General features: G+C 70.4%; 47 protein-coding genes, 8 tRNA genes, 1 other RNA gene and 1 pseudogene. 25 read left to right on the top strand and 32 right to left on the bottom strand.

What is annotated here, in order from left to right:
- The 3 genes from ACZ7HT_RS26870 to ACZ7HT_RS26880 all read right to left on the bottom strand — a co-directional run.
- Positions 1-2064 (bottom strand): DEAD/DEAH box helicase (locus ACZ7HT_RS26870; RefSeq protein WP_471170667.1); only part of this gene is annotated, 2064 nt, incomplete at its 3' end.
- 198 nt (positions 2065-2262) lie between these two features.
- Positions 2263-2946, bottom strand: a complete 684-nt coding sequence (locus tag ACZ7HT_RS26875; RefSeq protein WP_471170668.1) for a hypothetical protein — start codon at positions 2944-2946, stop codon at positions 2263-2265.
- 158 nt (positions 2947-3104) lie between these two features.
- Positions 3105-3455 carry a metallopeptidase family protein gene (locus ACZ7HT_RS26880; RefSeq protein ID WP_030496497.1) on the bottom strand — a complete coding sequence of 117 codons (351 nt, stop codon included), beginning with the start codon at positions 3453-3455 and terminating at the stop codon, positions 3105-3107.
- Positions 3456-3559: 104 nt separating this feature from the next.
- Here ACZ7HT_RS26880 and ACZ7HT_RS26885 point away from each other — a divergent pair.
- The 3 genes from ACZ7HT_RS26885 (at position 3560) to ACZ7HT_RS26895 (ending at position 3842) form a co-directional block, all read left to right on the top strand.
- Positions 3560-3632, top strand: a tRNA-Glu gene (locus ACZ7HT_RS26885).
- Positions 3633-3672: 40 nt separating this feature from the next.
- A tRNA-Asp gene (locus tag ACZ7HT_RS26890) sits at positions 3673-3746 on the top strand.
- A 22-nt stretch (positions 3747-3768) separates the two neighbouring features.
- Positions 3769-3842 (top strand) — tRNA-Phe (locus ACZ7HT_RS26895).
- Positions 3843-3939: 97 nt separating this feature from the next.
- On the opposite strand, the gene ACZ7HT_RS26900 is transcribed toward ACZ7HT_RS26895, so the two are convergent.
- Genes ACZ7HT_RS26900 through ACZ7HT_RS26910 form a run of 3 tightly spaced genes read right to left on the bottom strand, consistent with a single transcriptional unit; the run spans position 3940 to position 6034 of the window.
- Complete coding sequence (locus ACZ7HT_RS26900) at positions 3940-4764, bottom strand: cytochrome c biogenesis CcdA family protein (protein ID WP_471170669.1); 825 nt, start codon at positions 4762-4764, stop codon at positions 3940-3942.
- Complete coding sequence (locus ACZ7HT_RS26905) at positions 4761-5531, bottom strand: DsbA family protein (protein ID WP_471170671.1); 771 nt, start codon at positions 5529-5531, stop codon at positions 4761-4763. Before ACZ7HT_RS26905 ends, ACZ7HT_RS26900 begins: the two co-directional genes overlap by 4 nt.
- A gap of 56 nt (positions 5532-5587) precedes the next feature.
- The gene (locus ACZ7HT_RS26910; protein WP_471170673.1) at positions 5588-6034 is read right to left on the bottom strand and encodes a hypothetical protein; all 447 of its coding nucleotides are present in this window, start codon (positions 6032-6034) and stop codon (positions 5588-5590) included.
- A 112-nt stretch (positions 6035-6146) separates the two neighbouring features.
- On the opposite strand from ACZ7HT_RS26910, the gene hrpA reads away from it, so the two are divergent.
- The 3 genes from hrpA to ACZ7HT_RS26925 all read left to right on the top strand — a co-directional run bounded on the left by hrpA (position 6147) and on the right by ACZ7HT_RS26925 (position 10621).
- Positions 6147-10115, top strand: coding sequence for an ATP-dependent RNA helicase HrpA (gene hrpA / locus ACZ7HT_RS26915; RefSeq protein ID WP_471170674.1), 3969 nt, complete (start codon positions 6147-6149; stop codon positions 10113-10115).
- A 103-nt stretch (positions 10116-10218) separates the two neighbouring features.
- Positions 10219-10292, top strand: a tRNA-Asp gene (locus ACZ7HT_RS26920).
- 125 nt (positions 10293-10417) lie between these two features.
- Positions 10418-10621 carry a DUF6274 family protein gene (locus tag ACZ7HT_RS26925; RefSeq protein WP_471170676.1) on the top strand — a complete coding sequence of 68 codons (204 nt, stop codon included), beginning with the start codon at positions 10418-10420 and terminating at the stop codon, positions 10619-10621.
- Positions 10622-10962: 341 nt separating this feature from the next.
- Here the strand turns inward: ACZ7HT_RS26925 and bldC are convergent, their stop codons facing one another.
- Entirely contained in the window at positions 10963-11169 is a 207-nt protein-coding gene (gene bldC, locus ACZ7HT_RS26930) for a developmental transcriptional regulator BldC (protein ID WP_003949541.1), read from the bottom strand.
- A 559-nt stretch (positions 11170-11728) separates the two neighbouring features.
- Complete coding sequence (locus tag ACZ7HT_RS26935; protein ID WP_471170678.1) at positions 11729-12589, bottom strand: DUF8083 family protein; 861 nt, start codon at positions 12587-12589, stop codon at positions 11729-11731.
- Positions 12590-12744: 155 nt separating this feature from the next.
- On the opposite strand from ACZ7HT_RS26935, the gene ACZ7HT_RS26940 reads away from it, so the two are divergent.
- Positions 12745-13836 carry a Leu/Phe/Val dehydrogenase gene (locus ACZ7HT_RS26940; protein ID WP_471170680.1) on the top strand — a complete coding sequence of 364 codons (1092 nt, stop codon included), beginning with the start codon at positions 12745-12747 and terminating at the stop codon, positions 13834-13836.
- Between the two features lie 312 nt (positions 13837-14148).
- Positions 14149-14403 (top strand): DUF3073 domain-containing protein, encoded by a 255-nt coding sequence (locus tag ACZ7HT_RS26945; protein WP_030685394.1) that lies wholly within the window; start codon positions 14149-14151, stop codon positions 14401-14403.
- A 138-nt stretch (positions 14404-14541) separates the two neighbouring features.
- On the opposite strand, the gene purM is transcribed toward ACZ7HT_RS26945, so the two are convergent.
- From purM to ACZ7HT_RS26965, 4 genes are all read right to left on the bottom strand, one after another.
- Entirely contained in the window at positions 14542-15609 is a 1068-nt protein-coding gene (purM, locus tag ACZ7HT_RS26950) for a phosphoribosylformylglycinamidine cyclo-ligase (RefSeq protein ID WP_471170681.1), read from the bottom strand.
- A gap of 86 nt (positions 15610-15695) precedes the next feature.
- Positions 15696-17222, bottom strand: coding sequence for an amidophosphoribosyltransferase (gene purF / locus ACZ7HT_RS26955; protein WP_366037470.1), 1527 nt, complete (start codon positions 17220-17222; stop codon positions 15696-15698).
- A 216-nt stretch (positions 17223-17438) separates the two neighbouring features.
- Entirely contained in the window at positions 17439-18242 is an 804-nt protein-coding gene (locus tag ACZ7HT_RS26960) for an META domain-containing protein (protein ID WP_471170683.1), read from the bottom strand.
- A 39-nt stretch (positions 18243-18281) separates the two neighbouring features.
- Positions 18282-19070 (bottom strand): maleylpyruvate isomerase family mycothiol-dependent enzyme, encoded by a 789-nt coding sequence (locus ACZ7HT_RS26965; protein WP_471170685.1) that lies wholly within the window; start codon positions 19068-19070, stop codon positions 18282-18284.
- A 66-nt stretch (positions 19071-19136) separates the two neighbouring features.
- Between ACZ7HT_RS26965 and ACZ7HT_RS26970 the strand changes: the two genes are divergently transcribed.
- Positions 19137-19544: a nuclear transport factor 2 family protein gene (locus ACZ7HT_RS26970; RefSeq protein WP_471170687.1), complete on the top strand. Its 408-nt coding sequence runs from the start codon at positions 19137-19139 to the stop codon at positions 19542-19544.
- 66 nt (positions 19545-19610) lie between these two features.
- Here the strand turns inward: ACZ7HT_RS26970 and purL are convergent, their stop codons facing one another.
- From purL to purS, 3 genes are read right to left on the bottom strand one after another with little or no spacing between them, the layout of a single operon-like run.
- Positions 19611-21860, bottom strand: coding sequence for a phosphoribosylformylglycinamidine synthase subunit PurL (purL, locus tag ACZ7HT_RS26975; protein WP_471170689.1), 2250 nt, complete (start codon positions 21858-21860; stop codon positions 19611-19613).
- Complete coding sequence (gene purQ / locus ACZ7HT_RS26980; RefSeq protein WP_471170691.1) at positions 21860-22540, bottom strand: phosphoribosylformylglycinamidine synthase subunit PurQ; 681 nt, start codon at positions 22538-22540, stop codon at positions 21860-21862. The genes purL and purQ overlap by 1 nt, the downstream gene beginning before the upstream one ends.
- The gene (purS, locus tag ACZ7HT_RS26985) at positions 22537-22782 is read right to left on the bottom strand and encodes a phosphoribosylformylglycinamidine synthase subunit PurS (RefSeq protein ID WP_017240564.1); all 246 of its coding nucleotides are present in this window, start codon (positions 22780-22782) and stop codon (positions 22537-22539) included. The genes purQ and purS overlap by 4 nt, the downstream gene beginning before the upstream one ends.
- A 364-nt stretch (positions 22783-23146) precedes the next feature.
- On the opposite strand from purS, the gene ACZ7HT_RS26990 reads away from it, so the two are divergent.
- From ACZ7HT_RS26990 to ACZ7HT_RS27025, 8 genes are all read left to right on the top strand, one after another.
- Entirely contained in the window at positions 23147-23488 is a 342-nt protein-coding gene (locus ACZ7HT_RS26990) for a histone-like nucleoid-structuring protein Lsr2 (RefSeq protein ID WP_471170692.1), read from the top strand.
- A 135-nt stretch (positions 23489-23623) separates the two neighbouring features.
- Positions 23624-23695, top strand: a tRNA-Gly gene (locus tag ACZ7HT_RS26995).
- Between the two features lie 84 nt (positions 23696-23779).
- Positions 23780-23852, top strand: a tRNA-Gly gene (locus ACZ7HT_RS27000).
- Between the two features lie 138 nt (positions 23853-23990).
- Entirely contained in the window at positions 23991-25145 is a 1155-nt protein-coding gene (locus ACZ7HT_RS27005) for an ABC transporter ATP-binding protein (protein ID WP_471170694.1), read from the top strand.
- Positions 25142-25951, top strand: coding sequence for an ABC transporter permease (locus ACZ7HT_RS27010; RefSeq protein WP_471170696.1), 810 nt, complete (start codon positions 25142-25144; stop codon positions 25949-25951). Before ACZ7HT_RS27005 ends, ACZ7HT_RS27010 begins: the two co-directional genes overlap by 4 nt.
- Before the next feature lie 25 nt (positions 25952-25976).
- Complete coding sequence (locus tag ACZ7HT_RS27015) at positions 25977-27329, top strand: sensor histidine kinase (protein WP_471170698.1); 1353 nt, start codon at positions 25977-25979, stop codon at positions 27327-27329.
- Complete coding sequence (locus tag ACZ7HT_RS27020; RefSeq protein WP_352025351.1) at positions 27326-27934, top strand: response regulator transcription factor; 609 nt, start codon at positions 27326-27328, stop codon at positions 27932-27934. Before ACZ7HT_RS27015 ends, ACZ7HT_RS27020 begins: the two co-directional genes overlap by 4 nt.
- 22 nt (positions 27935-27956) lie before the next feature.
- A tRNA-Gly gene (locus ACZ7HT_RS27025) sits at positions 27957-28032 on the top strand.
- 43 nt (positions 28033-28075) lie between these two features.
- On the opposite strand, the gene ACZ7HT_RS27030 is transcribed toward ACZ7HT_RS27025, so the two are convergent.
- The 6 genes from ACZ7HT_RS27030 to ffs all read right to left on the bottom strand — a co-directional run bounded on the left by ACZ7HT_RS27030 (position 28076) and on the right by ffs (position 36709).
- Positions 28076-28975: a phosphoribosylaminoimidazolesuccinocarboxamide synthase gene (locus tag ACZ7HT_RS27030; protein ID WP_471170701.1), complete on the bottom strand. Its 900-nt coding sequence runs from the start codon at positions 28973-28975 to the stop codon at positions 28076-28078.
- Positions 28976-29094: 119 nt separating this feature from the next.
- Positions 29095-30555, bottom strand: coding sequence for a N,N-dimethylformamidase beta subunit family domain-containing protein (locus tag ACZ7HT_RS27035; protein WP_471170702.1), 1461 nt, complete (start codon positions 30553-30555; stop codon positions 29095-29097).
- Between the two features lie 203 nt (positions 30556-30758).
- Positions 30759-32765 (bottom strand): M48 family metalloprotease, encoded by a 2007-nt coding sequence (locus ACZ7HT_RS27040; protein WP_471170704.1) that lies wholly within the window; start codon positions 32763-32765, stop codon positions 30759-30761.
- 280 nt (positions 32766-33045) lie between these two features.
- Positions 33046-34299: a phosphoribosylamine--glycine ligase gene (gene purD, locus ACZ7HT_RS27045; RefSeq protein ID WP_471170706.1), complete on the bottom strand. Its 1254-nt coding sequence runs from the start codon at positions 34297-34299 to the stop codon at positions 33046-33048.
- A 61-nt stretch (positions 34300-34360) separates the two neighbouring features.
- Entirely contained in the window at positions 34361-36514 is a 2154-nt protein-coding gene (locus tag ACZ7HT_RS27050) for a DNA polymerase III subunit gamma and tau (protein WP_471170708.1), read from the bottom strand.
- Between the two features lie 96 nt (positions 36515-36610).
- Positions 36611-36709, bottom strand: an RNA gene (ffs, locus tag ACZ7HT_RS27055) — signal recognition particle sRNA small type.
- Positions 36710-36828: 119 nt separating this feature from the next.
- On the opposite strand from ffs, the gene ACZ7HT_RS27060 reads away from it, so the two are divergent.
- The 3 genes from ACZ7HT_RS27060 (at position 36829) to ACZ7HT_RS27070 (ending at position 39674) form a co-directional block, all read left to right on the top strand.
- A tRNA-Ser gene (locus ACZ7HT_RS27060) sits at positions 36829-36916 on the top strand.
- Between the two features lie 351 nt (positions 36917-37267).
- Positions 37268-38899 carry an Eco57I restriction-modification methylase domain-containing protein gene (locus tag ACZ7HT_RS27065; protein WP_471170710.1) on the top strand — a complete coding sequence of 544 codons (1632 nt, stop codon included), beginning with the start codon at positions 37268-37270 and terminating at the stop codon, positions 38897-38899.
- A 25-nt stretch (positions 38900-38924) separates the two neighbouring features.
- The gene (locus ACZ7HT_RS27070) at positions 38925-39674 is read left to right on the top strand and encodes a PaeR7I family type II restriction endonuclease (protein ID WP_471170712.1); all 750 of its coding nucleotides are present in this window, start codon (positions 38925-38927) and stop codon (positions 39672-39674) included.
- 245 nt (positions 39675-39919) lie between these two features.
- Here ACZ7HT_RS27070 and ACZ7HT_RS27075 read toward each other — a convergent pair whose 3' ends face one another.
- The 3 genes from ACZ7HT_RS27075 to ACZ7HT_RS27085 all read right to left on the bottom strand — a co-directional run bounded on the left by ACZ7HT_RS27075 (position 39920) and on the right by ACZ7HT_RS27085 (position 42643).
- On the bottom strand, positions 39920-41686 hold the full coding sequence (locus ACZ7HT_RS27075; protein ID WP_471170713.1) for a tyrosine-type recombinase/integrase: 1767 nt from the start codon (positions 41684-41686) through the stop codon (positions 39920-39922).
- On the bottom strand, positions 41683-41979 hold the full coding sequence (locus tag ACZ7HT_RS27080) for a helix-turn-helix domain-containing protein (protein ID WP_471170715.1): 297 nt from the start codon (positions 41977-41979) through the stop codon (positions 41683-41685). The genes ACZ7HT_RS27075 and ACZ7HT_RS27080 overlap by 4 nt, the downstream gene beginning before the upstream one ends.
- Positions 41980-42148: 169 nt before the next feature.
- Positions 42149-42643, bottom strand: a complete 495-nt coding sequence (locus ACZ7HT_RS27085) for a helix-turn-helix transcriptional regulator (RefSeq protein WP_403668547.1) — start codon at positions 42641-42643, stop codon at positions 42149-42151.
- A 322-nt stretch (positions 42644-42965) separates the two neighbouring features.
- On the opposite strand from ACZ7HT_RS27085, the gene ACZ7HT_RS27090 reads away from it, so the two are divergent.
- The 5 genes from ACZ7HT_RS27090 to ACZ7HT_RS27110 all read left to right on the top strand — a co-directional run bounded on the left by ACZ7HT_RS27090 (position 42966) and on the right by ACZ7HT_RS27110 (position 48969).
- Positions 42966-44486, top strand: coding sequence for a DnaB-like helicase N-terminal domain-containing protein (locus tag ACZ7HT_RS27090; protein WP_471170717.1), 1521 nt, complete (start codon positions 42966-42968; stop codon positions 44484-44486).
- Between the two features lie 250 nt (positions 44487-44736).
- The gene (locus ACZ7HT_RS27095) at positions 44737-46113 is read left to right on the top strand and encodes a hypothetical protein (RefSeq protein WP_471170719.1); all 1377 of its coding nucleotides are present in this window, start codon (positions 44737-44739) and stop codon (positions 46111-46113) included.
- 327 nt (positions 46114-46440) lie between these two features.
- A complete protein-coding gene (locus ACZ7HT_RS27100) occupies positions 46441-46782 on the top strand; it encodes a plasmid mobilization relaxosome protein MobC (protein ID WP_471170721.1) in 342 nt (113 codons plus the stop codon).
- Entirely contained in the window at positions 46779-48497 is a 1719-nt protein-coding gene (locus ACZ7HT_RS27105; RefSeq protein WP_471170723.1) for a relaxase/mobilization nuclease domain-containing protein, read from the top strand. The genes ACZ7HT_RS27100 and ACZ7HT_RS27105 overlap by 4 nt, the downstream gene beginning before the upstream one ends.
- Before the next feature lie 112 nt (positions 48498-48609).
- Positions 48610-48969 carry a hypothetical protein gene (locus ACZ7HT_RS27110; protein ID WP_471170725.1) on the top strand — a complete coding sequence of 120 codons (360 nt, stop codon included), beginning with the start codon at positions 48610-48612 and terminating at the stop codon, positions 48967-48969.
- A gap of 471 nt (positions 48970-49440) precedes the next feature.
- On the opposite strand, the gene ACZ7HT_RS27115 is transcribed toward ACZ7HT_RS27110, so the two are convergent.
- The 8 genes and pseudogenes from ACZ7HT_RS27115 to ACZ7HT_RS27150 all read right to left on the bottom strand — a co-directional run bounded on the left by ACZ7HT_RS27115 (position 49441) and on the right by ACZ7HT_RS27150 (position 56807).
- The gene (locus ACZ7HT_RS27115) at positions 49441-50664 is read right to left on the bottom strand and encodes an ABC transporter permease (protein WP_471170728.1); all 1224 of its coding nucleotides are present in this window, start codon (positions 50662-50664) and stop codon (positions 49441-49443) included.
- Positions 50661-51353 carry an ABC transporter ATP-binding protein gene (locus ACZ7HT_RS27120; protein ID WP_471170730.1) on the bottom strand — a complete coding sequence of 231 codons (693 nt, stop codon included), beginning with the start codon at positions 51351-51353 and terminating at the stop codon, positions 50661-50663. Before ACZ7HT_RS27120 ends, ACZ7HT_RS27115 begins: the two co-directional genes overlap by 4 nt.
- Positions 51350-53056, bottom strand: coding sequence for a hypothetical protein (locus ACZ7HT_RS27125; protein WP_471170732.1), 1707 nt, complete (start codon positions 53054-53056; stop codon positions 51350-51352). Before ACZ7HT_RS27125 ends, ACZ7HT_RS27120 begins: the two co-directional genes overlap by 4 nt.
- Positions 53057-53132: 76 nt before the next feature.
- Positions 53133-53639 carry a hypothetical protein gene (locus ACZ7HT_RS27130; RefSeq protein WP_471170734.1) on the bottom strand — a complete coding sequence of 169 codons (507 nt, stop codon included), beginning with the start codon at positions 53637-53639 and terminating at the stop codon, positions 53133-53135.
- Between the two features lie 271 nt (positions 53640-53910).
- Positions 53911-54845, bottom strand: a pseudogene (locus ACZ7HT_RS27135) (FAD-dependent oxidoreductase).
- Between the two features lie 19 nt (positions 54846-54864).
- Positions 54865-55317 (bottom strand): NUDIX hydrolase, encoded by a 453-nt coding sequence (locus ACZ7HT_RS27140; RefSeq protein WP_471170736.1) that lies wholly within the window; start codon positions 55315-55317, stop codon positions 54865-54867.
- A 1-nt stretch (position 55318) separates the two neighbouring features.
- Positions 55319-56233: an FAD-dependent oxidoreductase gene (locus ACZ7HT_RS27145; protein ID WP_471170738.1), complete on the bottom strand. Its 915-nt coding sequence runs from the start codon at positions 56231-56233 to the stop codon at positions 55319-55321.
- 4 nt (positions 56234-56237) lie between these two features.
- The gene (locus ACZ7HT_RS27150; protein ID WP_471170740.1) at positions 56238-56807 is read right to left on the bottom strand and encodes a cysteine hydrolase family protein; all 570 of its coding nucleotides are present in this window, start codon (positions 56805-56807) and stop codon (positions 56238-56240) included.
- Positions 56808-56820 lie beyond the last annotated feature (13 nt).

Here is a 56820-nt window from a genome sequence, read left to right on the forward strand (position 1 = left end):
GCGGAAGCCGCCGGACGGACGGTCGTTGTCACGACGCTCGAAGGAACGGCCGCCACGGTCATCGCGGTTGAAGCCACCCGACGGACGGTCGTCACGGTTGAAGCCGCCGGACGGACGGTCGTTGTCACGACGCTCGAACGGACGGCCGCCACGGTCATCGCGGTTGAAGCCACCCGACGGACGGTCGTCACGACGGAAACCACCCGACGGACGGTCGTCACGGCGGAAGCCGCCGGACGGACGGTCGTTGTCACGACGCTCGAAGGAACGGCCGCCACGGTCATCGCGGTTGAAGCCACCCGACGGACGGTCGTCACGACGGAAGCCGCCACGGTCGCCACGGTCGTCGCGGCGGAAGCCGCCACGGTCGCCGCCACGGTCGTCACGGTTGAAGCCACCCCGGTCACCGCGGTCACGGCGCTCGAAGTTGCCCCGCTCGTCGCGGTAGGTCGAACGCTGCTCCTCGCGGCGCTCCTCGGCCTTCGCGGCGCGCTCGGCCTCGACGGCGGCGGCCGCGACCTCGGCCTCGGCGGCCTCGGTCACCTCGGCGACCGCGGCCTCCGGGTCCTCACCGCGCTCGCGGGCGGCACGGGCCACCAGGCGGTCGGCCTCCTCGCGGAGCTCGACGGCACGGCGCTGGAGGCGCTCCAGCTGCTTGGTCAGGTCGACGACCTCGCGCTCGGCCTGCTTGGCCGAGTTGTTCGCGGAGTCGGCCTGGACCTCGGTCAGCGAACGGGCGCCGGTGATCTCGGCGACCTCCGGGTCGAACGCGCCGGCACCGCCGACGATGTGGCGCGAGGCGTCGACGCCCGCGTCCTCCATCAGGCGGAAGATCTGGCGGCGCTGGTGCGGCAGGGCCAGGGAGACCACGACACCGGAGCGGCCGGCGCGAGCGGTGCGGCCCGAGCGGTGCAGGTAGTCCTTGTGGTCGCCGGCCGGGTCCACGTTCAGGACGAGGTCGATGCCGTCGACGTGGATGCCTCGGGCGGCGACGTCGGTCGCGACGAGCGCGTTGACGTAGCCGTCCTTGAAGTCGGCCAGGGTGCGCGTACGGGCGCCCTGGGTCATGCCGCCGTGCAGGGCGTCGGCCTTCACACCGGAGTCGCGCAGCTGCTCGGCGATGCGGTCCGCGCCCAGCTGGGTGCGGACGAAGATGATCGTGCGGCCCTTGCGCGCGGCGATGGCGGCGGTGACCGGCGCCTTGTCCTTCGGCTTCACGACGAGGACGTGGTGGGTCATCGTGGTGACGGCACCGGCGGAGGGGTCGACCTCGTGCGTGATCGGGTTCACCAGGTAGCGCTTGACCAGGCTGTCGATCTCGTTCTCCAGCGTGGCGGAGAAGAGGAGGCGCTGGCCGCCGACCGGGACCTGGTCGAGCAGCTCGGTGACCTCGGGCAGGAAGCCCAGGTCGGCCATCTGGTCGGCCTCGTCGAGGACGGCGATCTGGACCTGCTCCAGGGAGCAGGCGCCGCGGTTGATGATGTCGCGGAGACGGCCCGGGGTGGCGACGAGGATGTCGACGCCGCGCTCCAGGGCGTAGATCTGGTTGCCCATGGACGTACCGCCGCAGACGACCTTCATCTTGAGGCCGAGCACGTCGCCGTAGGGCTGGAGGGCGTCCGCGACCTGCATCGCGAGCTCACGGGTCGGGGTGAGGATGACGCCGCGGGGCTTCTTCTTCTCGGTGTGGCCGTCCGCCAGGGTGGCGAGCAGCGGCAGACCGAAGGAGAGGGTCTTGCCGGAGCCGGTGCGGCCGCGGCCGAGGATGTCCTTGCCGGCCAGGGCGTCCGGGATGGTCGCCGCCTGGATCGGGAAGGGGGTGGTGACGCCGTTCTGCGCGAGCTTCCGCACGACGCCCTCGGGCAGACCGAGGTCGCCGAAGGTGATGGTGGGCTCGGCGGGCTCCTCGGCGGAGTCGTCGGCGTCGGTGACCTCGTCGGTGACGGTGATGTCGTCGGTGACAGTGATGTCGGCCTCGGTCTCGACGGTCTCGGTGGCCTCTACGGCCTCGACGATCTCGTCGTTCTCGGGCATGACGGCGTGGTCAGAACTGAAAATGGACATGCGAAATGCGAAACCTTCCGGAGTCTCGGCACGCGCCCGTCAACTCCGTGAATTCGCAAATCGACCGCCTCAATGCGGTCAGTCACGGCTAGGGAGAGTACGCGCCACACGGCGCTCTTCGGTATCGGCGCCGGGCAATGGGATCAAACGATCTACCACCATACGCACCCTCCCCCACCTATGGCAAATCGGACTGCGTCACACCGGCTCCGCCTGCGGCGATGCCGCCGGCTCCCGGGGCGCCCCAGGCCCGTCCGCCGCCCGCATCGCACCCATCTGGGTGCCGGGGCCGGTGCTCGGCGGATCAGTGGGGTTCGAGGTCGGCTCCGGGGTCGGCTCGGGCGTCGGGTTCGAGGTGGGCTCCGGCGTCGGATCGGGACTCGGCTGGGTCGGGTCCGGCGTGGGCGTGGCCCCGCCGCCGTCCGGCCCCCCGGCACCGCCGCCGCTCCCGCCGCCCGCGCCCCCGCTGCCGCCGTTCCCGCCGGCACCGCCCGAGCCGCCGCCCTGGACCTCGTGGCCGCCGCCGTCCGGCTGCGGCTTCGACGGCCCCCCGGACCCGCCCGGGCCCTCCACCGGCAGCACCGCGCCCGGCGAGGGCTTCGCCGTGCCGGACGGCGAGCCGCTCGGGACCGGGGTCTCCTTGCCGCCGCCGGCCGCGGCGGGCCCGCCCCTCCCGGGCCGGCCGTTCCAGGACCCGGAGCCCCCACCCTGGTCCGCGCCACCGCCGTCGCTCTCGGCCGCCACGCCGTGCTTCCCCCCGGACGCACCGGGCGCCGGCTTCGCCCCCTCGTCACTCACACTCATACAGCCGCTCAGACCGGCACAGGCCGCGACGGCCAGCGCGGCGGCGGCCCATCTCACCGGGGTGGGCAAATGGCGCACGGGGGGCACCTCCAGGACACAACAAGCAGGAACGGAACGCGTCTCCCTGCCCAACTCCCCAGGCACCACAAGGGACACGGCCCCCACACAGCGACCCGATCCAGCCAGCCCCCGAACCCCGGCCCCCATACAGCGACCCGATCCGGTCGGGGGCCCGCTCAGCCGTAGCCGAGTGCGTGCAGCCGCTCGTCGTCGATGCCGAAGTGGTGGGCGATCTCGTGGACCACGGTGATCTCGGTCTCGGCCACGACGTCCTCGCGCGACTCGCACATCCGCAGCGTCGGGCCCCGGTAGATCGTGATCCGGTCGGGCAGCACCCCGGCGTACCACTCACCGCGCTCGGTCAGCGGCGTCCCCTCGTAGAGCCCGAGCAGCTCGGGATCGTCCGGCGACGGCTCGTCCTCCACGAACACGGCGACGTTGTCCATCAGCCGGGTCAGTTCCGGCGGGATCCGGTCCAGGGCCTCGGCGACGAGCTCCTCGAACTCCTCGCGCGTCATCTCCAGCACGGGCCCATTCTCCCCCTCCGGGAAACCGTTTTGGCGATACCGGCCGCCATCCCATATGCTTCTCACGTCCCCGACGCACTGAGAAGTGCGCAGGTGAGCCTCTAGCCCTCATCGTCTAGTGGCCCAGGACGCCGCCCTTTCAAGGCGGTAGCACGGGTTCGAATCCCGTTGGGGGCACGCATTACCGTGTGCGAGACTAGTGATCGCACACAAGCTTGGCTCTGTGGAGCAGTTGGTTAGCTCGCCACCCTGTCAAGGTGGAGGTCGCGGGTTCAAGTCCCGTCAGAGTCGCTGAAGCTGGAAACAGCTTCGTGGCTGGGTAGCTCAGTTGGTACGAGCGATCGCCTGAAAAGCGATAGGTCGCCGGTTCGACCCCGGCCCCAGCCACAGAGAGAAGGCCCCGTTCGAAAGAACGGGGCCTTCTTCGTGTACGCCGAAAGGGGCGGCCGTACGGGGGAGGGGCCCGCGCCCCTCCCCCGTACCGTCAGCTCTCCTTGCTCCGCTTTCCCCGTACCGCGAGCGCCCCCGCCACCACGGCCGGCACCGCGACGAGCAGCGCCCAGTCCGGCACCGCCCGGCCGAGCGAGGCGACCCGCTCCTCGACGGCGAAGGAGTCGTCCACCGACAGCAGGCCCGGCAGCGCGGTCGTCCCGTCGAAGGCCAGGAACAGGGTCCCGAGGGCGATGAAGAAGAGGCCCGAGAGCAGCGAGGTGGAGTGCACCTCGAAGCGGCCGATACGGAGCGGGCGGCCGCGCAGCCAGCGCCGCCGGCCCAGGTCGTACCGCTCCCAGAGCAGCGCCAGGACGAACAGCGGGACCGCCATGCCGAGCGCGTACACGGCCAGGAGCAGTCCGCCGTACGCCGGGCTGCCGCTCAGCGCCGCCACCGTCAGGACGCTGCCCAGGATCGGGCCCGCGCAGAAGCCCGCGAGGCCGTAGACCAGGCCGAGGGCGTAGACGGAGAGCGCCGAGGTGGGCCGGATGCGGCCGCTCGCCTCGGCGATCCGGCGGGAGGTGAACCCGAGCCCGAGGATCTGGAGGACGCCGAGGCCGACGATCAGCCAGCCGCCGGCGGTGACGAGCAGGTCCCGGTGGCCGTAGAAGAACCGGCCCGCGAGGGAGCCGGCCGCGCCGAGCGGGACGAGGGTGGTCGCCAGACCCGCGTAGAGGATGCCGGTCCTGGCGACGAGCTTCGCGCGCGTGTCGATCGAATACGCGAAGAAGGCGGGCAGGAGCAGGGCGTTGCACGGGCTGAGCAGGGCGAGGAGGCCGCCGAGGAAGGCGGCGAAGTAGCCGATGCCGGAGGTCACTGCCCGGCCTTCTTCGGAGCCGGAGCGTTCTTCGGAGCGTTCTTCGGAGCGTCCTTCGGAGCCGCCTTCGCCGCCGCCTCGATCGCCTCCGTGAAGGTCTCCAGGGACTGGGCGCCCGCGATCGGCCGGCCGTTGATCAGGAAGGACGGGGTGGAGGAGGCGCCGAGCTCGTACCCCTGCTCCTGGTCCTTCCGTACGGCCTCCCGGGCCGCCGCGCTGTCGCCGTCCCTGGCGAACCGGGCGAGGTCGGGCACGCCGGCCTCGGTCGCGAGGGCGGCGAGACGCTCCTTGCCGAAGCCCTTCTCCTTGGCGCCCTCGGCGTACGCGGCCTTGTGGAACTCCCAGAACCGGCCCTGCCGCCCGGCCGCCCAGGAGGCGCGGGCGGCGGCCTCCGACTCCTCGCCGAAGATCGGGAAGTTCCGCCACTCGATGCGCAGGGTGCCCTTCTCGACGTACTCCTTCACCAGGACGGGCTCGGTGTCGCGGGCGAACTTCCCGCAGTAGCCGCACTTGAAGTCGGCGTACTCGATGAGCACGACGGGGGCGTCGGCACGGCCGAGGGCGAGCTTGTCGGAGGCGTCGCGGCGGGCGTACGCCTCAAGCTCGGCGTAGACGCCGGCGGAGGGGTCGGCGGAGACCTCGGCGACGGCCGAGGAGCCGGAGGTGCCGGGGGCCGCCGGCTTGGTGGCCGTGTACGAGACGACGCCGAGCAGCACGGCGGCGGCCGCGACCCCGGAGACGATCAGAATCGGCTTGGACTTGGACATGCGGAAGCGCTCCTGGAGGAGTGGGAAGGGAAGGACGGCGGAGGCGAACCGTCTGCCTACACCCTCAGGACCGACAGCTCCACGGGAGACAGCGGTACGCGCGCGGGTGGCTCACGGCCCGCCGCCGCGGCCGGTTCGCAGGGGTCCGGCTGCCGGACCCCGGGCGCCGCGCGGTCGGCGGCCAGCGCCGGCAGGAGCTCGGCGAAGCCGTGCGCGCGCGGCGGTACGACGGGACCTCCGGCCCCTTCGTCGGCGGGGTGGCCCGGATCGCAGCCGGGCACGGCGGCGCCGAGGACGACGGGGGCCGTACCGGCGGCGGGGACCGGTGCCGAGGCCGTACCGGCGACCCGGGCCGAGGTCCGGGCCCCACCGCTGGGAGCGAAGGCGACCCGGGCCGAGGCCGGGACCCCACCGCTCGGAGCGAAGGCACCGCAGGCCAGGAGGCCCAGCACCAGGCCCAGAAGCGCGGCGAACGCCGCCGCCGCGCGGGTGGTGCGGAACATGCGAAACCCCTCCGGTCCGGGCCAGATGCCCGAAATACTACGCACGGCCGCTCCGCCCCCTTCGTAAATCGGTTCGCTGCTTCTCGTCCGCAGGTGCGATCCTGGATTCCGTATGTCTACTTCCTTCGCCGCCCTCCAGTCCGTCCTGGCCGAGGTCTCGCTGCGGGACTCCCACCGGCTCGGCCGCCGTCTCGAAGGCGCCCGCCGCATCCGCAAGCCCGAGGCCCGCGCGGCCGTCCTGGACGAGATCGCCGCCGAGGCGGCCAAGGCCAAGGAGCGCGTCGACGGGCGCGCCTCCCGCGTGCCCGCGGTCACGTACCCCGAGCAGCTGCCCGTCTCGCAGAAGAGGGACGAGATCCTGGAGGCGATACGCGACCACCAGGTCGTGATCGTCGCCGGTGAGACGGGCTCCGGCAAGACCACGCAGATCCCGAAGATCTGTCTGGAACTGGGCCGGGGCGTCCGGGGCATGATCGGGCACACCCAGCCGCGCCGGATCGCCGCCCGCACGGTCGCCGAGCGCGTCGCGGAGGAGCTGAGGACCCCCCTCGGGGAGGCCGTCGGCTGGAAGGTCCGCTTCACCGACCAGGTGAACCCGGACGCGACCTTCGTGAAGCTGATGACGGACGGCATCCTGCTCGCCGAGATCCAGACGGACCGCGAGCTGCGCGCGTACGACACGATCATCATCGACGAGGCCCACGAGCGGTCCCTCAACATCGACTTCCTGCTCGGCTATCTGGCCCAGCTGCTGCCGAAGCGCCCCGACCTCAAGGTCGTCATCACCTCGGCGACGATCGACCCGGAGCGCTTCTCCCGCCACTTCGGCGACGCCCCGATCGTCGAGGTCAGCGGCCGTACGTACCCGGTCGAGGTCCGCTACCGCCCGCTCCTCGAAGAGGACTCCGAGGAGTCCGACCGGGACCAGATCACCGCGATCTGCGACGCCGTCGACGAGCTGCAGAAGGAGGGGCCGGGCGACGTCCTGGTCTTCCTCTCCGGTGAGCGCGAGATCCGTGACACGGCGGACGCGCTGCTCAAGAAGAAGCTCTTCGACACCGAGATCCTCCCCCTCTACGCGCGGCTGTCCCACGCCGAGCAGCACCGGGTCTTCCAGGCGCACTCGGGCCGCCGGATCGTCCTCGCGACGAACGTGGCCGAGACCTCCCTGACCGTTCCCGGCATCAAGTACGTGATCGACCCGGGCACCGCCCGCATCTCCCGCTACTCGCACCGGACCAAGGTGCAGCGGCTGCCGATCGAGCCGGTCAGCCAGGCCAGCGCCAACCAGCGCAAGGGCCGCTGCGGCCGTACGTCGGACGGCATCTGCATCCGGCTGTACTCCGAGGACGACTTCCTCACCCGCCCGGAGTTCACGGACGCGGAGATCCTCCGTACGAACCTGGCGTCCGTCATCCTCCAGATGACCGCGGCCGGCCTCGGCGACATCGAGAAGTTCCCCTTCATCGACCCGCCGGACCACCGGAACATCCGGGACGGCGTGCAGCTCCTCCAGGAGCTCGGCGCGATCGACCCGACGGAGAAGGACCCGAAGAAGCGGCTCACGCAGCAGGGCCGGAAGCTCTCCCAGCTGCCCGTGGACCCGCGGCTCGCCCGGATGGTCCTGGAGGCCGACAAGAACGGCTGTGTCCGCGAGGTCATGGTGATCGCGGCGGCGCTGTCCATCCAGGACCCGCGCGAGCGGCCGTCCGAGAAGCAGGCGCAGGCCGACCAGCAGCACGCCCGGTTCAAGGACGAGACGAGCGACTTCCTCGCCTTCCTCAACCTGTGGCGGTACGTCCGCGAGCAGCAGCGGGAGCGCGGCTCCAGCTCCTTCCGCCGGATGTGCAAGCAGGAGTACCTGAACTTCCTGCGGATCCGCGAGTGGCAGGACATCTACGCCCAGCTGCGGACGGTCGCCAAGCAGATGGGCATCCACCTCAACGAGGAGGACGCGCCGGAGCAGTCCGTGCACGTCTCCCTGCTCTCCGGCCTGCTCTCCCACGTCGGCCTCAAGGACGTGAAGGAGAACAAGGAGAGCCAGGGCTCGAAGCGCGAAGGCACCCGCAACGAGTACGTGGGCGCGCGGAACGCCAAGTTCGCGATCTTCCCCGGCTCCGCGCTCTTCAAGAAGCCCCCGCGCTTCGTGATGTCCGCCGAGCTGGTGGAGACCTCGCGGCTCTGGGCCCGGGTGAACGCCCGGATCGAGCCGGAGTGGATCGAGCCGCTCGCGCAGCACCTGGTGAAGAAGACGTACAGCGAGCCGCACTGGGAGAAGGACCAGGCGGCCGTGATGGCCTTCGAGAAGGTGACGCTGTACGGCGTCCCGATCGTCGCCGACCGCAAGGTGAACTACGGGCGGATCGACCCGGAGGTCTCCCGCGACCTGTTCATCCGGAACGCGCTCGTCGAGGGCGACTGGCGCACCCACCACAAGTTCTTCGCGGACAACCGCAAGCTGCTCACCGAGGTCGAGGAGCTGGAGCACCGGGCCCGGCGCCGGGACATCCTCGTCGACGACGAGACGCTCTTCGACTTCTACGACAAGCGCGTCCCCGAACACGTCGTGTCCGGGGCCCACTTCGACTCGTGGTGGAAGCACAAGCACCGCGAGGAGCCGGAGTTCCTCGACTTCGAGCGCGAGATGCTCATCAACGAGAAGGCGGGGGCGATCACCAAGGACGACTACCCGGACTCCTGGCGCCAGGGCGCGCTGAAGTTCCGGGTGACGTACCAGTTCGAGCCGGGCGCGGACGCGGACGGCGTGACCGTCCACGTGCCGCTCCAGGTGCTCAACCAGGTGACCGACGAGGGCTTCGAGTGGCAGATCCCGGGTCTGCGCACGGAGGTCGTCACGGAGCTGATCCGCTCGCTGCCGAAGCCGATCCGCCGCCACTACGTGCCCGCGCCGAACTTCGCGACCCGCTTCCTGGACCACGTGGTCCCCGTCCAGGAGCCGCTGACGGGCGCGCTGGCGCGGGAGCTCCAGCGGATGGTCGGCGTCCCGGTCACGGACGGGGACTTCGACTGGACGAAGGTCCCGGAGCACCTCAAGGTGACGTTCCGGATCGTCGACGAGCGGCGCCGGAAGCTGGCCGAGGACAAGGACCTGGAGACGCTGCGGCTGAGGCTGCGTCCCAAGGCCCGTCAGGCGCTCTCCAAGGCCGCCGCGGCGGCGACGGCCGGCCCGGACGGCTCCGGGCCCTCCCTGGAGCGCACGGGCCTCAAGGACTGGACGATCGGGACGCTGACGAAGGTCTTCGAGACCAAGCGCGGCGGGCAGCCGGTGAAGGCGTACCCGGCGCTGGTCGACGAGGGCGATTCCGTGGCCGTGCGGCTCTTCGACTCGGAGGCCGAGCAGGCGCAGGCGATGTGGCGGGGCACCCGGAAGCTGATCATGCTGAACATCCCGGTGAACCCGGCGAAGTTCGCCTCGGACAAGCTGACCAACCAGCAGAAGCTGGCCCTGTCGTCGAACCCGCACGGCTCGATCCAGGCCCTCTTCGACGACTGCGCGACCGCCGCGGCCGACAAGCTGATCGCGGACCACGGCGGCCCGGCCTGGGACGAGGAGTCCTTCCGGAAGCTGTACGACCGGGTCCGCGCGGACCTGGTCGACACGACGGTACGGACGGTGGGGCAGGTCCAGCAGATCCTGGCGGCCTGGCAGGCGTGCGAGCGCCGGCTGAAGTCGACGAACAGCCTGGCCCTGATCAACAACCTGACCGACGTGCGGACGCAGCTCGCCTGGCTGATGCCGGCCGGTTTCGTCACCCGTACGGGGCTCAAGCGGCTCCCGGACCTGATGCGCTACCTGGTGGCGGTGGACCGGCGGCTCCAGCAGATGCCCACCGGGGTCCAGCGGGACACCACCCGGATGGAGAAGGTCCAGGAGATGCAGGACGAGTACGCCTGGCTCCTGGAGCAGCTTCCGAAGGGGCGTCCGGTGCCGTCGGAGGTCACGGACATCCGCTGGATGATCGAGGAGCTGCGGGTGAGCTACTTCGCGCACGCGCTGGGGACGGCGTACCCGATCTCGGACAAGCGGATCGTGAAGGCGATCGACGCGGCGGCCCCGTAGGGACGGGACCGGTGCGCGGGACCTCGCCGCCGGTGAGTTCGACCAGACCCCCTGACCTGCTGTACAGTCTTGCTCGCAGCCGCTTACGAGGGGCTGCGAGCAAGGCTCTGTGGAGCAGTTGGTTAGCTCGCCACCCTGTCAAGGTGGAGGTCGCGGGTTCAAGTCCCGTCAGAGTCGCTTTCACGAAGGCCCGCATCGCGAGATGCGGGCCTTCGTTGTGTTCCCGTGTCTTGACGGGGCCGCGCGCCCGCGAGTACCCCGGACTTCAGGGAATCGGGGGCCCACACCGGAGGTGGTCGCGCATGGCCGCGGCGTCCGTAGCTCGGCACGACACTCGCGCGCTGCTGCGCGCCCATCTGGCGGCCGCTTCGCGGTACGGACACCTCACCCGTCAGTGCGCGGTCTGCGATCGCCTCCTGAGGCTCGCCATGGAGGTCCCGGAGCCCGAGGAGCCGGCGGACCGCACCGAGGAGACCGCGGGGGACGAAAGTCCCACCGACCCATGACCAACGGCGGGTTGGCGGCGTTCCGTGAAGTGGGAGGCTGTTCCTTGGCAAGACTTCGTCAGTGTGACGGGTGTCACTGAAAGAGTTTCAGAAACCCCTGCACTTACACCCTCCCTACACCGCCCGGATTTAATATGTGCAATTGCACCACCCTGGAGAGAGTGTGGCGCGGGGCACAAAAAAGATCGCGCTGGACCCGGCGGAGTCCAGCGCGATCGTTGACGAAGACCTGTTGGGGCAGGTGCCCGTCGGCAGTACTAGGGGTGGGCGACCGGATTGGGGGATCCGGACGGGCCCGGTGTTACGGGGTGTTGCGGGGTGCTGCGGGGTTCTGCGCGACCTCAGGCCTCGCTGCGCTGCTGCGGAATACCCGCCAGCAGAGCGCGAACCTCGGCCTCGCGGTACCGGCGGTGTCCACCCAGGGTGCGGATGGACGTGAGCTTGCCGGCCTTGGCCCAACGGGTCACCGTCTTCGGGTCCACGCGGAACATCGTGGCAACCTCGGCAGGGGTCAGCAGCGGCTCGGCATCAGGGGTGCGAGCGGTCATGAGCGGCCTCCTCGGGAGAACCGAACCAATCTCGGTTCTTTCCTCTAAATTCTGCACCTTGACCCGCCTTGCCCGAAATGGCAGAAGCGGGCCGAGTCGGTTATAGGACGAACGGCTTGTCCTCGGCACTACAACTACACCATCCGTCCAGCCGCGTCGGCCAAACCGATGGAATTGCCCTCGCAGGTGTTCATCAGCGGCGGAAGTCGACTGACCATGCCATAACGGACAGTCACGCCACTGTGACGATCAGTCACAGAGCGATCAGGAGTCCTCAGACCCCCCATAGAGTGCAATGCTGAGCGTTCCGCCCGAACTTGGGCGGAAGGAACCCTCCCCGGACTCCTTGTCCTATTTTGGCACGAGGGTGGGTGATGGGCGCAAGAGTGCGTTACGTGCTGTCCGTCACGCTTGAGCCAAAGGCCCGGATCGGGACCAAGGGCCTCACCCGACCGGTGCGAAAGACCCGGCCAACGGAAACCGGCCACACCCTCAAGATCATTTACACCCGCCGGACATGTCTTGTCGATACCTACCTGACGAACTTGTCCGACTGATGTCAGTTCGCGTAACGGAGGTCCCTGACCGTCCGCCAGCGCTCCGCGAGCCGCCCGTACACCTCGCTCGCCGCCTCGCCGTCCCCGGCCCGCAGTGCGGCGATCCCCTCCGCCAGCTGCGCCGCCGAGCGGTCCTCCGCCAGCCACCCGGCCGGCATCACGTGCACCAGACCGCCGAAGTCCAGCTCCACGAGCGCCCGCGGATGGAACTCCTCCAGCCAGCGCCCCACCTCGATCAGACCCTCCGTCATCGGACCGTCGTCGATCGACTCCCGCAGCGCCTTCAGCGCCCGCGCCAGACGCCGCCGCGCCTGAGCCATCGTCGTCCGGTACCGCAGCACCGGCGCCCGGCCCGCCTCCGTGCTCCCGCGCTCCCCCGGCTCGTACTCCCGGTCCTCGTCCCCGAAGAGCGCGAACCAGCGCAGCGGCACCTGCCAGACCCCCGTACGGATCCACGGCCGGGCGTCCGGGTTCCGGCTCAGCCAGCGCTCGTAGTCGCCCGCCACCTGCGACCGGACCACCGGCGGCAGCATCGCGTCCAGGACCGACGCCGGATACGGTTCCGCCGCCAGCTCCTCCAGGGCCAGCCAGCCGCGCAGCCGGGTCCGCCACGGGCAGATCACCACCACCCCGTCCAGATGCGCGACGAAGGCCTCCCCGCTCTCGTGGACCGGCACCGGCACCGGCGGCGTCGGCAGCAGGTCCGCCAGCGAGCGGCGCAGCTCCTCCTGCGCCCCCGGGACGCGGGCCCGGCGCGCGTACCGGGCCCAGTGGGACCGCTCCGGCTCGGGGAACGCGGCCAGCGGCTCGTACACCCGCAGATAGGACGCGTAGGGAACGGGGACCGTGGGAGCGACCGACATGTCGCAAATCCTTCCACGGAGGTACTCCGGGAGGGGGTGATCCTCAGCACTGCGGCCGATCTACGCACAGGTAGGACTTACCCTCTTGCCGAACTGGTCCTCCCCCACCCCTAGGGAGGGCCGTAACCGCCGCTTCGTACTTGGGAGTCACCACCGTGACCGATGTGACCGGCGTTCCTGTCGACGTACTCAACACCCTGTTCCACTCGGAGCAGGGTGGCCACGAGCAAGTCGTGCTCTGTCAGGACCGCGCCACCGGCCTCAAGGCCGTCATCGCCCTCCACTCCACCGCCCTGGGCCCCGCCCTCGGCGGCACCCGTTTCTACCCGTACGCCACCGAGGCCGAGGCGATCGCCGACGCGCTCAACCTGTCGCGCGGCATGTCGTACAAGAACGCCATGGCCGGACTCGACCTGGGCGGCGGCAAGGCCGTCATCATCGGCGACCCGGAGAAGATCAAGACGGAGGAGCTCCTCCTCGCCTACGGCCGCTTCGTCGCCTCCCTCGGCGGCCGCTACGTCACGGCCTGCGACGTCGGCACCTACGTCGCCGACATGGACGTCATCGCCCGCACCAACCAGTGGACCACCGGCCGCTCCCCCGAGAACGGCGGCGCCGGCGACTCCTCCGTCCTCACCGCCTTCGGCGTCTTCCAGGGCATGCGCGCCGCCGCGCAGACCGTCTGGGGCGACCCGACCCTGCGCGGCCGCAAGGTCGGCGTCGCGGGCGTCGGCAAGGTCGGCCACTACCTCGTCGAGCACCTCCTGGAGGACGGCGCCGAGGTCGTGATCACCGATGTGCGCGAGGAGTCGGTGCGCCGGATCACCGACAAGCACCCGCAGGTCACCGTGGTCGCCGACACCGACGCGCTGATCCGCGTCGAGGGCCTCGACGTCTACGCGCCCTGCGCGCTGGGCGGCGCCCTGAACGACGACACCGTCCCGGCCATCACCGCGAGGATCGTCTGCGGCGCGGCCAACAACCAGCTGGCCCACCCGGGCGTCGAGAAGGACCTGGAGGAGCGCGGCATCCTCTACGCGCCCGACTACGTGATCAACGCCGGTGGCGTGATCCAGGTCGCGGACGAGCTGAACGGCTTCGACTTCGACCGTTGCAAGGCGAAGGCCACGAAGATCTTCGACACCACCCTGGAGATCTTCGCACGTGCGAAGGCCGACGGCATTCCGCCGGCCGCCGCGGCCGACCGGATCGCCGAGCAGCGCATGGCGGACGCCCGCCGCGCCTGATCCGCGCGCACCGCGGCACGGAGGCCGGCCCGCCGCCGGGGCGACCACGGGAAGTCCATGGAGAGACTTCGCTCACGCCCCTCGGCGGGTCGGCACTCCAGAAGAGGTTAAAATCGCGATTGACCAGCGAGGAGAGGGCACCTCGAAGGTTCTGTACCGGGGTATGTGATGCGCGCGGCGTACCGTAGACCCACGGAAACAGGTACCGTTGAAGCCCTACGGACCGGTCTCTCTACCGAGAGTCCGTTCCGAATCATGAACGCGTGTCAAGACTCTGGGGCCGAAGAGCCCCGTCACCGAGGGGGTCGAGCCATGGGGCGCGGCCGGGCAAAGGCCAAGCAGACCAAGGTCGCCCGCCAGCTGAAGTACAGCAGCGGCGGGACAGACCTGACGCGTCTGGCCAATGAGCTGGGCGCTTCGACTTCGAGCCAGCCGCCGAATGGCGAGCCGTTCGAGGACGACGACGAGGAAGACGACCCGTACGCCCAGTACGCGGATCTCTACAACACGGACGACGAGGACGAGGACGACGAGTCCGGTCCTAGTTCGTCCCCGCGTCGCGCTTGACCTTCTGAATCGCAACGCAGAAACCCGGACCGGGGTCACCCGTCCGGGTTTCTGTGCTGTCCGCCTACGGCGGGCGCAGAGGCGTGGATACGCGGACGGGGCGCCCCCTCAGGAGCGCCCCGTCCGTACTGGCTCGTCTTACTTCGCGTAGTCGCCCACGAGCTCTGCACCGCTCGTGTGCGCCCCGCGCTCGGTGATCTCGCCCGCGACCCAGGCCTCGACCCCGCGGTCCTCCAGCGTCGCCAGGGCCACGTCCACGGACTCGGCCGGCACGACGGCCATCATGCCGACGCCCATGTTCAGGGTCTTCTCCAGCTCCAGGCGCTCCACCTGACCGGCCTTGCCGACCAGGTCGAAGATCGCGCCCGGCGCCCAGGTCGAGCGGTCGACCGTGGCGTGCAGCCCGTCCGGGATGACCCGGGCCAGGTTGGCGGCCAGGCCGCCGCCCGTGATGTGGCTGAACGCGTGGACGTCCGTGGTCCGGGTGAGGGCCAGGCAGTCCAGCGAGTAGATCTTCGTGGGCTCCAGGAGCTCCTCGCCGAGGGTCCGGCCGAGCTCCTCGACCTGCTGGTCGAGGGTCATGCCGGCGCGGTCGAAGACCACGTGACGGACGAGCGAGTACCCGTTGGAGTGAAGGCCCGAGGACGCCATGGCGATGACCGCGTCCCCCGTACGGATGCGGTCCGCGCCGAGCAGCCGGTCGTACTCCACGACACCCGTGCCCGCGCCGGCGACGTCGAAGTCGTCCGGGCCGAGGAGGCCCGGGTGCTCCGCCGTCTCGCCGCCGACCAGGGCGCAGCCGGCCAGGACGCAGCCCTCGGCGATGCCCTTGACGATGGCGGCGACCCGCTCGGGGTGGACCTTGCCGACGCAGATGTAGTCGGTCATGAAGAGCGGCTCGGCGCCGCAGACGACGATGTCGTCCATGACCATCGCGACCAGGTCGTGGCCGATCGTGTCGTACACGCCCATCTGGCGGGCGATGTCGACCTTCGTGCCGACGCCGTCGGTCGCCGAGGCGAGCAGCGGACGCTCGTAGCGCTTGAGGGCGGAGGCGTCGAAGAGGCCGGCGAAGCCGCCGAGGCCACCGAGGACCTCGGGGCGCTGCGTCTTCTTCACCCACTCCTTCATGAGCTCGACGGCGCGGTCGCCCGCTTCGATGTCGACGCCCGCGCTCGCGTAGGAGGCACCGGTGGTCTCAGTCATGGGGTGAGAACTTTCGTGTCGTCGTACTACAGCTCGTGCTGCTCGTACCGCCCGCGCCGCGGGTCGCGGCGCGGGCGGTGGGGGTCTTACGGGCGACGGAGCGCGTCGGAGGCCGCGGTGGCGGCCGGGCCGGCGGCCAGCTCGGTCTCCAGGAGCTGCTTGCCGAGCAGCTCGGGGTCCGGCAGCTCCATCGGGTACTCGCCGTCGAAGCAGGCACGGCAGAGGTTCGGCTTCTGGATCGTGGTCGCCTCGATCATCCCCTCCAGGGAGATGTACGAGAGCGAGTCCGCGCCCAGCGACTTGCCGATCTCGTCGACCGACATCCCGTTGGCGATCAGCTCCGCGCGGGTCGCGAAGTCGATGCCGAAGAAGCAGGGCCACTTGACCGGCGGCGAGGAGATCCGGATGTGGACCTCGGCCGCACCGGCCTCGCGGAGCATCCGGACCAGGGCGCGCTGGGTGTTGCCGCGGACGATCGAGTCGTCGACGACCACGAGCTTCTTCCCCTTGATGACTTCCTTGAGGGGGTTCAGCTTCAGCCGGATGCCCAGCTGGCGGATGGTCTGGGAGGGCTGGATGAAGGTGCGCCCGACGTAGGCGTTCTTCACCAGGCCGGCGCCGAAGGGGATGCCCGAGGCCTCGGCGTAGCCGATGGCGGCCGGGGTGCCGGACTCCGGCGTCGCTATCACCAGGTCGGCCTCGACCGGCGCCTCCTTCGCGAGGCGGCGGCCCATCTCCACGCGGGAGAGGTACACGTTCCGTCCGGCGATGTCCGTGTCCGGGCGGGCCAGGTACACGTACTCGAAGACACAGCCCTTGGGCTTCGCTTCCGCGAATCGCGAGGTGCGGATGCCGTTCTCGTCGATCGCGATCATCTCGCCCGGCTCGACCTCACGGACGTAGCTGGCGCCGCAGATGTCGAGGGCGGCGGACTCGGACGCGACGACCCAGCCACGCTCCAGACGGCCGAGGACCAGCGGGCGGATGCCCTGCGGGTCACGGGCCGCGTAGAGGGTGTGCTCGTCCATGAAGACGAGGGAGAAGGCGCCCCGGACGTCGGGGAGGACCTTCGCGGCGGCCTGCTCGATGGTGAGCGGCGTACCGTCCTCGTCCACCTGGGCGGCGAGGAGCGCCGTCAGGAGGTCCGTGTCGTTGGTGGCAGCGACCCGGTTGGTCCGGCCCTCCTTCTTGGGGAGGTCCGCGACCATCTCGGCGAGCTGCGCCGTGTTCACGAGGTTGCCGTTGTGGCCGAGCGCGATCGAGCCGTGGGCGGTCGCCCGGAACGTCGGCTGCGCGTTCTCCCACACGGAAGCCCCGGTGGTCGAGTAGCGGGCGTGACCGACCGCGATATGACCCTGGAGGGAACCGAGAGAAGTCTCGTCGAAGACCTGGGACACGAGTCCCATGTCCTTGAAGACGAGGATCTGGGAGCCATTGCTTACCGCGATTCCCGCGGATTCCTGGCCCCGATGCTGGAGGGCGTAGAGCCCGAAGTACGTGAGCTTTGCGACCTCTTCACCCGGAGCCCAGACACCGAAGACGCCACAAGCGTCCTGGGGGCCTTTCTCACCGGGGAGCAGATCGTGATTGAGTCGACCGTCTCCGCGTGGCACGTTTCCGAGTGTAGACGGGCTCGACCACTGGTCCGAATTGAGGAAATGTGGAGGTGGCTGCCCTCGTGCGATCGCACGAAATGATCAACTCTGGCTTGGAGAGGGCTACAAAGCAGGCGGGGTAAGGGATTCCGGCCCCCGGGCCCCGGAGAGCGGACGCTCGTACCAGGCCCGGGGTGGTCCCGCGATGTGACGGACGCCGCAGTCGGCGGCCGCTCAGCGGGCGGCCGGGGTCGCCGTGAGGCCCTCTCCCGAGGCGTCGGTGAGGGTCAGCGTTCGGTGGTTCAGCCGATAGGTGAGCGGGCCGTCGAGGAGCTCGTACAGCCGCGTCTCCAGCGTCATCTGCGGGGGCGTGCAGATCATCCGGGTCGTCGCCGCCGGGCCCTCGACGGTGAGGGTGCGGGCCTTCTCGTCGACGCGGGCGTGCGCGGAGAAGTTGTTGCAGCCCAGGTTGCCGGTGACCCGGCCGTCGGCGCCGACCGTGAACCGCGCCTTGGCACCGCTGCCGGCGGGCAGGGAGGAGGCCGTGTCCCCCGAGACGAGGCCGTCGACCTTCCAGGTGGTGCCGAGCAGCGGGACGGCCTGCTCGGCGGTCAGCTCCACGCTGTTGCGCCCGTCGACCGAGGCGAACCGCAGGCCGTCGCCCTTCATCGTCCCTTTCAGCGGGCCCGAGAAGGCCTTGAGGAACGCCGTCTCGAAACGCCCCCGGTCGCCGGAGCAGGCCATGTCGGTCACCTCGGCCACGGTGACGGTGAGGGTGTCGCCGCGGAGCAGGACGGGGGCTCCGAAGGTGTTGCAGCCGGCGTTCCCCCCGGCACGGCCCTTCTGCTCGAAGTCGACGCGCGCCCCGTCGGGCGCGACCGACCTCACGCCGTCGACCGTGACGGCGTTCACCGCCCAGTGCGTGCCGGCGACCGGCAGATCGGGCTCGCCCGCACCGCTCCCCGCCCCTCCTTCCGTACCGCAGGCCGTGAGCAGGAGGAGGGGGACCAGGACGGCGAGTGCGCGTGGCTTCGGCATGCCGGTGGGACGGAGGGAGCGGCCGTACGGTTCCTCCGGCTAGCCCATCAGGGGCAGCAGGTCCTCCAGGTCCGCCCGCTCCCCGCTCGCGCTGACGTGGGCCGCGTCCAGCTCCGCCGCCCACTCCGTACGGCCCGTGGCGAGCCTGAGCCAGGTCAGCGGGTCCGTCTCCACCACGTTCGGCGGGGTGCCGCGGGTGTGCCGGGGGCCCTCCACGCACTGCACCACCGCGTACGGCGGGATCCGCACCTCGACCGCCCCGCCCGGCGCCTTCACCGCGAGCGCGTCGGCGAGGAGACGGGTGCAGGCGGCGAGGGCCTGGCGGTCGTACGGGATGCCGGCGCCGGTCGCCGCGTTCAGGTCGTCGGTGTGGACGACGAGCTCGACGGTCCGGGTGACGAGGAAGTCCCCGAGCCGCATCGCGCCGAAGCGGGTCGGGACGAGCCGCTCGTCGGAGGCGGCCCCGATCGCCTCCTCGTACCCCGCGAGGGTCTCCGCGTACAGCGTCGGCAGGTCGCCCGCGTCGATCGCCCGGGTGTCCTCGTCGATGCTCCCCGCCGCCGTCGCCGTGGCCAGGGGCCAGTCGACCAGGGCGAGTTCCCGCCGCTCGGGCTCGGGCTCCGCGAGCTTCCGGGACAGGGACGCGAGCACCATCGTCAGATGCGCCGCCAGGTCCCGTACCGTCCACTCCCCAAGGCGCGTCGGCCCGTCGAGCTGCTCGGGCGTGAGCGCGGCGACCGCCTCCCGTACGTGCCCGAACTGGGCGAGCACGGCGGCCCTGGTCTTGGCGGAGTCGTACGTACGGGGACGCTTCCTGGCGGGTGGCATGGGCAGAGGCTAGCCCCGAGACTGGAAGGAACGGAGCCAATCGCAGCGAAAGCAGGCGACGGGACCATGACCCATCACGAGCACCCCGATGCCGCACTCGTGCGCCGGGGCTACGAAGCGTTCACCAAGGGTGACATGGAGGCTCTCGGGGCCACCATGACCAGCGACTGTATCCACCACGCACCCGGCAGCACCCGGTTCGGCGGGCACTTCAAGGGCCGGGACAACGTCCTGGCCATGTTCGGCGAGATGTTCGAGTACACCGGCGGCAGCATGCGCGTCGAGCTCGGGGGGATCTACCCCGACGGCCGTGGCCATGTGATCTCGACCCACAAGTTCTACGCCGAACACGGCGATCGCGGGATCGAGATGAGCGGCGCCATGTTCTTCACGATCATCGGAGGCAAGGTCTCGGACGTCGACGAGTGCGTCGAGGACATCACCGAGCTCGACGCCTTCTACTCCCAGGCCTGAGAAGGACGATCGAGCCCCCGCCCGGGAGAGGGCGGGGGCTCGATTCCGTACGGATACGGCGTCGGATCAGGCCAGCAGGCCCGGGATCGTCGCCTCGTGGGCCTCGCGCAGCTCCGTCAGGGAGAGCGTGAACTCGCCCTGCACGTCCACCGCGTCGCCGTCGACGACACCGATCCGGGTCGCCGGCAGACCCCGCGCACCGCACATGTCGGTGAAGCGGAGCTCCTCGCTGCGCGGGACGGCGACGACCGCACGGCCCGCCGACTCGCTGAACAGGAACGTGAAGGCGTCCAGACCCTCCGGGACGACCAGACGCGCGCCGTTCCCGCCGCGCAGGCAGGACTCGACGACCGCCTGCACGAGACCGCCGTCGGACAGGTCGTGCGCCGCGTCGATCATGCCGTCGCGCGAGGCCGAGATCAGGATCTCGCCGAGCAGCTTCTCCCGGTCGAGGTCCACGGCCGGCGGCAGGCCGCCGAGGTGCTGGTGGATCACCTCGGACCAGGCCGAACCGCCGAACTCCTCCTTGGTGTCGCCGAGCAGGTAGAGGAGCTGGCCCTCTTCCGCGAAGGCGATGGGGGTGCGGCGGTTGACGTCGTCGATCACACCGAGGACGGCCACGACGGGCGTCGGGTGGATCGCGACCTCACCGGTCTGGTTGTACAGCGAGACGTTGCCGCCCGTCACCGGGGTGCCCAGCTGCAGGCAGCCGTCCGCGAGACCACGGGTGGCCTCGGCGAACTGCCACATCACGGCCGGGTCCTCGGGCGAACCGAAGTTCAGGCAGTCCGAGATGGCCAGCGGCTTCGCACCGGAGGCGGCGACGTTGCGGTACGCCTCCGCGAGCGCGAGCTGCGCACCCGTGTACGGGTCGAGCTTGGCGTACCGGCTGTTGCCGTCGGTCGCCATGGCCACGCCGAGGTTGGTCTCCTCGTCGATGCGGACCATGCCCGCGTCCTCAGGCTGCGCCAGGACCGTGTTGCCCTGCACGAACCGGTCGTACTGGTCCGTGATCCAGGACTTCGAGGCCTGGTTCGGGGAGGAGACGAGCTTGAGGACCTGGTCCTTGAGCTCGGCGCCGTCCTGCGGCCGGGGCAGCTTGCCGGCGTCGTCGGCCTGGAGGGCGTCCTGCCAGTCCGGGCGCGCGAACGGCCGGTGGTAGGTCGGGCCCTCGTGGGCGACGGAGCGCGGCGGGACGTCGACGATCTGCTCGCCGTGCCAGAAGATCTCCAGGCGCTCGCCGTCCGTCACCTCACCGATGACGACCGCGATGACGTCCCACTTCTCGCAGATCTCCAGGAAGCGGTCGACGTGCTCGGGCTCGACGATCGCGCACATGCGCTCCTGCGACTCGCTCATGAGGATCTCCTCAGGAGAGAGCGTCGCGTCGCGCAGGTGCACCTTCTCCAGGTCGACCCGCATGCCGCCGGAACCGGCGGAGGCCAGCTCGGACGTGGCGCAGGAGAGCCCGGCGCCGCCGAGGTCCTGGATGCCCGCGACGAGCTTCTCCTGGAAGATCTCCAGGGTGCACTCGATGAGGAGCTTCTCCTGGAAGGGGTCGCCGACCTGGACGGCGGGGCGCTTGGCCGGCTTCGAGTCGTCGAAGGTCTCGGACGCGAGGACCGAGACGCCGCCGATGCCGTCGCCGCCCGTGCGGGCGCCGTACAGGATGACCTTGTTGCCGGGTCCTGAGGCCTTGGCGAGGTGGATGTCCTCGTGCTTCATCACGCCGATGCAGCCGGCGTTGACCAGGGGGTTGCCCTGGTAGCAGGAGTCGAAGACGACCTCGCCGCCGATGTTCGGCAGGCCCAGGCAGTTGCCGTAGCCGCCGATGCCGGCGACGACACCGGGCAGCACGCGCTTGGTGTCGGGGTGGTCGGCCGCGCCGAAGCGCAGCGGGTCGACGACCGCGACCGGGCGGGCACCCATGGCGAGGATGTCGCGGACGATGCCGCCGACGCCGGTGGCCGCGCCCTGGTAGGGCTCGATGTACGAGGGGTGGTTGTGCGACTCGACCTTGAAGGTGACCGCGTACCCCTGGCCGACGTCGACGACGCCCGCGTTCTCACCGATGCCGACGAGCATGGCGTCGTTCTCGGGGGTCTTCTCACCGAACTGCTTCAGGTGGACCTTGCTGCTCTTGTAGGAGCAGTGCTCGGACCACATGACGGAGTACATGGCGAGCTCGGCGCCGGTGGGACGGCGGCCGAGGATCTCGCGGATGCGCGCGTACTCGTCCTCCTTGAGGCCGAGCTCCTTCCAGGGCTGCTCGCTGTCCGGCGTCTCGCTCGCGTGCTTGACGGTGTCGAGGCTCATCAGGCGTTGACCAGCTTCTTGAGGATCGAGGTGAAGAAACCGAGGCCGTCCGTCTTGCCGGTGCCGATCAGCGGCTCGACGGCGTGCTCCGGGTGCGGCATGAGGCCGACCACGTTGCCCGCGGCGTTGGTGATGCCCGCGATGTCGCGCAGCGAGCCGTTGGGGTTCATGTCCAGGTAGCGGAAGGCGACCCGCCCCTCGGCCTCGAGCTCGTCGAGCGTGTGCTCGTCGGCGACGTACCGGCCGTCCATGTTCTTGAGCGGGACCTCGATCTCCTGGCCCTCGGTGTAGTCCGAGGTCCAGGCGGTCTCCGCGTTCTCCACCCGCAGCTTCTGGTCGCGGCAGATGAAGTGGAGGTGGTTGTTGCGCAGCATCGCGCCCGGCAGCAGATGGGCCTCGGTGAGGATCTGGAAGCCGTTGCAGATGCCGAGGACGGGCATGCCCGCCTTCGCCTGCTCGATGATCGTCTCCATCACCGGCGAGAAGCGGGAGATGGCTCCGGCCCGCAGGTAGTCGCCGTAGGAGAAACCGCCGGCCAGGACCACGGCGTCGACCTGCTTGAGGTCCTTGTCCCGGTGCCAGAGCGACACGGGCTCGGCGCCCGCGAGGCGGGCGGCACGCAGCGCGTCCTGGTCGTCGAGCGTTCCGGGGAACGTGACGACGCCGATGCGTGCGGTCACGACTCCACCTTCACGATGAAGTCTTCGATCACGGTGTTGGCAAGGAAGGTTTCGGCCATCTCATGGATGCGGGCGAGGGCGGCGTCGTCGACCGGTCCCTCCACCTCCAGCTCGAAGCGCTTCCCCTGACGGACGTCGGCGATTCCGGCGAATCCCAGGCGAGGCAGTGCACGCTGCACCGCCTGCCCCTGAGGGTCGAGGATCTCCGGCTTGAGCATGACGTCGACTACGACGCGTGCCACTGGCACTCCCGGTGGTGTGTTGCGTGGGCGGTTCCCTCAGCGTACCTGCCTCCAAATTCTACGCGGGTAGAGATCTGAAGGATCCTACAAAAGCCCGGTTCAGAGCGGTGTGCGTCACACGAACACCCTCCACGCGCCCAGCACACACTCCCCGCAAATTCCAGTGAAATATTGCGGACCGCATTGCGCCGGGACACGCTGAAACAATTGACAGGGCTTCCCCCTGCGACGCCTGCCGCTGTACAAAGGAATCAAGAAGAAAGCAGCATTGTCCCGGCGCAGCCGTACGGTTGGCATCGCCGCACGTCAGGGGCGCCACAAGCGCTCCACCGGCCCCGGCGGCCGCAGGAAAGGACCGATATCCGTGGCTCAGCGTGTGGTGGTCACTCTCTCCGATGACATCGACGGCGGAGAAGCGGCTGAAACGGTTGCGTTCGGCCTCGACGGGAAGATGTACGAGATCGACCTGAATGCTGCCAATGCAAAGAAACTCCGCAAGGCCCTCGCGCCCTACCTCGCCGCCGGCCGCAAGCTGCCGGCCCGCGTGACGGCCGGCCGCGGCGCCTCCGCCGCCTCGTACACGCACACCGCCCTCGCCCCCGACCCGGCGGCGGTCCGCGCCTGGGCCCAGTCCCACAAGATGGACGTGCCCGCCCGCGGCCGGATCCCGAAGCGCGTCTACGAGGCCTTCCGCGCGGCGAGCTGAACGGGCGGCCACCGGGGGGCGACCCCCGGCTCCGGCCGGGGGGCCGGAGGCGATTTGCATTGCACCCCCCATGATCCGGTAGAGTCTGGATCACGCCGAGGGGCGAGGCCGAAAAAGCCGAGTCCCCAGCAGCGTGCGGGTGTAGTTCAGTAGCAGAACAGCCCCCTTCCAGGGGGAAGGCGCAGTGTGCAATCCCTGTCACCCGCTCTGCGAGAAACGCGTTACCGACCACTCCGGTGGATCAGGTAGAGTGGTGCTCGCACCGAGCAGCGAAAGCTGACCGGTAGCAATGCGGACGTGGCTCAGTTGGTAGAGCATCACCTTGCCAAGGTGAGGGTCGCGAGTTCGAATCTCGTCGTCCGCTCAGGGAGTACGAAGGCCCCGGTTCTCAGGAACCGGGGCCTTCGTCGTATCTCCACCTCTCTCTCCCCATGACATTTGTCAGCGGGACCGGTGACAGCGCGCACTGCCCGGGCGCGGAAAGCGGCGAAAACCTGGAGGCATGACTCCAGCGATCGAGGCGACCGACCTGAGCCGGACCTACTCCGGCGGATACGAGGCCGTGGCCGGCCTCTCCCTCACCGTCCCCCGCGGCGAGATCTTCGCCCTCCTCGGCACCAACGGGGCCGGGAAGACCTCCACCGTCGAGCTCCTGGAGGGTCTCGCCGCCCCGACCCGCGGCACCGTCCGGGTCCTCGGCCACGACCCGTACCGCGAAAGGGCCGCCGTCCGCCCCCGCATCGGAGTCATGCTCCAGGAGGGCGGCTTCCCCTCCGACCTCACCGTGGCCGAGACCGTACGGATGTGGGCCGGCTGCACCAGCGGCGCCCGCCCCACCGGGGAGGCCCTCGACTCCGTCGGCCTCACCGGCCGCGAGCGGGTCCGCGTCAAGCAGCTCTCCGGCGGCGAACGGCGCCGCCTCGACCTCGCGCTCGCCCTCCTCGGCCGCCCCGAGGTCCTCTTCCTCGACGAACCGACCACCGGACTCGACGCCGAAGGCCGCCGCGACACCTGGGACCTCGTCCGCGCCCTGCGCGCGGGCGGCACCACCGTCCTGCTCACCACGCACTACCTGGAGGAGGCCGAGTCGCTCGCCGACCGGCTCGCGATCATGCACCAGGGCCGGTTCGTGCTCTCCGGCACCCCCGCCGAGGTCACCGCCGCCCAGCCCGCCCGGATCCGCTTCACCCTGCCCGGCGACACGCCCGCGGCCCGGCTGCCGCTGCGGCTGAGGGCGGCCGACGACGGCGGCCGGATCGAGATCCGCACCCACGCCCTCCAGGACGACCTCGGCGAACTCCTCGGCTGGGCCCGCGAGACCGGCACCCGGCTCGAAGGACTCGACGCCCGCTCGGCCTCCCTCGAAGAGACCTTCCTCGACATCGCGTCCCGCACCGAGGGGACCGGCACGGCCCAAGCGCCCGGGACCGCCGGCCGTAAGTCCGGGGCTCCTTCCCGTACCTCCGGGGCCCCTTCCCGTACGGACGGGACCGCTTCCCGTACCGACGGGACCGCTTCCCGCAACGACGGGACCGCTTCCCGTACCTCCGGCGCCCCTTCCGGTACCCCCGGGACCGCTTCCCGCAACGACGGGACCGCCACCCGTACCCCCGCGACCGCTCCCCGTACCCCCGCTCAGGGGACCGCAGGCCGATGACGACCACCACCGTTTCCTGCGACATCGGCGCCGGCGGCCGGCCGTCCACCACCCGGACCCGGCTCACCGCCCTCGCCCGCGCCGAGCTCACCCTCCTCGGCCGCAACCGCAACGCCCTCTTCATCGCGGCCGTCATGCCCCTGATGCTGGTCGTCCTGCTGCGCTCCTCCCTCAAGGGGCTCGACCCGAAGACCCTCGCCATCGGCGCCGGACCCGCGACCCTCGTCGGCGGCACCGGCATGATCCTGCTGGTCGTCGTCTACATGAGCCTCACGTCCAGCCTGGTCGCCCGCCGCGAGGAACTCGTCCTCAAGCGGCTGCGGACCGGGGAGGCGAGTGACACCGAGATCCTCGTCGGCGCCGCCCTGCCGGCCGCCGCGATCTCCGTCGCCCAGTGCGCGGTCCTCGTCGCCGGCGGCGTCACCGTCCTCGGCGCCGACGCCCCCGCCCGCCCCGACCTGCTGCTCCTCGGGCTCGCCGCCACCGTCGCCCTGCTCGCCGGACTCGCCGCCCTCACCACCACGATCACCCGGACCGTCGAGAGCGCCGGTCTGACCACCCTCCCGCTCTTCCTCGTCTCCTCCTTCGGCTCCGGGCTCTTCGTCCCCCGCGAAGCCCTGCCCGGCCTCGCCGCCGACCTCTCCGAACTGCTGCCGCTCAGCGGCGTGATGGAGTTCGTACGGGCCGGCTGGCTCGGCACCGCACACGCGGGGAACCTGCTGACGGCCGCGCTCAATACAGTGGCCTGGGGCGTCGTGACGGGGTGGGCGGTCCGCCGCCGGTTCCGCTGGGAACCCCGGCGCTAGCGGAAGACGGAGGGGGACGGGGCGGATGGCGGGGATGACGGGCTGGTGGTCCCGGCGCAGCACCGCCGGAAAGGTCGAGCTCTACACCCGGTGGACCTTCCACCTCTTCCTGCCGATCGAGTTCCTCGCCCTCGGCGTGCTCCCGCTGGCCGGAAGCAAGGACGGCACGCTCGGGCCGACGGGCGCCGCCGGCCTCGCCCTGTGGGTCCTCGTCCACGCCGCCCTGTGCGCGGTGCTCTCCTCCCGCGCCCTCGACCACACCACCGGCAGACGGGCCCGGCCCGTGCGGCTCGCGGTCGCCGTCGGCTCCGCCACCGCCGCCGCCAACGTCCTCGTGCTCGCGCTGTGGACGGCCGGCGTGCTGCCGGACGGCGGTTTCAACGGCAGCGTCGTCAGCGGCACCACCACGTTCACGGTCGGCGCGATCGTCCTCTGCGTCGACCGCGTCCGGCACATGCTGTACGTCGTCGCCGGGGCCGCCCTCGCCGCCGCCATGCCCGTCGCCGCCCTCGGCCACGGCCTCGGGGTGGGCGCCCTCACCGCCGTCGCGGTCTTCATCGGCGGCAGCGGCATCGCGGTGGCCTGCGGCTTCTCCTCCTGGCTCCTCGGCGTCGTCCAGGAGCTGGAGCGCTCGCGCGAGCTCAAGGCCCGGCTCGCCGTCGCCGAGGAACGCCTCCGCTTCGGCCGCGACCTCCACGACGTCATGGGCCGCAACCTGTCCGTCATCGCCCTCAAGAGCGAACTCGCCGTCCAGCTCGCCCGGCGCGGCCGCGCGGAGGCCGTGGACCAGATGGTCGAGGTGCAGCGGATCGCCCGCGAGTCCCAGCGGGAGGTGCGCGAGGTCGTCCGCGGCTACCGCGAGGCCGACCTGGCGGTCGAGCTGGAGGGCGCGCGGGGCGTGCTCGGTGCGGCCGGGATCGCGTGCGAGGTGACCGCGCCCGCGCTCGACCTGCCGGCCGGGGTGCAGTCGGCGCTCGGCTGGGTCGTCCGCGAGACGACGACGAACGTCCTGCGGCACGGCGACGCACGGCGCTGTGCGATCGCCCTGCGCGCGGAGGCCGGCGGAGTGCTGCTCACGGTCGAGAACGACGGCGCGGAGGCGGCGGTCCTGGCCGTACGGGACGGGTCGGCGGCGGGCGCGGGCTCCGGACTCGCCGGGCTGCGGGAACGGCTCGGCGCGGTGGACGGCACCTTGGACGCGGGCCCTTCGAGACCGGACGGGTTCCGCGTGACGGCGCGCGTGCCACTGCCCCGTACGACCACGAACGCCACGAACGCCACGAACGCCACGAACGCCACGAACGCCACGAACGCCACGAATATCACGCACACCATGAACGCCACGAACTCCGCGATTCGGGAGGAAAGAACCCCATGACGGTGCGGGTGCTGCTCGCCGACGACGAGCACCTGATCCGGGGCGCGCTCGCCGCCCTGCTCGCCCTGGAGGACGATCTCGTCGTCGTCGCCGAGGCCGCCACCGGGCCCGAGGCGCTCGCCATGGCCCGGGCCCACCGTCCCGACGTCGCGGTGCTCGATCTCCAGATGCCAGGGGCGGACGGCGTGACGGTCGCCACATCGATCCGGGACGAACTCCCCTCCTGCCGCACCATGATCGTGACGAGTCACGGCCGCCCCGGGCACCTCAAGCGGGCCCTCGCCGCCGGCGTCCGCGGCTTCCTCCCGAAGACCGTCAGCGCCCAGCGGCTCGCCGAGCTGATCCGTACCGTCCACGCCGGAAACCGTTACGTGGACCCGGAGTTGGCGGCCGACGCCATCGCCGCCGGGGACTCGCCGCTGACCGCGCGCGAGGCGGAAGTGCTCGAATGCGCGGCCGACGGGGCGCCCGTCGCGGAGATCGCCCGGCGCACCTCGCTCTCCCCCGGAACCGTCCGCAACTACCTCTCCTCGGCCGCCGCGAAGCTCGGCGCCGAGAACCGTCACACGGCGGTGCGTCTCGCGCGGTCCAAAGGATGGGTATAGTTAGCAGCGCGCTACGGCGCATGCGGACGTGGCTCAGTTGGTAGAGCATCACCTTGCCAAGGTGAGGGTCGCGAGTTCGAATCTCGTCGTCCGCTCCATGAAGAAGCCCCCGGTCGAATCGACCGGGGGCTTTCTCGTTCCCTAGGACCAGGCCTGGCCGGTGAGGAGTTCGTACGCCTCGATGTACTTGGCGCGGGTCTTCTCCACGACCTCCTGCGGGAGGGCCGGCGGCGGCTGCTCGCTCTTGCGGTCCCAGCCGGAGGCCGGGGAGGTCAGCCAGTTCCGCACGATCTGCTTGTCGTACGAGGGCTGGGCGCGGCCCGGCTCCCACTCGGCGGCCGGCCAGAAGCGGGACGAGTCCGGGGTGAGGACCTCGTCGGCGAGGACGAGCGTGTCGCCCTCGAAGCCGAACTCGAACTTGGTGTCGGCCAGGATGATCCCGCGCTCGCGGGCGATGTCCCGGGCCCGGGAGTAGACGGCGAGGGTCGTCTGGCGCAGCAGCGCGGCCGTCTCGGCGCCGACCTGGCGGGCGACCTCCTCGTACGACACGTTCTCGTCGTGGTCGCCGACGGCGGCCTTCGTCGCCGGGGTGAAGATCGGCGAGGGCAGCTCGGAGCCGTCGGTCAGGCCCTCGGGGAGCGCGAGGCCGCAGACCGTGCGGGACTCGTCGTACTCGAGCAGGCCGGAGCCGGTGAGGTAGCCGCGGGCGACGGCCTCGACCGGAATCATGTCCAGCGACTTGCAGATCAGCGTGCGGCCCTCCCAGTCCGCGGGGGCGCCGGCGGGCAGCTCGGTCGACAGGACGTGGTTCGGGACCAGGTCGGCGAGCTTGTCGAACCACCACAGGGAGAGCCGGGTGAGGACCCGGCCCTTGTCGGGGATCTCGGTGGGCAGGACCCAGTCGTACGCCGACATGCGGTCGCTCGCCACCATGACGAGGTCGCCCGCCTCGTTCCGGTACAGGTCGCGGACCTTGCCCGTGTGGAGATGGGTGAGGCCCGGGACCTGGACGGGCTCGGGCTTTTCTACGAATCCGGACACGGTTCCTCCGCGTAGGTTGATCCAGGAGCGAGTCCGATTCTCTCGCACGTCAGGACGGATCCCGTCCTTGAACCCTGTGAGCCCGCGCTCAGTCGCCCCCTGCCCCGGTCCCTCCTGCGTCACTCCCTCTTGCAGATCCGGTCGAGGAGGTTCGCGGTGGCGCGCTGCACCCGGGCGTCGACATGGCCCGGCCGGTCAAGCGCCGGCGACCAGGCGAAGGTGCCGGACGCGAAGACCCAGGCGCCGGACGGGGCCCGGTAGAGGCTCGTCTCCTGATGGCGCAGGGCCCCCTCGCCGTCCCGGTAGGGCGAGTGCGCGAGCAGGATGCGGCCCTGGTGCTCCGGCAGCGCCGTGCGCGGGAAGTACCGGTCGGCCTCGCCCGCGACCAGGCCCGGGAGCTCGTCGCCGTCGCCCGCGCCGGTGGCCTCCCACAGCCAGTGGTCGGCGTTCCGCACGACCAGCGGGTGCGGTTCGGGCACCCGGCCCGCGTACTGGATGCCGAGGAGCTGCTGCTCGGCACGGTCGACCTCGCGCCACAGCGCCGGGCGGCCGGGGCCGCGGCGCTTGCGGCAGGTGAGGAGGCGGTCCGGCACCCCGGACGGCGAAGGAGCCAGCTCCACCTGCCAGTACATGGTGTTGGCGGAGAGGAAGACGAGCGAGGTGCCCTGGTCGCGGGCGAGTTCGGCGGTCCGGCGCATCGGCGCCGACCAGTACTCGTCGTGCCCCGGGAAGACGAGGCCCCGGTAGCGGCTCGGGTCGACCCGGCCGGCGTGCAGGTCGCGGGTCTCCGCGTACGCCAGGTCGTAGCCGTAGCGCTCGGCCCAGCGGATGAAGTCGTAGGCGTGCCCGACGTGCAGGGGCAGCCCGGCGCCCGCGTACGGCCGGTCGAAGGAGACGGTGACGGCCGCCTCCTCCTCGCCGAGCAGCCGGCCCTCCTCGTCCCAGGCGTGGTAGAGGCTGGCGCCGGTGTGGCCGTCCTCCGGGTAGAGGTTGTACGCCTGCCAGGTCACGTCCGGGAGGACGAGGAGCAGGTCCGCCGGGTGGTTGTCGCGGACCGTGAAGGGGATGTGCGAGCGGTATCCGTCGGCGGTCGTGAGCACGGCGACGTACGCGCCGATCGACCAGTACGAGGGGACCTGCAGCCGCCAGGACTGCCACCAGTGGTGGCAGGAGACCGTGCGGTCGGCTGTGAGCGGGGCCGGCTGGACGATCCCGGAGAGCCGCGGGCTGGTGGTGATCTTCGCGGCGCCGTCGCCGCCGTAGTGCCCGATCCGGTAGACGTCGACCGAGAACTGCTGCGGCGGGTCCACGGTGACGTGGAAGTCGATGGACTCGCCCGGCGCCACGGCCCCGCCGGACGCGAAGCCCTTGATCTGGCGCCGGACGTCGTCCGCGGTGCGCGGGCCGCCGCTGCCGCCCCGGGCGAGGATCTCGTCCGCGTACCAGGGGACCATCTGGCCGGTGTCGTCGAAGTAGTTCTCCGAGCCGCGCAGCCAGGGCAGCGGGCCCTGTCCGAAGGGATCGGAGACGGCGTGCGCGAGCGCGCCCGACTCCCACCGTCTGATCTGCTCCGCCCCCATGTGCGCCCCTCCCTCGACTCCCCCGGTCGGCCGGTCAGTGCCTGTGGCTCGTGCCTCTGTCAGTGATGGTCTCCAGCACATCACATAACGCACGCACTCCGTCACCGTTCGTCGCGAATTGGCGAGAGTGGAAGACGGGGCTCCGCCTGGGGCCGATTCGGGAGGGGCCTCGGACGAGCCTCGGACGGGGCTTCGGGCGGGCCTCAGACCAGGCGTACGGGCTTCTCCGGACGCACCCCGGTGCGGCGCAGCCAGACCCGCAGCGGCTCCGGGTCGCCGTCCTCGACGAGCGCGAGGATCCGGGGGCCGAGGTCGGCCGCGCGCTCGCCGCCGACGAGCAGGGCGGGGCCGTCGAGCCAGTCGAGGCCGGGGGCGGCCTCGGCGGTGTCCACGGCCGCACAGCAGACCATCGCGGTCACGTGGTCGGCGAGCAGCTCGCGGCCGGTACGGGGCGGCTGGAGCGGGAACAGCGGCAGGGGCCCGTCCGGCCCGCTGACGGCCGTCCCCTGCTCGGCGGCACGCGAGGTCTGCTCGACCGCCGCGGCGACCCGCGCCTCCCGCGCCGCGTCCTCCCGCGCGACCAGCGCACCGAGCGCCCCGGCGAGCGCCTCGGCGGCGGGGTTGACCGGGTCGTCGTCGTCCTCGACGAGGGGGCCGAGCTCGGCGCCCGCGTCGGCCTCGGGGCCGGGGCCCGGGTCGGCCTCAGGGCCCGTGCCGGAGCCGAGGCCCGTGCCGGGGTCCGGGTCTGTTCCGGTACCGGGGCCCGTGCCGGGGTCCGGGTCTGTTCCGGTACCGGGGCCCGTGCTGGTGCCGGGCCCGGTGGCGCCGGGGTGGCCGGTGGCGGCCTCGTCGGCGGGGTCAGCGGCGGCCTCGGGGGCCGCCGCGGCCCCCCGGCCCGCACCAGCCCCCGGGCCCGGGTCGGCCTCCTGGTCCTCGTCGGCCCCCGGCCGTGGCGTCGTCAGGTGGGCCATCACTCGGGTCAGGGTCGGGCCCGGGGCGTCGGCGGCGTTCGGGGTGGCGCCGGTGGCCGTCACGCCCAGGTCGTCGAGGACGCGGTGCAGGCGGGCCGCGTCGGTGCGCCATTTCCGGTCGACGACCTCCTCCGGGTACTGGCTCCACTCCACCGGGGCCCAGTCGGGGCCGGGCTCGGCCGGGCCGCCGTGGAAGAGGCGGGCGGCGAGCAGCGAGGTGGCCTCGTCGACGGCGCCCGGCTCCTCCAGGAGGTCGCAGGCGGGGCGCTCGCCGAGCCGGGAGGAGAAGCCTTCCGCGAGCCGGTCGCGGCGGGAGAGCTCGGTCAGGGCGGAGACCACGCCCGCGTCGAGCTTGGCGGGCCAGCGGCCCATGCGCCAGGCGGGCAGCGCGACCCGGGTGAGGAGGCGGTCCCAGCCCGCGTACGCCAGGCCGACCTGCTCCTGGGCGACGATCCGTACGCCGTAGTCCACGGCCTGCGCGCGCTCCGAGCCCGCGGCGGCGACCCCGCGCTCCATCTCGCCGGCGTGCCCGCGACAGGCGCGCAGCAGCACGCGGGCGACCTGCCCGACGCCGCGGGCGCCGAGCCGGCGGACCGGGTCGAGGCCGGGGGCCTCCGGCACCGCGACGGCGGCATCCAGGCCGCGGACGAAGCGGCGGGCGGCGGCTATGTCGGGGTGGGCGGCCGGTCCCGTACCGGCGACGACGGGGGCGAGGACCGCCCGCAGCTCGCCGACGCGCATCCACCACAGGAACGGCGAGCCTATGACCAGGACCGGGGCGTCGCCGGAGGTCCGGCGGAGGCGGTGGGCGCGGTGGGTGCGGTCCTCCAGCCAGCTGTCGCAGTCCGGGGTCAGGGCTATCGCGGCGGGCGCGGGGACGCCCAGCCGGTCGGCCAGGTCGCGGACGAGCCGGTACAGATCGGGGGCCGCGGTCTCGGCGAGCTCCACGGTCGGCGTGGCCGCGGGGCGGGCCCGGGCGACGACGAGGGCGACGGCCGTGGCGGCGAGGAGGACGACGACGGCGAGGACGGTCACGATCCAGCGGGCCGTGTCCCAGGCCGCCCCGGTGAAGTGGCCGGTGACCCCGCCCGCGTACAGCACGATCGCCACGGCGGCGGGGAGCACCGCGAGGCCCAGCGCCCTGCCGCGGACGCGGAGGACGGCGAGGGCCCGGGAGTGCGCGGCGCGCGCACCCCACTCCTCGCCGACAACGGAACCGGTACCGGACACGCCGTTCATCACCCCCTCCTGCCCTCGACGGGACTGCCTGTGGCGGTGTTGCTCACTCCCCCACTGTGGCACCCGCCACTGACATCGCAATGCCGGTGGGCCAAGTGCCGGAATGCCTTCGCCGCACCCTAGTTGGGGCCGTGGCGGGCGTCATCCGTATGGCCGAGCCGTCACTCGATGGAATGGCTTTGGGTAAAGGTGATGGCGCACGTGTGGCCGTGTGGTTCACGTATTCCGCACCACACGGCCACAAGAGGAATCGGACTGATTCAGCTGGAATCGGGCGGGATCAGGCCTCCGCGGCCTTCCGCGCGATGTCCGTGCGGTGCTGCGAACCGTCAAGGCGGATGCGGCCGACCGCCGCGTACGCGCGCTCGCGGGCCTGCGCCAGGTCCGAACCGGTGGCGGTGACCGACAGGACGCGTCCGCCGGCGCTCAGGACCGCGCCGTCCTCGCCCAGCTTCGTACCGGCGTGGAGCACGTACGCGTGCGGGGCGTCCGTTTCCGCGACCGCGTCCAGACCTTCGATCGGGTCGCCCGTGCGCGGGGTGCCCGGGTAGTTGTGCGAGGCGACGACCACGGTGACGGCGGCGTCGTCGCTCCAGCTCAGCGGGGCCTGGTCGTCCAGGGTGCCGTTGGCGGAGTTCAGCAGGACGCCCGCGAGCGGGGTCTTCAGACGGGCCAGGACGACCTGCGTCTCGGGGTCGCCGAAGCGCGCGTTGAACTCGATCACCCGCACGCCGCGGCTTGTGATCGCCAGACCCGCGTACAGCAGGCCGGAGAACGGCGTGCCGCGGCGGCGCAGCTCGTCGACCGTCGGCTGCAGGACGGTCTCCATGACCTCGTCGACCAGCTTCGGGTCGGCCCAGGGCAGCGGCGAGTAGGCGCCCATGCCGCCGGTGTTCGGGCCCTCGTCGCCGTCGAGCGCGCGCTTGAAGTCCTGCGCGGGCTTGAGCGGGAGGACGGTCGTGCCGTCGGTGATCGCGAAGAGGGAGACCTCGGGGCCGTCCAGGTACTCCTCGATGACCACACGGTCGCAGGCGAGCGCGTGGGCGCGGGCCACCTCGACGTCCTCGGTGACGACGACGCCCTTGCCGGCGGCGAGACCGTCGTCCTTGACCACGTACGGAGCGCCGAAGGCGTCAAGCGCCTCGTCGATCTCGGCGGGCGTGGTGCAGACGTAGCTACGGGCGGTGGGAACCCCCGCACCCGCCATGACGTCCTTGGCGAAAGCCTTGGAGCCCTCCAGCTGCGCCGCCTCCTGCGACGGGCCGAAGGCGGGGATGCCGGCCGCGCGGACGGCGTCGGCGACACCCGCGACGAGCGGGGCCTCCGGGCCGACGACGACGAGGTCGGCGCCGAGCTCGGTGGCGAGCGCGGCGACGGCAGCGCCGTCCAGCTGGTCGACGGGGTGCAGCTCGGCGACCTCCGCGATTCCGGCGTTGCCGGGCGCGCAGTGCAGAGCGGTGACGTCGGGATCGAGGGAGAGAGAGCGGCACAGGGCGTGTTCGCGGGCGCCGCCGCCGATGACGAGGACCTTCACGCCTGCCAGGGTAGCCCGCGGGGCGGGATGCCCCTTGTGCGGGCCACCGAGCGAGACGCCCCTACTCGTTCGTGTATTCCTCCACAACCGTGGCTCCCAGCTCGCGCACGATCAGGTCGTGCCCGGACAGCGCGGAGTCGACGAGGTCCGGATCGTCCTCCTCCGGGACGTCGTCCTCGGGCGCGACGGGCTGCGGCGCCGGAGGCGCGTACGCGGCCGTGGGAGCCGGCGGCGGGGCCTGCTGGAACGCCGGGGCCGGAGCGGACTGCGCCTGTACGGGGGCGGACGGCGGGGCCTGCTGGAAGCCGGGGGCGGCCGCGGGCGCGGCGGGCCGACCGCCACCGCTTCCACCGAAGCCGGCACCGCCGAAGCCGCCTCCGCCTCCGAAGCCGCCGGTGCCGCCCGAGCCGCCGAAGCCGGTGGCGGCGGGCGGGGGCGCGGAGCCGCCCGAGGGATCGATGATCGCCTCGATCTTCCAGTTCACGTTGAACTGCTCGGCGAGGGCCTGCTTGAGGACCTCCTCGCTGCCGCTGCTCGCGAAGTTGTCGCGGGCGCCGGCGTTGAGGAAGCCGAGCTGGAGGGTCGTGCCGTCGAAGCCCGCCACCTGGGCGTTCTGGCTGAGCAGGATCCAGGTGAAGCGGCGCCGGTTCTTGACGGCGTCGAGGATCTGCGGCCACAGGTTCCGCACCTGGGCCGTGTCCCCGCCACCGCCGCCCGTGGCGGCCGGGGCGGGCTGCGCCTGCACGGGGGCGGGGGCCGGGGCGGCGGGCGCCGCGGGTGCGGACGCACCGGGCCAGGCGCCGGGCGTGCCGCTCCCGGGGGCCGCGGCACCGGGCCAGGCCCCGGGCCGGGGCCCGTCCTGCGCGGGGGCCTGCACGGGGGCGGGCTCCTGAACGGGGGCGGGGGCCGGAGCCTGGGCGGGGGCCGGAGCCTGGGCGGGGGCCGGAGCCGGCGGGGGCGGGGGCGGGGCCATCGGGGTGTGGGCCTCGGGCCCGGGCACGTACGCCATGGCGGGCTCCGGGGGTCCGGGCGTGAAGACGGGCGCGGGCGCGGCGGCCGCCCCGCGCTCCAGCCGGTCGAGCCGCGCCTGGAGGGAGCGCTCGTCGTCGAAGGCGGCGGGCAGCAGCACGCGCGCGCAGATCAGCTCCAGCTGCAGCCGGGGCGAGGTGGCCCCGCGCATCTCGGTGAGCCCGGCGTTGACGAGGTCGGCGGCCCGGCTCAGCTCGGCGGCCCCGAACACCGAGGCCTGCGCCTGCATCCGCTCGATGACGTCCACCGGGGCGTCGATGAGCCCCTTCTCGGCGGCGTCGGGCACGGCGGCGAGGATCACGAGGTCCCGCAGCCGCTCAAGGAGGTCGGCGACGAACCGGCGGGGGTCGTTGCCGCCCTCGATGACCCGGTCGACGACCTCGAAGGCGGCGGCACCGTCCCCGGCCGCGAACGCGTCGACGACGGAGTCGAGCAGCGACCCGTCCGTATATCCGAGAAGAGAGGCCGCCATGGCATACGTCACACCGTCGTCGGCGGCGCCGGCGAGCAGCTGGTCCATCACGGACATCGAGTCACGCACGGACCCGGCGCCGGCACGGACGACCAGCGGCAGCACCCCGTCCTCGACGGGAATGCCCTCGTGCCCGCACACCTCACCGAGGTAGTCCCGCAGCGTGCCGGGCGGCACGAGCCGGAAGGGGTAGTGGTGGGTCCGGGACCGAATGGTCCCGATGACCTTCTCGGGCTCGGTGGTGGCGAAAATGAACTTGAGGTGCTCCGGCGGCTCCTCGACCACCTTCAGGAGGGCGTTGAAGCCCGCCGAGGTGACCATGTGGGCCTCGTCGATGATGTAGATCTTGTACCGGCTGGACGCGGGCCCGAAGAAGGCCTTCTCCCGCAGGTCACGGGCGTCGTCCACGCCACCGTGCGAAGCGGCGTCGATCTCGATGACGTCGATCGACCCCGGCCCGTTCCGCGCGAGGTCCCGACAGCTCTGGCACTCCCCGCACGGCGTGGGCGTGGGCCCCTGCTCACAGTTCAGACACCGCGCCAGGATCCGCGCACTGGTCGTCTTGCCACACCCGCGCGGCCCGCTGAACAGGTACGCGTGATTGACCCGGTTGTTCCGCAGGGCCTGCTGCAACGGGTCGGTGACATGCTCCTGCCCGATGACCTCGGCGAAGGACTCGGGGCGATAGCGGCGGTACAGCGCGAGAGACGACACGTATACGAGGTTATAGGCGCCCACCGACAACCCGGGAAAAACGAGACCGCACCGGGGGCGGCCCGGCGCACGCGGACCGGGGAACGCGGCCCGGGGAACGCAAGCGCCCCCCACGCACCTGCCAGAGCCGACCTACCCTTGCTGCCTTCCGGCCCTGGGGGAGTTCAGTCAGATAGCACCGCGTGAGGGGCTCCGCCCAGCCTACCCGATCCGAACCCCCACTCGTCCCCCCTCCCCCGACCTGCTTCCTTCGACCGACCCCCGCCCCGGATGACGTGCGCGAGCACCCTCTCCGGTCATGTAATGTTCTCCACGGAGGATTCGCCTAGAGGCCTAGGGCGCACGCTTGGAAAGCGTGTTGGGGGCAACCCCTCACGAGTTCGAATCTCGTATCCTCCGCCAGTGCCTCACCGGGCACGTTGTCGAAGGGCCCCACCGTTCGCGGTGGGGCCCTTCGACGTGTGTGGTCTCAGTTTTGGTCTCAGTTGGCGCGAGCGGACGGTCATGAACCTGCGCGACCGCGCCTGGGGTGCGGGTGAGTCCGAGGTTGATCAGCCAGCGGCTGCCCTGCTGCGTCACGTGCCTGTTGTCGGAGGCGCACAGGAGGCTGGACTCCGCCGATCATGGAGGAGACCTTCGACGAGCCGCCGTGGAGCCACGAATCCGACTAGTTGCGGGAAGTCCTCTGGCGGTCGTGCCCACCGATAGCCTTGAAGTGAAGGCTCGTGCAGTGAGCCATGACGAGAGGAACCCATGGCTGCAGCTGCCCCCGACGAGGTCGAGTACGGCGAGGTCTTCACCCGTCGATGGGTCGTCGAGACGATTCTTGATCTGGTCGGCTATACGGCAAACAAGGACCTCACCCAGATGAAGCTCGTTGAGCCGTCACTCGGGTCCGGAGCGTTTTTCATCCCCGTACTAGAGCGACTGCTCGAGTCTGCAAGGGTCCATGGCACGGAGCTGTCGGCACTGGCTGACTGTCTGTACGGTCTCGATCTCCAGCAGGAGCATGTCGCGACCTGCCGGAAGAAGTCGGCAGACATGCTCCAAGCCGCTGGGGCAAGTCTCGCAGAGGCCCGAGCCCTGTCTGCAGGCTGGCTGCGTCACGGCGACTTCCTTCTCGACGAGGTACCAACGGATGTCGACTTCGTGATCGGCAACCCCCCGTACATCCGCACCGAAGACCTCGATGATGAGACCGAGGCTGCCTACCGCAAGACATGGCGGACGATGCGTGGACGGGCGGACATCTACGTCGGCTTCTATGAGCGATCGCTGTCCATGCTCGCAAGCGGCGGGAAGCTTGGGTTCATCTGCGCGGACCGTTGGATGCGGAACGCCTACGGGAAGCACCTGCGGGGTCTCGTGACCTCACGCTACGCGGTCGAGTCCGTGTGGCAGATGCACGACGTGGACGCATTTGAAGCAGAGGTCTCGGCCTATCCGGCGATCACGGTACTGGCCAACTCCGAGCAGGGCAGCTCCACGTTCATCGACACTACCGCCGCATTCGGAGTGGCCTCCGCGAGTGAGGCCCTGGCGTTCGTGCGAGGCACGGTGGAGGAGGCTTCAGGCCAGGGATGGGAGGGCGCACGCCTGCCCAGCTGGTTCGAGACCGATGACTTCTGGCCCGCGGGATCCCCTCACACCATCAAGCTGCTGGAGCACCTGCAGGAGAATTTCCCGACGCTGGAAGCCGACGGCACGACGAAGATCAGCATTGGGGTCGCGACCGGAGCCGACAGGGCCTACATCATCAGCCCAGACGCTGGCATCGACGTCGAGCAAGATCGGCTGACACCCATCGTCATGGCCGACGACATTCGCGCAGGTCGCCTCACGACGCCTTCGAAGATGCTGCTGAACCCTTGGGACGACGAAGGCAGGCTCGTGGATCTCGCGGACTACCCGAAGTTCGCGGACGTGCTTGCGTCACACCCGAACGTCAAGAAGCGCTTCGTCGCGAGGAAGAACCCGAACACCTGGCACCGCACGATCGACAAGGTCTATCCGGGCCTCGCCGAACAGCCGAAGCTACTTCTTCAGGACATGAAAGCCCAGATCACACCGGTGCTAGAGCCGGGTGGCTACTACCCGCACCACAACCTGTACTACATCGTCTCGTCGTCGTGGGACATGGAAGTGCTTGGCGGGTTGCTGCTGTCCCGGATCGCAGAAGCCTTCGTGAGTGCCTACGGCGTGAAGATGCGTGGCGGCACGCTGCGATTCCAGGCGCAGTACCTGCGGAAGATCGCCGTTCCGCGCCCCGAAGCAATCCCCGACGACATCGCCTCCAGGCTCCGTGACGCGTTCCGGGCCGGCGACAGGGCGGCTGCGACGCGTGCGGCCGAAGAAGCGTACGGGCTGCCTGCCGGCAGCATCTGAGGATCCGAATAGAAGAAGAGGGGTCATGAGCGACCTGACACCTGTCGAGACCTGGCGTGCCGCTGTTCTCGGCTACTGGACTGGCCTGGACCTACAGGCCGCCAAGCAGGGGCAGGCAACCGGGGTCAAGGACGCTGGCAACCGGGCAGCCGTCACGGGCGGCAAGCAGATGGACGCGATGCAAGAAGTCGTGGCGAAAATATGGCGCGACAATCCGGATGTCACCCTTGAGGTGCGAACGACCGGTCACAACAATCTCCCGGCGTACTTTCGGCCAGCGAAGAACTGGGACCTCCTGGTGCTCTACCGCGGCTCCCTGATCGCGGCGATGGAGTTCAAGTCCCAGCGAGGCCCCTCGTTCGGCAACAACTTCAACAACCGGACGGAGGAAGCCCTCGGGCTCGCGGCCGACTCCCAGATGGCCGCGGAGCGCGGCCTGTTTGGCCAGTTGAAGCCCTGGTTCGGTTTCATCATGCTCGTAGAAAGCGCACCGGGATCGTTGAGCACGGTCAAGGTGCCCAAGAACATGCCATTCCCGGCGGACCCGATCTTCGAGGGGGCGTCGTACATAGGGCGCTACAAGATCTTCTTCGAACGCATGGTCAAGGAGGGCAACTACGACGCTGTCGCTCTACTCACCGCCGAGGCAGGCAGCGAACACTTCACCGAACCGTCGGTGAGCTTGTCGTTGGCCAATCTCGAGGCAGCCATCCGTGCACGCATCGCGTACATCAAGACGCTGCCGGAGGATGTGTTCGACGAATTGACGCACTAGAAGTCTGCTGAAATCTCGGGTTCTGACCCCGGCTCGGTAGAGCTGGAGCCAGTCTTGTTGGCATGCAAGGGGAATGGGCGGGGAGGGGGAGACCCCACTACCTCGTCGACTGACGAACGCACGGAGGCCCGGCGCCCCGTAGCGGGAGCCGGGCTTCGTCGCGCTATGTGGTCCTGATACACGCCCTGGCGTTACCAGGGCGGCGCGCCAGCGTGGTTCGCCCTGGTGGGCGGCGTTCCGGGGCCCTACCAGTCGTCGGTGTCGCCGTACTTTCCCGGATTCCGAGCGCGATCCACAGCCTGTGCACACGCCTCAGTGAAGGCCGCCTCAACGGCAGCCTTGTCGGTGCCTCGCACCTGGGCCTCTACCTCCTGGCCTGTGCCGGGGCGTCGGGCCGTGCGCCAGGCCGAGGCTCGGTCGGTGTAGCGGTCGGTCTCGAACTCCCAGGCAGGCACCGACCACTGCTCCGGGACCCCTGTCGCTGTGCGTTCCCCGCCGGGGAGGAACAGAACTCGGGCGTGGAAGACCACGGCCCGCTCCGGTACGCGGTCGCGGATGGCGCTCGCGCCGCCGGGACCCTGGTGTTCCCAGCGCCAGCGGTCCCATTCCTCGACCACGGCGGTGTGGTCGGGCCAGTCCTCGCTCCAGCGTGCGACGACCTCGTCGGCGTGCTCGCGGTGGAGAAAGGGCACGCGCCGATCGCCGAGGCAGGCGACGTGGACCATCAGCTCTGCAGGGATGGGGCTCTGGTCGGCCTCCGACGCAGCGCTTCCCACGGTCTGGTCCGTGCCCCAAAGAAGGCCGCCGACCTTGGCTGCGGTGTCCTTGAGGACGCGGCTGGTCAGGTGCTGGTAGCGGCGGCGCATCCGGGCGGACTTGCCGGGCTCCCAGCCCATGATTGCGTCGACGACCGCGTCGGAGACGCCGAGGATGAGCAGGACCGTCGCCGCAGTGTGGCGGGCGTCGTGAAGGCGGGCGTCGCGGACGCCAGCGGCTTTCAGGAGCTCCTTCCATTTGTGGTAGTCGGTGTTCGGGTTCAGGGGCTCGCCGGTGGGCGAGGTGAAGACGTACCCCTTCTCCGTCCAGAGGTCGCGGGCCACGGTTCGCTCACGGGCCTGGCCCTCCTTGTGCCGGCGCAGGAGCTGGAGCAGCTCTTCGGGCACGCCGATAGGTCGCTGGCCGGCGCGGGACTTGGCGGTCTTCGTCTCGCGGCGGGTGTTGATCTTCTGGGGGCAGTAGCCGGGCTTGCGACCGCAGCGGTCACCACAGCCGTGCTTGTAGCGGGGCCGCAGCCGGCCACGACGTACGCGGATGACACCGAGCTCGAAGGCGACGTCGTCCCACTGCATGCCGAGGACCTCGCCCTGGCGCAGGCCGAGAGCGAGCGCGATGACCCAACGGGCGGTGTTGCGGTGCTTGGCGGCCTCGGCGAGGAGCCGCTGGACCTCCTCGACCGTGTACGGCTCGACCTCCTCCTCCTCGACCTTGGGGGCCTTGGCGATGGAGGCCGGGTTCGCCGTGAGGTGCTTGCGGCGCACGGCCTCGTTCAGCGCCGTGCGGATCGTGCGGTGAGCCTGATGGGCGGTGCCGGCGGCACTGCCGTTGTCCTGCATCTTCTTGTAGAAGCGCTCCAGGTGCTCGGGTTCGAGCTTCTCCAGGCGGTGGGCGCCCAGGCCGGGGATGAGGTGGTGGTTCACCGCGACGCGGTAGCCGTCGATGGTGTTCTCCGAGACGTGCGCGGCGGCGATGTTCTCGACCCAATGGGTGAGCCAGGTCTTCACGGTCCAGGACTGGCCGGCCTTGCGGACGGCGCCCTTGTCGCGCTGGCGCTCCAGCTCGCGGACGACCCTGGTGACTTCGGGGCGGGTCTTGCGGCTGACATGACGCCGATCCGGGGCGCCGTCGTCCTTGACTCCAACGGTGACGCGGCCGTGCCAACGACCATCCGTGCCGAGGTAGATGGACGAGGCGCCGTTGGGCTGGCGGGACTTCGGTACGGAGGCTCGCGTCACGCGGCGGCCCCGAAGTCGGACGTCGACAGTCGGCGGGCCAGGAAGTCGTTCACCGCCTCCGCTGGGATGCGGCGCAAGCTGCCGATCTTGACGGAGGCGATCTCGCCGGAGGAGACGTACTCGTACAGCTTGGTGCGGCCGATGCCGATCCGGCGAGCTGCCTCGGTGACGGTGAGGGCGACCAGGGTCGTGTCGCCGGCGGATCGCCGCTCGACCATCAAGGTGCGCAGGGCGTCTTCGGGGACGTCCAGGAGCTGGGCTATCTGGGAAATGGGCAGCGCGGGCTGCGGCATGGGGTACTCCTCCCGCCGGCATCGCGGCGTCGCGGGAGCGGCAACTCCCGTCGGCCTGGCCGGTGGCGTCGTTCAGGGATGGATGGGTCGGTGGGTGATCGTCAGCGACGGAGGTCGCCACACATAGGGGTTCTCGGCGTTCGTAGCGCCGTGAGGGGGCAGCGGCCGACTATTCGCCGGTGGGTGGCTGCCCCTGGTTTCGCAGGTGCGCCCGCGATGGGTGCAGGCTCCTCTGCAAGGCCCGCTCTTCGAGCCGGAGGAGTTCGTCGACCTGTCCTCTCTGCTCGGGGCCCTTGTCCCCGTATGCGTTGAGTTCCATGTCGATCTCGTGCAGGTGCATCTGGTTCCGGTCGATCGCCGCTCGCAGTTGGTGGTACTCCCGCGTCATCTGGACGTACTCACGGACAAGCTCGCGAATGCGGGGCGTGGCCAGCTCTCCTGGCGGCCCCGTCAGGTCCTGCATGGTGATGTCGAAGACCTTGCAGAAGCCGAGCGCCTCGTCGAGGTTGACCCTGCGACGGGGTTTGCCACTCTCGATGCGCCAGATCGCCGACTGGTTGATCGGATGGCCGACGGCGGCCATCTCCTCGGCAAGCTTCACCGTGCTCCAACCGCGGACCTCGCGCTCCAGCTTGATGCGGGCAGCGACGTGCTCCTCCGGCATCGGACGACCGGGGCCGGCGCGCTCCGCACCTTCCTCACCGCTCACTCGCACCTCCCTTCACGCGACAACGGGTCCACTTGGGCCAGCATCCACAACTAAACATCGTTGCGGAGTGAAATGCAAGGCGTTGCGCTACCGAAAATCTCGGCTATGGTCGTAGTCCGCCGTACAGCGGTGGACGGATCCGCACACGCAAGCGGCCCCGGTGCTACGAACACCGGGGCCGAAGTAGAGGCTCCACCGCACAACCATCCATCCCTGAACGATCGAAACCGGAGGCCGGGGTTGCCGCCCCGTAATGGCCTGCCGGATGAGGAGCTCCGTGACCCAGGGTACGACCCTGCCATCCCAGACGCCATCCCGCTTCGACGGAGGTCCCACCCCGACGGAACCTCCGTTCAACCTGGACGCCGAGCGCGCGGTCCTTGGCGCCTGCATGCACAAAGCCGACGTCATCGACGCGGTCCGGCCCGTCCTCGGCGACGACGCCTTCTACCGGCCCGCTCACGAGACCATCTGGCGCGCGCTCCTCACCCAGCACCGCGAGGACAAGCCGACCGACCCAATCGTCCTCACCGAACTGCTCCAGCAGCAAGGCGATCTGCAACGGGTCGGCGGTCCCGCCTACGTGTTCCAGCTCGCCGACGCGCCCTACGGCACCGGCAGCGCCGAGCACCACGCGGAGATCGTCCGCGCGAAGGCCGACCTACGCCGCCTGATGACCTCCGCTGTACGGACCCTCCAGCGGGCCCAGGAACCCGGCGCGGATCCCGAGGCGATCCGCAGCGAGGTCGAAGCGGAAGTATGCGCCGAACGCGAGCGTGCACTCGCCTCGGGACAGGGACGGCTGTCCCGCTTCGCCACCAACGGATGGTCGTTCGTCAAAGAGAGCGGCGCGGACACCGAGCCCCTGTGGGGCACCCGTGAGAAGACCGTCTGGGCCTCCGGCGAGAGCCTGATGATCGTCGGCGCTCCGGGCGTCGGCAAGACGACCCTGGCCCATCAGGTGATCTTCGCCCGCATCGGCCTGCAGGAGACCGTCCTGGAGATGCCCGTCGCCCCCAGCAGGCGCGTGCTCTACCTCGCGATGGACCGTCCCAAGCAGATCGCCAAAGCCATGGCCCGCCGCGTCTTCCCCACTGACGAGAAGATCCTGCGCGAGCGGCTCGTGGTCTGGGAGGGCCCGCTGCCCGCCACCCTCGACAAGGAGCCCGACCTCCTCGCCGACCTCGCCGCCGCCCACCAGGCCGACACCATCGTGATCGACAGCCTCAAGGACGCGGTCAGCACGATGGTCGACGACAGCCTCGCGGTCGCCTTCCACAACGCCCGCATGCGCGCCATTCGCAACGGCGTGGAGATCATGGAGCTGCACCACCAGCGGAAGGCCACGGCCGACGCGCCACGCGGCCAGCGCCCCAGCCTGGACCAGGTCTACGGCTCCACCTGGTTCACCTCCGGCGCGGGCAGCGTCCTGTTCGTCACCGGCCGGGCAGGCGACCCCGCCGTCACCCTGCACCACCTCAAGACCTCCACCGGTGAAGTCGGCCCCCTGGACGTCACACACGATCACGTGCGCGGCACCACCACCGTCGACCCGACCAAGGACCCCGCCGCCCTGCTGCGCAACGCCCCCAACGGGCTGAGCGCACGCGAGCTGGCGGCCATCCTCATCGGCGGCGGCGACCCTGAACGCGCCGACATCGAGAAGGCGCGACGTCACCTCAGCAGCCTCGTCGACAGCGGCCTGGCCACCAAGGTCGACGGCACCGCCGGAGGGGCCGGAGGCGGCCAGCAGGCCCGCTATTACGCCTCCGCCCGCCACCTCACCGCTGTCGGCTGAACCCCGCACCGACACCCGAAAGCGTTCACGCGACCGTACACGCGGCCCTCCCGCCCGCAGACCGCCGTGAACCGCTCACAGCGCACACGCTCACCGCAAGACCGCAGGTAGAGCGATCACGCGACCGTCCACGGCGTACACGTACCCAAGCGATCACGCGCGGGGCCCCCTTTAGAAGGGGGCCCGCGTGTACGCCCCCATCCGTGAACGCCGTGATCGCCTTCTCACTCTCCCCGGAGTAACCCCGTAGATGCCCCCTGCCATAACCGACATGCTCGCCACCACTTCGCTACCGTTCACCGATAGTCCGCTGCTGCCCGTTGCCGTCCTGGCCGTCGCCGCCGGCGCACTGCTCGCGGGCCTGCTGAGGCCGCGACGCAGCCAGCACCGCACCCGCGATCGGAAGCGACGCCTCTCGGCCGCCGTCGTCACTGCGACCGTGGCGGCGCTCGTGTGCACCGCCTACAGCGCGGACACCAGCTGGCGGTTCGCCGCCCACTACCTCGACATGCGCAACACCGCCGAGCGCACCGCGATGTTCGCCGCCGCCGAGCTCGCCCTGTTCTCCATGGCCCTGATGGCCCGCCAGAACCTTCACGGTCCGAGGCAAGCGGCCGGTCTGCCCGGAGTCCTGGTCTGGGTGATCACCGCCATGCAGACCATCCCCGCCTACGCAGAGGCCGGCCCCGTCGGCGGCACCGTACGCGCCTTCACCGGCCCGGTGATGGCCGCCGTGCTGTGGCACCTGGCCATGGGCATCGAACTCCGCCAGCGGACCCCCGACGCCGCCTCCCGCGGGCTCGCCGCCGTCCTCACACGGCAGGCCCGCGAGCGGCTGCTCGCCCGCCTGGGGATCGTCCAGCAGGACCAGGGCGCCGCCCAGATCATCCGCGACCGGGCCGCACACCGAGCCGTCGCCCTGGCCGCCCGCCTCGCCGAGATGACGCCCGAGCAGCGGACCGGACGGGCGGGCCGGCGCACCGTGCGCCGCCTGTCCAAGGCCCTCGCCCGCTCCGGCATCGACACCGACCCGCGCCGCAACGAGCAGCTGCTGCGCCAGCTCGCCACACGCCGCCAAGCAGCCGCCCTGGCCACCATCGACCTGCCCGGGCGCTGGACCCCGCCCGCCGGGCAGCCCACCAGCCCGCCCGCAGCACAGCCCGACCACTCCCGGGCAGACGCCGACGATCGGGCGGACGGCGACAGGCGGGCAGAGGACCGCGCCCGCCCGCACCCATCAGATCCGGGCGACGAGGAACCCCACCCGGGCGCCCGCCCGCGATCCGCCCGCCCGAATCCCACCGCCCGCTCCGGCCCGGAATCGACGGCCCGCCCGAATCGGGCGACCCGCCCGCAAGAGGCGGCTCCGCCATCCACTGGCAGCGGCTCACACACCCCACCGGCCAAGCGCCCCGCCCCGAAGCCGAAGCGGGCCTGCGGCAAACCGAGCGCCACCGACGGCATCCTTCGCGACTACGCCCACCGGCTCCTTGACGAGCACGGCCGCCTGTCCCGCGACCTCCTGGAAGAGGTCGTACGCGGCGACGGATACACCGTCGCCAGCGACGACGCCGGCCTCATCGTCCGCGAGATCAAGGCCGAACTGAACGCCTCCCGCCACCGCTGACGGTCACCTCTGCCAGCAAGCCCCTCGCCCCATCCACCCTCCGACAGGAAACTCATGCACGACCCGCACCACGGACCCACCACACCCCAGCAGCTGTCCACCACCCCGTCATCAGGCGGAGCAAGTTGTCCCGGGAGCAATGCTCCCGGAGTTCCCGCCCCAGGGGTGGCGGGAGAGTCCCGGCGCCAGGGGGCACCGGACCGGCAGGCAACGGCCGAGGGCGGACCGCAGCCTGGAAGGGGACGGCCGGCCGAGTCCCTCTCGCACAAGCGTCAGCGCGCTCGTCAACCGAAGCCCCGCAAGCGCCTGCACCAGCCCAGCTGCCGCATGAACGACGCCGAGTTCGCGCGCTTCACCAAGGCGGCCGACCACTGCGCCATGAGCAACGCCGCCTTCCTCGCCTACGCCGTGGACAAGGCAGCCCGCGACCTCACCCGCACCGCCGCCGAGATCGCCACCGAACGGGAAGTCATCAACGAGATCTTCGCCGCCCGCCGGCACTTGGGCCGCATCCACGGCCTGTTCAACCAGGTCGCCAAGGCCCTCAACTCCGGTGCCGACGCACCCCACCTCGACGCCACCGCTCAGGCCGTCCTGGGCGCGGCCCGTCGTATGGAGGACGCCACCGATGCCCTACTCACCCACCGCGACGGCGGTGCCCCGGCGTGATTCCCCGCATCCACAAACGCGGGAGCGAGACGATCGGCCTGATCCGCTATCTGTACGGCCCCGGCACCCACGAGGAGCACGTCGACCCGCACCTGGTGGCCGCCTTCGACCCGCTCACCCCCGACCCGGGCCGCGACCCCAGCGCCACCTACAAGCAGCTGGAGCGCCTGCTCGACCAGCCCATCAACGCCTTGCCCGCCGGCCGGCGCCCCCAGAAGCACGTGTGGCACGTGTCCGTGCGCGCCAGCCCCGAAGACCCGATCCTGTCCGACGACGACTGGGCGGCCATCGCCCGTCGCATGGTCGCCGCCACCGGCATTGCCCCCGACGGCGACGATGCCGCCTGCCGGTGGGCGGCCGTCCGGCACGCCGACGACCACATCCACATCATCGCCACCCTGGTCCGCGACGACGGCCGAAGGCCTCGCCTGCACAACGAGGCCCGCCGCGCCCAGGCCGAAGCCCGCCTCATTGAGGCCGCCTACGGCCTGCGCCAGGTCACCCCGGGCGATGGCACCGCCGCCAAGCGCCCCACCAGCGCCGAACGCCACAAAGCCGAACGCCGGGGGCAGCAGCGCACCCCGCGCGAGGAGCTGCGCGAGGCGGTCCGCCGTTCGGTGGCCGGCGCGGCGAGCGAAGAGGAGTTCTTCGACCGCCTCGCCGCAGCTGGCCTGCTCATCCGGCGCCGCATCGCACCGTCAGGCGACACCCTCGGCTACACCGTCGCCCTCCCCGGCGACCGCAACGCCAAGGGCGAACCCGTCTTCTACTCCGGCTCCAAGCTCGCCCCGGACCTCTCCCTGCCCCGCATCCGCGAGCGCTGGAGTGCTCCCCCGGACGACGCCATCCAGCAACCGGCGCTGCCGTCGGTGACCGGGCCCGCGTCCGCACGTCGGCGCGCCACCACTGCCGCCTGGCAGGCGCTGCTCGTCATCGATCACGGTGACGACGGCATGGTCGCCGCGCAGATCGCCGCCACCGGGGAAGTCCTCGACGCCCTCGCCACGACGTCCGCCGCCCACACCCGTCACGAACTACAGGCTGCCGCTACCGCGTTCGAACGGGCCTCCCGCTCCCACGTCCGCGCCGCACACGGCCACGACCGTGCCCTTCGCCAGGCCGCCCGCGACCTCGTCCGCAGTGGCTCGGCCTTCGGCCGAGGCGAGGACAGCGCTACCACAGCCATGGCCATCGACATGCTGGTCTTCCTCGCCATCGCCGCCGCAAACTGGCACGCCAAGAAGCAGCACGCCCAACAGGCCGAAGCCGCCCAACAGGCCGCCACGCACCTCCGCGCCGCCTACCAGGCCGCCGCCAGCCACCCCATGGCGCTGCTCCACCAACGGGGAAGTCGCCTGGCCCCAGCCTGGCAACGCCACCACACCGCCGCCGTACGCCAAGCCCTGCCCGAACTTGCCGACCACATCCTTGCCGAGCCCGGCTGGCCCGCCCTCGCAGCCACCCTCGCCGAGGCCCAGACCGCCGGCCACAACCCCACCACCCTGCTCACCCAGGCAGCGGCCCGAAGGGAACTGGACACGGCGGAACGCATGAGCGACGTGCTCGTGTGGCGGCTACGGCGAATGGCCAGCCTCCCCGCTGATCCCCAGAACTCCCAGGGCCAGCGAACCAGCGGATACCGCTCTGTCGCGTCACCGGAACGGGCAGCGCAAATCGGGACCAGGCCCGCGAATGGTTCCCCGCGGCGACTCTGAACCGAAAAACCGAGCCGCAAAAAGTAACCGACGATCCCCGGTTAGGCTAACCGGGGATTCTCCAGACCATGGGTACATCGGCACCACCCCCGCCCCGCCAAGGAGAACCCCTATGCCCGCATCCACCCCTCGCCCCCACGTCATGGCCCTGCTCTTCGACACGGACTTCAACCGACCCTGGGGCACCCGCACCTTCCGCCACCTCGACGGACGCCCCTTCACCGACGAGGAACAGGCCCTCGCCGATGACGCCACCCTCGAAGAACTCCAAGCCGCCGGCGTCCACGTCCACAACCCCGAGGCCGGAGCCGAGGCCGCCGCGCACCAGATGGCCGAGCTTCTGTTCAAGTACGTCCTCCCGCACCGTGAAGCCCTCATCCCCTTCATGACCCACGAGGACATGCTCGAGTACGGCCAGTTGGAGACCGTCATCGCTGCGGGCGCCAGCAGCCTCCGCCCGCACAAGGACTGAGCGCACAGGCAGGTCCCATACAGGAACCGGCGGCCGGTGGTCAGGAGCTCTCCCCGCCACCGGCCGCGCTCCGCCGTCCGGTCGGACGGCCCAACTCAAGCCAGACCATGAGAACACGCGTCCGGCCGCCAGCTTGGAGGAGCCTGCGGGCGCCATATCGCCTCGCAGGTTCCTCCGACACCGTCAGTAACCTTTGTCAGCGGTTCAGGACCGCGTCGAGGTGCTCCTGCGCCGATTCGAGCAACCCGTTCGGGACGTACTGCGGGATCTCCGCGTGGCCGCGGCGATGGGCCGCTGGCTCCCTTCCCTCATCTGCATACCTCTTCCTCGATGACACGCGCGATCTGAGGCGGAGCACGCAGGGCACCGAAGAGGGACCAGTAGCCGTGCGCCGTGCGAACTACGGCGCCGTCACCGCGCAGTGCGGTGACGGCCGGGCACCTGGGGCTGAGGTGCCGAACCGCGAGCTGATTACCAGTCCCGTAGCACCGTAACGGGGTCGAGTGCGGCGGCTCGTCGGAGCGGCCTCAAGGCCCCGATCAGAATTGCGGCAGCGGACAGGAGCACCGTTGCTCCCAGCTGCCACAACGGCGGGGAGACCCAGCCGCCAGGCAGGTGCGGACTGAACTCCTCCATCGTGGCCAGGCCCAGGGCCGCTCCACCTCCGATCAGGGCGCCGAGTACGGCGGCCACGGCACCGGCGGCCAGTGCGAGGATGCCGATCTCGGTGGCGAAGGAGCGGAAGACCTCGGCACGGGTGTAGCCGATCGTGCGCAGAACCCCTACCTCCCGAGTCCGTGTGCGGACGACGGCACCGCCGATCCCGAGCCCGGCGAGCACGCCGACCACGGCGAGGAGTACCAGCAGTCCCTTGGACAGCCACTGGAACAGGCCGAGGATTCCAGGCAGCTCGGCGACCCGGTCGCGGACGCTGACGGCGAAGTACTTCTCATCAGTCAGCTTCGCCACCACTTGTTCGACCTGGCCCTCCGTCGCGGCTACGACGGTCGCACCGGTGTAGCCCTGGGTGTCCAGGAAGTGCTTGGGGGACTCGCCGGCTCGGGCCGCAGCCCAGGTCTCGACCTGGGCGGGCGCGGCATGGGCGGCGCTGGGACCGTCGAGCTGCCAGTTCGGATCGCTGATGCCCACGACCGTCACCTGAGTGGTGGCGCCGGTGCCCTGGCTCTCCGAAGTGCGGCGGGTGTACTCGGCGGTCACTGTCTTGCCCAGCAAGTCTGTCAGGTCTTCGCCGTCAGCGGTGGCCGGCAGCACGATCTCCCCGGGCTTGAGGGGAAACACCTTGTCCCGCGTGGTCGCCTTCAGCGGAGGCAGGACCGAGGGCCGGGCGAGGTTGGCGTAGAGCAGAACGGGGAACCCGTCGCCGTTCTTGCTCACGGTGAAGGAGGCGTTCAGAGAGGGTTCGACGCTCTCGACTCCGGGCATGCCGCGGATCACGTCGAGGCTGCTGGGAGTGAGCCGCTTCGCCGTGTCTCCGCTGTCTTGCAGATTCTGTACGTCGATCTGGCGTAGCCCTGATCCCGTGCGCATGCTCGCGTCGGCTGTCTGGGTTCCTGCCGCCGAGAGAGTGCCGGCGGCCAGTGCGATGGCTCCGCAGAGCACCAGAATGATCAGTGACGCGGTCAGTCGACGTGCGAATCGGGCCGCGTTGACGGCTCCGAGGGTTAGACTCCTCATGCCTCAGCCACCTCCTGGGCACTCGTCATGGTGACGTGGCCGGACTTCATCACGGCGATGGTGTCGGCGAACTCCGCCACGCGCTGGCTGTGCGTGATCAGCACGACACCACAGCCGCTTTCAGCGGCTCGCCGGAACTGGCCGAGGACTTCGGCTTCGGTCTCCTCGTCGAGATTGCCCGTCGGTTCGTCGGCGAGGATCAGGGACGGCTCGTTGACCAATGCGCGGGCGATGGATACCCGCTGCTGTTCGCCGGCGGAAAGCTCACCGGGGCGATGCGCCGCACGATGTCCCATACCGACGGAGTCCAGAAGTTCCGCCGCCCGGAGCTTGCCTCCCCGTACGCCCTGGGTCGAGGCGAGCGCGACGTTCTCCACCGCGGACAGCTGCGGCAGCAGGTTGAAGGACTGGAAGACGATGCCGATGTGATCGCGCCGGAAGGCGGTGCGGGCGGCGTCGTCGAGGGACAGGACGTCCGCCCCGTTGACGACCAGCCGCCCCGAATCCGGGCGCAGGAGCAGTCCCGCGACGTTCATCCAGGTGGTCTTGCCGCTGCCGGAGCGGCCAAGAAGTGCTAAGACCTCGCCTCTGTGGACTCGTACTTCGCCGCCCTCGAGAGCCGCGATGTCCCGAGAGGCTTCGGTGAATCGCAGGGCTAGGTCGGTAGCGTGCAACAAAGGAACGGTCATACGTGGTCCTCGGATTCCATATGTGACGGGTCGGACCCGCCGGGCACCTCAAGCAGATTGGACAGGCGCGCCGCCGCAAGTGTGGCAGCAAGGCTGCACTCGTCACCGTCGTTGGTGTCCCGGACCATCAGCGACCCTTCGGCGCATCCCGTCCGGCCTGCGAGCTGTTTCCTCAGCCGCCGGCTGGTGGTCTCGTCGGTCACCCATCCGACGGAGCTGGCGGCATCCACGGCGAGTGATGCGCCGGTGACCGTGCCCCGCTTGAGCTGCTCAACCGCCTCGGCGATGAGTTCTGTCCCCGTGGGACGTCCAGGGAGCAGATGCATGCGATCGGTCCGCGACAGATTGAACAGGAGGATGTTGCGCGCACTCTGTTCCTCGGGGGTCTTCGCCGTCCAGCGGGCCACCGAGAAGTCAGGAACTGGTTCGTCCATGAGCTGGAGCACGTCGACGTAGTACGACCATTCCTGGACGTTCGCCAGGGAGACCCTGCGAGGGAACGCTGACCTCACCGCTTGGCGGATGTCCTTCTCGTCCTGTTCCGCGACAGTGCCTCCGGCCAGCTGGTAGGTGACCAGCCACATGGCACGGTCGAGCGGGGCGCGTCTGGACAGTTGCCCCCGAGCGCGCTCCAGGCCCTGCCGTAGGCGGTCGTCCCGGGTGGGGAGACCCTCGGCCATGCGTAGACGCTCGACCTGGTAGGAGGCCCCCAGCGTTCCGAGGTGAGACTGGGCCCTGGACATCAGACCGTTGGGCAGGAGGTGCCGCTTGGTCGAGGCCGACATCGAGGAAGCGGCGTTGCTGGACAGCGCACGCAGAGCCCGCGCCACGATCCACGCCATCTGTGGATCGGCAAGGTCTCCGTCGCCAGGACGTAGCGTCTCCTCCAACTTGGCGCGCTGAGAAGACAGGTCGACATCGGTGAGCTCGGCGGCGAGCACGTAGGCGGCAGTATCCGTCAGCTCGGCGCTACGTTCCTCGGCGGATCGCGCACCGTCGGACGGCTGCCAAGCCCTGACTCTGGTTGCCGACTGTTCCGGGGGCGGTGAGCCGACGAGCCTGAAGGCTCGAGCCAGGTTGTACTCGACCACCATCTGCGGCTGAGGTGACGCCGGCAGCCGACGCAGCCAGCCGGCTATCCGCCCCGCCTCGTTGCGTGTGACCGGAGAGCCGAACTGTTCAAGTGCTTCCAAAGCCGCGGTGGTCTGGCTCAATTTCAGCGGCAGGGCCGGATCCCGGGGGCTCGCCGGAGCAGGATCCCGAAAGTACCCGTCAGCGGTGAGCATTTTCCGTAGTGCCCGAACATCATCAACGGTATGAAGGCGCTTGCCGGTAGCCTGTTCCACCAGAGCGAAGTAGTAACGCCCCCAGAGCGGATCCTGCTCGATCGACGCGGACAGCTTCTGCCTGATCTCCGGACCGGGAAGTTTCACCTGCACCGGATCGCCCGAAGCGCGTAGCGCGGAGAGGCCATATGCACTTTGATAGAGGCCCGGCTGATTCACCGCTCCAAACGAGTTGACAAAGAGCCCGTTCTCGCCGCGGAACCCGTCCAGCTGCGAACTCAGCGAACGCTGACGCTGATCCAGCGCCTCCTCTGATCTGCCTTCGCCAGTACTTAGACGGCCCCAGGGGAAAACACCCACCGCCAGGATCACGAACGCTGCGCAGCCCGCGAGAACGGGCCAGCTCGGTCTCTTCATGTCAATCCGTTTCCGTGCAGACCTCCACAAGGGCAGTGAAGGCCCGGCCGCAGGCCGGGCCTTCACTGCGGCAGGATCAGGTGCAGGCCGAAGCCCCACCCTTCACGCCGTTGCTGCTGTTGTAAAGGTAGGCATCCGAGCACGTCGTGACGGTCGGGAAAAGCCCCCCACTCGCCCGGACCTGCCCGCGCAGGTCCGAGATGTTGGCGTTGGTATTCGTCCAGTACAGGACGCGCGACCGAGGGGTGCTAGTGCCGGCGGTGTAGCTGGCCCCGCCCATCGAGATGCTGATGGTTCCGCTGCTGATGGCGACGGTAGCGGTGTTCTTGACCCAGGTGACCTTCTTATTCACCTTGGAAGACGTCGCCCAGTCGCAGGCACTAGACCAGAGGCTGCAGTTCCAGGCGTTGGCCTGAACCGTGATTCCCCCGGCCAGCGTCGTCGTCGACGAGTCGCTCACCGCGGACGCGGACGTGGCGCTGCCGAGCAGCAGGCCAACCGACGCTATGCCAGCGGCTACTGCCGCGAATCTGGCACGCATATTTCCTCCCCGATTGATGTGGTCCGTGTTGGTCGTGTTCACGGACAGGTGGAATGCAACTACGACACGTTGATCTAGGTCAACCGGCATCCGTTTGACGGAGATGGAATCGGAGCAGCTAGTTCTCACCCACAGGTCGCTGACCAGCAGTGATCAACGTTCGGGGAGTCTGTAAGGACCTAGGGAATGAATGTCATGTTTGCGGATTCGTGATGGGAATCTGAGGCTCCTTTGAGGTTCCTTCGATACTGTCGAGTAGCCCGATTCGGCCATTCGGCGAATAGTAAACGGTTCGGCTTGATCGGCTCATCCACTACAGAAGGGGCGCCCGGCCGCCTGCGGATAGAGGATCCCGGCGTTGGGAATTCCCATAGTTGTGTACGACCACGGTGCCATCCTCCCGACGCTCGGCCTCCACGCGGACCACGGCCCGGGTTGGCCGGGCGCCTATCCGGCGCTCCAGGATGCGGGCCTGGGCGAAGCAGGGTTCGACCTCGGCGCACCGGGCGAGGATGCCGGCTGCCGCCTTGTCGTCGGGGGCGAGGTTGCCGTCGCCGTCGATGGCGGTGCCGCCCAGGACGACGGTGTCGCCGTGGGGGTAGAAGCACAGCAGGTCCGGCGCGAGGCCGGTGTCCTCGGAGAAGAACTCGGTCAGCCCTGGGTTGGTGACGACGACGTGCTGGCCGCGAATGGGCCGCAGGTCGGGGTCTGGGACCAGCGCCTGGGCGCCAAGGCCCGTGCAGTTGACGATGACGGGGGCAGAGCCGGCGTCCGCGAGCACGGCCAGGCGTCGCTGCGCAACCGTTCCGCCAGCGACGTGGAGGCGACGTAGGAGGTAGTCGAGATAGGTGGGCATGTCGATCAGCGGCACGGTGAACCGGTTGCCGGCCGTGAACCCGGTCGGCGCTTCGGCGGGCTCGCACGGCCGGAAGCCCGGCAGAGTGGTGGCCCGGTCCGATGGCGCCTCGGCCGTACGGCACGTCTCGATGCCGCTGGTGAGCCGGACGCCCGTGGCCAGGTCCTCGGCCAGCGTGCGAAAGATCTCCAGGGACCTCTACCCCACTCGTCGACCTTGCCCTTCGGCTCGACCAGGTATAGCCCTCACATCGCCCCGGCCGCCAGCGAGGTAACGCCCAGGACCTGCTCGGCGATCACGTGCACCGAGGTTCCGGCCTCGGCGAGAACGACGGCCGTGGTGAGCCCTGCCAACCCGGACCCGACAACGACAACGCGCTTCCCCGCACGCACGGCTGTGGCCCGAGGTCGCTCAGGAACGCAGGGTCGCGTCGAGGTAGTCCTGCACCGGCTCGAACAGTCCGTACGGCACGTACTGCGGGATCTCGTCGTGCGCGGCCCAGACCAGGCCGGCCACCTCATCGGGACTCGCGATGACCGTCTCGCCGCCGACGGGTCGACATGCGATGTAGTGGATCTCGTGGCCCGTCATGGGGTGAACCCGTTGTCCGAGCACGCTCTGCGCGGTCACCAGGAGCCCGGTCTCCTCCTGGGTCTCACGCGCTGCGGCTTCTTCGGGCGTTTCGCCAGATTCGATCTTCCCGGCCGGGAACTGCCACGAGAGTGCGCCTTCCGGCACTCGTCGTCGCACGAGCAGGACGCACCCACCTCGAACGACAACTGCGGCGGCGACCGCAGCCTCGGCCTCGCTGGTCACGGAGATCCCCCTTCTGAGCACCATCGTCACCGCATCGCGCAGCCGCATCTCACCCCTTGGGGAGCACTTCCCTGGCCGCGTAGTAGGCGTAAAGCGCGGCCTCGCTGCCGGAGCCCAGGGCGGTCATGATCCGTTGGAAGCGGGCGGAGCGGAGGTCTCCGGCCACGATGATGCGGGGATGCTGGCCGGTAGGCGCGCAGTATCCGTCCGCACCACGGGTCAGGTCGCCGGACGGGGCGGTCGGCGCGTTCCCGATGCTGAGGTAGGCGGCATCCGCCGTGACCGTGTGCTGTTCGCCGTCCCTGCCCACTGTTTCCGCCGACACCGTGGTGCCTTCTGCCAGGCTCAGCGTCAGGTGCTCGACGGGGAGCAGCGTGACTCGGGGGTCCTCGTGGATTTCCTCGGTCTTGTACGCGTCGGCCGCCGGGTACGCCACGAGCAGTCGGGTGTCGGTGGTCGGGTGGGCGCGCAGGAAGGTGCCGATCGGGCGGTCGCCGCCGAGGACGAGGAGGGTGCGGCCCTCGGCGTCGTCCGCCTCGGCCTGCCAGAGCGGGGGCAGGGTCAGGCCGTCGGGGGCGGTGATCCAGCCGACGTCGCGGGGCTGGAGGGGGCCGACTCCGGTGGCGACGATGGCGTACGGGGCGGTGAGACGGGCGCCGGTGTCCACCGTGATGGTCACCTGGTCGTCGTCGGCGCAGAGCTCGGTGACGTGGTGGCCGAGTTCGAGGCGACACAGCTCCGTGCTCTTCAGCTCCGCGACGATGGAGTCGGCCAGCTCGGGGCCGCTGGTGTAGCCGCCGAGGACGTTGTTCAGGGCCGGGATCCGGTAAAGGTTGCGGCACAGCCGGTCCGGCTCGATCAGGATCGAGCGCATGCCGACGCTGGCGGCCATGCGGGCGGCGGCGCAGCCGGCCGGGCCGCCGCCGATGATGATCAGGTCGGTGTCGTACCGCGTGTCGGCCATGGGGCTATTCCAGCACTGGGGCCCCGGCGTACGCAGTGAGTTGGCCGATCACGTGGTCGGTGGTGACGAGTTGGCCGGTTCCGATCAGCCGGCGGGCGACGAGGAGTCCGGCATCGTGGACGTCCGGGCCGGCGTCGCTGGCGCAGGCGTTGGTGACGATCCAGGGTGCGTAGCCGTGCTCGAAGGCGTCGGCGGCGGACTTCAGGACACAGCTCTCCGTGGCGATCCCGCAGAAGACGAGATCGGTCCAGCCGGCCCGGCGGATCAGCTCGGCAGCCTCCGGGGTGAGGAGCGTGTAGCCGGTTTTGTCGACGACCGCGTGTGCGTGGGTGGCTGCTTCTGCGAGCTCGGGAACGATGTCGGTCTCGGGCGCTTCCTGGAGCCGGTGCCACTGGAAGAAGCGCTCGTAGGGGCTGTCTGGATAGTTGAAGTACCGGGTGAAGATCACGGGTCGGCCGGCGGCGGACCACTGGGCGACTAGGTCGGAGACCGCAGGCACGGCGTGGCGGCTGTGGTGGTTCACGAAGCCGTTCTGCATGTCGATCACGACCAGCGCGGCGGTGCCTATGTCCATCCGCTGTCTCTCC

The sequence above is a fragment of the Streptomyces sp. NPDC037410 genome, from assembly GCF_055602235.1.

Excerpts from the sequence above, each read along its gene's own strand:
- ACZ7HT_RS26925 (WP_471170676.1), top strand. The coding sequence starts at position 10,418 with ATGGCCGCGGCGTCCGTAGCTCGGCACGACACTCGCGCGCTGCTGCGC.
- purM (WP_471170681.1), bottom strand. The coding sequence starts at position 15,609 with ATGACTGAGACCACCGGTGCCTCCTACGCGAGCGCGGGCGTCGACATC.
- ACZ7HT_RS26960 (WP_471170683.1), bottom strand. The coding sequence starts at position 18,242 with ATGCCGAAGCCACGCGCACTCGCCGTCCTGGTCCCCCTCCTCCTGCTC.
- ACZ7HT_RS27040 (WP_471170704.1), bottom strand. The coding sequence starts at position 32,765 with ATGAACGGCGTGTCCGGTACCGGTTCCGTTGTCGGCGAGGAGTGGGGT.
- ACZ7HT_RS27070 (WP_471170712.1), top strand. The coding sequence starts at position 38,925 with ATGAGCGACCTGACACCTGTCGAGACCTGGCGTGCCGCTGTTCTCGGC.
- hrpA (WP_471170674.1), top strand. The coding sequence starts at position 6,147 with ATGTCTACTTCCTTCGCCGCCCTCCAGTCCGTCCTGGCCGAGGTCTCG.
- ACZ7HT_RS27035 (WP_471170702.1), bottom strand. The coding sequence starts at position 30,555 with ATGGGGGCGGAGCAGATCAGACGGTGGGAGTCGGGCGCGCTCGCGCAC.
- ACZ7HT_RS27065 (WP_471170710.1), top strand. The coding sequence starts at position 37,268 with ATGGCTGCAGCTGCCCCCGACGAGGTCGAGTACGGCGAGGTCTTCACC.
- ACZ7HT_RS26945 (WP_030685394.1), top strand. The coding sequence starts at position 14,149 with ATGGGGCGCGGCCGGGCAAAGGCCAAGCAGACCAAGGTCGCCCGCCAG.
- ACZ7HT_RS26970 (WP_471170687.1), top strand. The coding sequence starts at position 19,137 with ATGACCCATCACGAGCACCCCGATGCCGCACTCGTGCGCCGGGGCTAC.
- ACZ7HT_RS27150 (WP_471170740.1), bottom strand. The coding sequence starts at position 56,807 with ATGGACATAGGCACCGCCGCGCTGGTCGTGATCGACATGCAGAACGGC.
- ACZ7HT_RS27020 (WP_352025351.1), top strand. The coding sequence starts at position 27,326 with ATGACGGTGCGGGTGCTGCTCGCCGACGACGAGCACCTGATCCGGGGC.
- ACZ7HT_RS27120 (WP_471170730.1), bottom strand. The coding sequence starts at position 51,353 with ATGACCGTTCCTTTGTTGCACGCTACCGACCTAGCCCTGCGATTCACC.
- ACZ7HT_RS27085 (WP_403668547.1), bottom strand. The coding sequence starts at position 42,643 with ATGCCGGAGGAGCACGTCGCTGCCCGCATCAAGCTGGAGCGCGAGGTC.
- ACZ7HT_RS26935 (WP_471170678.1), bottom strand. The coding sequence starts at position 12,589 with ATGTCGGTCGCTCCCACGGTCCCCGTTCCCTACGCGTCCTATCTGCGG.
- ACZ7HT_RS27010 (WP_471170696.1), top strand. The coding sequence starts at position 25,142 with ATGACGACCACCACCGTTTCCTGCGACATCGGCGCCGGCGGCCGGCCG.
- ACZ7HT_RS27145 (WP_471170738.1), bottom strand. The coding sequence starts at position 56,233 with ATGGCCGACACGCGGTACGACACCGACCTGATCATCATCGGCGGCGGC.
- bldC (WP_003949541.1), bottom strand. The coding sequence starts at position 11,169 with ATGACCGCTCGCACCCCTGATGCCGAGCCGCTGCTGACCCCTGCCGAG.
- ACZ7HT_RS26965 (WP_471170685.1), bottom strand. The coding sequence starts at position 19,070 with ATGCCACCCGCCAGGAAGCGTCCCCGTACGTACGACTCCGCCAAGACC.
- ACZ7HT_RS27015 (WP_471170698.1), top strand. The coding sequence starts at position 25,977 with ATGGCGGGGATGACGGGCTGGTGGTCCCGGCGCAGCACCGCCGGAAAG.
- ACZ7HT_RS27125 (WP_471170732.1), bottom strand. The coding sequence starts at position 53,056 with ATGAAGAGACCGAGCTGGCCCGTTCTCGCGGGCTGCGCAGCGTTCGTG.
- ACZ7HT_RS27110 (WP_471170725.1), top strand. The coding sequence starts at position 48,610 with ATGCCCGCATCCACCCCTCGCCCCCACGTCATGGCCCTGCTCTTCGAC.
- ACZ7HT_RS26910 (WP_471170673.1), bottom strand. The coding sequence starts at position 6,034 with ATGTTCCGCACCACCCGCGCGGCGGCGGCGTTCGCCGCGCTTCTGGGC.
- ACZ7HT_RS26905 (WP_471170671.1), bottom strand. The coding sequence starts at position 5,531 with ATGTCCAAGTCCAAGCCGATTCTGATCGTCTCCGGGGTCGCGGCCGCC.
- ACZ7HT_RS27100 (WP_471170721.1), top strand. The coding sequence starts at position 46,441 with ATGAACGACGCCGAGTTCGCGCGCTTCACCAAGGCGGCCGACCACTGC.
- ACZ7HT_RS27005 (WP_471170694.1), top strand. The coding sequence starts at position 23,991 with ATGACTCCAGCGATCGAGGCGACCGACCTGAGCCGGACCTACTCCGGC.
- ACZ7HT_RS27080 (WP_471170715.1), bottom strand. The coding sequence starts at position 41,979 with ATGCCGCAGCCCGCGCTGCCCATTTCCCAGATAGCCCAGCTCCTGGAC.
- purL (WP_471170689.1), bottom strand. The coding sequence starts at position 21,860 with ATGAGCCTCGACACCGTCAAGCACGCGAGCGAGACGCCGGACAGCGAG.
- ACZ7HT_RS27140 (WP_471170736.1), bottom strand. The coding sequence starts at position 55,317 with ATGCGGCTGCGCGATGCGGTGACGATGGTGCTCAGAAGGGGGATCTCC.
- ACZ7HT_RS27115 (WP_471170728.1), bottom strand. The coding sequence starts at position 50,664 with ATGAGGAGTCTAACCCTCGGAGCCGTCAACGCGGCCCGATTCGCACGT.
- ACZ7HT_RS27095 (WP_471170719.1), top strand. The coding sequence starts at position 44,737 with ATGCCCCCTGCCATAACCGACATGCTCGCCACCACTTCGCTACCGTTC.